This is a genomic window from Kitasatospora sp. A2-31 (assembly GCF_022288725.1).
In the GTDB taxonomy this organism is placed as follows: domain Bacteria; phylum Actinomycetota; class Actinomycetes; order Streptomycetales; family Streptomycetaceae; genus Kitasatospora.
The window spans coordinates 171986-229014 of record NZ_JAKNTA010000011.1 but is presented as its reverse complement, the minus strand read 5'-3'; the positions used below and the strand labels follow the sequence as shown (position 1 = coordinate 229014).

The window sequence follows — 57029 nt, the reverse complement described above, 5'->3', positions numbered from 1 at the left end:
CTGGCGACGCGACGACCCGCTCGTCGACCACCCCCTGCACCTGCTCACCTGAGCCGCCCCACCGGCCCCCGGCCCCGGCCGGACCCGCCGCCACCCCCGGACCGCCCGAACCCCGCACCCCCGCACGACCCCGAGGAGCAACGCGATGACATCGCACAAGCCCGACCGACCGCGGGACCTCGTCCTCGTCGGCCACGGCATGGTCGGCCAGCGCTTCCTGGAGGCCTTCACCGAGCAGCCCGGCGCCGAGGGCTGGCGGATCACCGTGCTCGCCGAGGAGCCGCGCCCGGCCTACGACCGTGTCCACCTCAGCGCGCTGTTCGACGGGAAGACCGCCGAGGACCTCGCGCTGTGCCCGCCCGGCTTCCTCGCCCGGCACGGCATCGACCTGCGCCTCGGCGACCCGGTCACCGCCGTCGACCGTGCGGACCGGAGCGTCACGACCCGGGCCGGCACCCGACTGCGCTACGACGCCCTGGTGCTGGCCACCGGTTCGGTGCCGTTCGTGCCGCCCGTGCCCGGCAGGGACGCGGCCGGCTGCCACGTCTACCGCACCATCGAGGACCTGGACGCGATCCGCGCCGACGCCGGCCGGGCCGGGACCGGCGTGGTGGTCGGCGGCGGCCTGCTCGGCCTGGAGGCCGCGGGCGCCCTCAGGGCGATGGGCGTCGCCACCCACGTGGTCGAGTTCGCCCCCCGGCTGATGGCCGTCCAGGTCGACGAGGGCGGCGGCGAACTGCTCCGGCGCAAGGTCGAGGAGCTCGGCGTCACCGTCCACACCAGCGCCGGCGCCAGCGGCGTCGAGACCGGCGAGGATGGTCGGGTCCGCGCCCTGCTCCTGTCCGACGGCCGCGAACTCGCCGCCGACCTGGTGGTGTTCTCGGCCGGAGTCCGCCCCCGCGACCAGCTCGCGCGCGGCTGCGACCTGCCGGTCGGCCCGCGCGGCGGCATCGTCGTGGACGAGCACTGCCGCACCGCCGACCCGGCCGTGCTGGCCATCGGCGAGTGTGCGCAGACCGTGGACGGCCGGGTCTACGGCCTGGTCGCCCCCGGCTACCAGATGGCCGAGACGGCCGCCCGCACCCTGGCCGGCACCGCCGGCTCCGGCTTCACCGGCGCGGACACCTCCACCAAGCTCAAGCTGCTCGGCGTCGACGTGGCCAGCTTCGGCGACCCGCACGGCACCGCCGAGGGCGCGCTCGACGTGCTCTACAGCGACAGCCGGCTCGGCGTCTACCGCAAGCTCGTGATCGGGACCGACGGCGCACTGCTCGGCGGCGTCCTGGTCGGCGACACCGAGTCCTACGGCACCCTGCGGCCGCTCGCGATGGCCGGCAAACCGCTCACCACCCCCGCCGAACAACTGGTGCTGCCGGCCGGGTTCGCCGCCGCCGGTCCGGTCGCGCTGCCCGACGACGCGGTGCTCTGCTCCTGCCACAACGTCACCCGGGGCGCCGTCCGCGCGGCCGTGCACGAGGAGGGCTGCGACTCCGTCGCCGCCGTCAAGAGGTGCACCCGGGCCGGCACCGGCTGCGGCAGCTGCATCAAGCAGCTCACCACCGTCGTCGACGAGGAGCTCGCCGCCTCCGGCGTCGCCACCCGGACCGGCCTCTGCGAGCACTTCCCGCAGAGCCGGGCCGAGTTGTACGAGATCGTCCGGGTCACCGGCATCACCAGCTTCTCCGAGCTCGTCGACCGGTACGGCGGCGGCGAGGGCTGCGACGTCTGCAAGCCGACCGTCGCCTCCGTCCTGGCCAGCCTCGGCAACGGTCACATCCTGGACGGCGAGCAGGCGGCGCTGCAGGACTCCAACGACCACTTCCTCGCCAACCTCCAGCGCAACGGCTCCTACTCGGTGGTGCCCCGCGTTCCCGGCGGCGAGATCACCCCCGAGGGGCTGATCGCGATCGGTGAGATCGCCCGCGACCACGGTCTCTACACCAAGATCACCGGTGGTCAGCGGATCGACCTCTTCGGCGCCACCGTCGACCAACTCCCCGTCATCTGGCGGCGGCTGGTCGACGCGGGCTTCGAGTCCGGCCACGCCTACCCTACGGCAAGGCGCTGCGCACCGTGAAGTCCTGCGTGGGCGAGACCTGGTGCCGCTACGGGGTGCAGGACTCGGTCGGGCTCGCGATCGAACTGGAGCTCCGCTACCGGGGGCTGCGCTCCCCGCACAAGCTCAAGTCCGCCGTCTCCGGCTGCGCCCGCGAGTGCGCCGAGGCCCGGAGCAAGGACTTCGGGATCATCGCCACCTCCGCCGGCTGGAACCTCTACGTCGGCGGCAACGGCGGTATGACGCCACGTCACGCCGACCTGCTGGCCGCCGACCTGGACCGGCAGACGTTGATCCGGACCGTCGACCGGTACCTGATGTTCTACATCCGCACCGCCGACCGCCTGGAGCGCACCTCGGTCTGGCTGGAGAGGCTGGAGGGCGGCCTGGACCACCTGCGCGCAGTGGTCATGGACGACTCGCTCGGCATCGTCGCCGAACTGGACGACCTGATGGCCCGTCACGTCGACTCCTACCAGGACGAATGGGCCGCCACCCTGGCCGACCCGGACCGGCTGCGCCGGTTCTCCTCCTTCGTCAACGCCCCCGGCACCCCGGACCCGGCCGTCACCTTCGTCCCCGAACGCGGCCAGATCCGCCCCGCCCGCCCCGACGAGGACGGGCGCGTCCTCACCGCCCCCACCCCGGTCCTGGTGGCCGGGCCCCGACTGGAGGTGCTCACCCCGTGACCGTGGAGATCCACGACGGCACCCGCTGGCAGCCCGTCTGCACGCTCGCCGACCTGCAGCCCGGCCGAGGTGTGGCCGTACTGCTCGGCGCCGACCAGGTGGCCGTGTTCCGTGACCGTACCGGCGTGCTGCACGCCGTCGACAACCGCGACCCGTTCAGCGGCGCCCACGTCCTCTCCCGCGGCCTGCTGGGCAGCCGCGGCGACCGGCCGACCCTGGCCTCCCCCATGTACAAGCAGGTCTTCGACCTCACCGACGGCCGCTGCCTCGACGAGGAGACCGGGCCCGACGGCGCCCCGGCCGTCCTGCGGCTCTGGCCGATCCGCGACAGCGCGGGCGGCGGTGCGGGCGCCGGATCGGACGGTGCCCGTTCCGCGCGGGCCGCGGGTTCTGCGCCGGCCGTGGGTTCCGCGCGGGCCGGACTCGCCGGACAGGAGGACGCGGAATGAGCGCCGTCGTCGAGACAACGCCCGCGAGCGGCAGAGCCGGCGCCGCCCCGCTCACCGACTGGGACCCGGAGGACCCGGTCTTCTGGGAACGGACCGGCGCCGCGATCGCCCGCCGCAACCTGGTCTTCTCCGTGCTCAGCGAGCACATCGGCTTCTCGGTCTGGAGCACCTGGTCGGTCCTGGTGCTCTTCCTCGGCCCCGAGTACCACATCGACGCCGCGGGCAAGTTCACCCTGACCGCGCTGCCCACCGCCCTCGGCGCCCTGCTGCGCCTGCCCTACACCTTCGCCGTCGGCCGGTTCGGCGGCCGCAACTGGACGGTCGTCAGCGCGCTGCTGCTGCTCGTCCCCGCCGCCCTGGCGGCCCTGGTGCTCACCCCCGGCGTCTCCTACGGCACGCTGCTCGCGGTGGCCTGCTCGGCCGGCGTCGGCGGCGGCAACTTCGCCTCCTCGATGGCCAACATCAACGCCTTCTACCCGCACCGGCTCAAGGGCTGGGCGCTCGGCATCAACGCGGGCGGCGGCAACCTGGGCGTCCCGGCGGTGCAGCTGCTCGGCCTGCTCGTGCTGGCCACCGCCGGCGCGACACACCCCCGGTTGCTGCCGCTGCTCTACCTGCCGCTGATCGTGCTGGCCGCGGCCGGCGCCTGGTGGCGGATGGACAATCTGGCGGCGGCCCCGCGCGGCGAGGGCCGGGCACTGCGGGAGGTCGCCCGCGACCCGTACGGCTGGGCGGTCTCCGCCCTCTACGTCGGTACCTTCGGCTCGTTCATCGGCTTCGGCTTCGCCTTCGGGCAGGTGCTCCAGGTGCAGTTCCACGACCGCTTCGACACCCCGGTCAAGGCGGCCGCGCTGACCTTCCTCGGTCCGCTCCTCGGCTCGCTGCTCCGGCCGGTCGGCGGTCGACTGGCCGACCGCTGGGGCGGCGCCCGCGTCACCCTGGCCACCTTCGTGGCGATGGGGGCCGGCACCGCGGTCGTCCTGGCCGCCTCCCGGGCGCACTCGCTGCCGCTCTTCCTGGGCGGCTTCATCGCGCTCTTCGTGCTCAGCGGCATCGGCAACGGCTCGACCTACAAGATGATCCCGGCCCACTACCAGGCCAGGGCACGCGCGGCCGTCGCGGCCGGCACCGACCCGGCGGCGGCCGAGTCCGCCGCCCGCCGCCGCTCCACCGCCCTGATCGGCCTGGCCGGCGCGGTGGGCGCCTTCGGCGGGGTCCTGGTCAACCTCGCCTTCCGGCAGTCCTTCCTCGCCAGCCACAACGGCGACGCCGCCTACCTGGGCTTCCTGGCCACGTACGTGGCCTGCTCCGGGCTCACCTGGGCGGTCTGGCTCCGCCCGCGGGCGGCCCGGTCGACCGCCGCCGAGACCTGACGGCTTCGACCCGCCGGCCGGCCCCGGGGCGCCCGCCGCCCCGGGGCCGGCCGGCGCGCTCCACCGACCTGCCGGCTCGTCCGTGGGTCCGGTGCGGCGAGGTTCTGTTCGAGGGTGACATCACGGACTACTGGTCGCGCCAGGAGGCCAAGCCGAAGCTTCTCGTCGACCTCACCAACGACCGGATCACCGCGCTCACCCCGGCAGGCGACGGATGGACCAAGCAACAGCTCCTGCAGATCCAGCACTGACTCCCGCAACGGGAGGCACCCGAGAACCTGCAGGTCGCAGCCCTGCTCCACCTTCACTACTCACACAAGCACGCTCGCCAGCGGGGGCACCGAACCATATGGTGCGCTGCTCGGACCATCCCCGCGAGCGTCGTCCTCACCCACCAGATCCGGTAGTGAAACGACGGGAACCGGTCGGCTGGCACGCGTACCAGATGCCGCGCCTCGTCTCCGGGGACATCGGCCAGCGGCTCAAAGGGGCTGGGCGAACCCGGGTACCGGCAGGAGCCTTCGACGGGGGACACTGGTACCGGTCCCGCCCGCACGAGACGCCCGGAGGACACAGTGAGCGCAGCACCCCTACACGGCCACCACGACGGCCAGCAGCCCATTCCGCGTACCCAGGACGGTGTTGCCGCGGCGTTGCCGCCGGCGCAGCGGATGGAGTTCTACCGGGAGATGGGTGAGGCCGACGTGGAGACGATCGGCGGTGTGTTGAAGCGGTGGTGGCTGCGGGCGGAGCTGTACCGCGACCCGGAAGGCGACAGGATCCACGCAGCCGTCCAGGCCGGCACCGCCCCGGGCACTTCCGCGTCCGCTGTTCTGCGTCGTCTCGGGGCCCTGTGAGCGACTTCAGCGAGTTCCCGGACGACGAGGAGGACCCGATCACCCTCTCCCCGGTCGTCGAGGAGTTCCTCGGCGATCCCGGAACGCCGGCCCCGACGTGTTCTCCGCCGTGGTGGCGTTCCTCGTCGACCTACGGGAGAACCCTTTCCCGCACTTGAGCATGCCGGTCCCGGGCCGGCCCGGGATGCACTCGTCGCCGCTGCGACGGGATCTCGGGCTGGTGGAGTACGCGGTGAACGAGGACTCGGACCCGCCGCGCATCTACGTCTCGCGCGTCTTGCGGGCCGACTGACCTTGGGAGTCAGGCCGGGCAGCGAGATCCGTACCTCGTTGCGTGGGTACACCCAGGCGGTGAACGCGATCCGGGAGGACCGGATCGAGCAGCGCCAGGCGGTGACCGGCCTCGCGGAGGCCGTTGGCGTCCTCATCGCCGGGCAGGCGGAGCATGCCCGGATGCTTGAGACCCTGGTGACGGGGCAGACGGCGGTTCTGGAGGAGCTGCGCCGCCTGAGCGGCAAGCAGTAGGTCCAGTCGACGCGACATGGGTGAGGCGGCCCCCGGTCCCGGGGGCCGCCTCACCCATGTCAGCGTGCGGTGTGAAGGCGCTCTTGCCGCTCGGTGGCGAGGGTGTGTCACCGGTTGCGGACGGTCTCCTCGTCGAAGCGGTGGCGGGCCGTCTCGATGGCGCCGAGGTAGCGGTGGGTCCAGTCGCACAGGCCCGCAACCGTCGTCCGCAGGGCCCGGCCCGACTCCGTGAGCGTGTACTCGACGCGCGGCGGAACCGTCGGGTAGACGGTCCGTTCGACCAGACCGTTGCGCTCCAGCAGCCGCAGGTTGTGCGTGAGCATCTTGTGGCTGATGCCCTCGACCGCGTTGCGCAGTTCGGTGAAGCGCAGCGTGCGGTCGCCCACCGCCTCGATGATCAGGAGGGCCCACTTGTTGGCGATGTCCGAGAAGATCTCCCGCGCCAGGGAGTCCGCCCGCGTGACATCCGCCTCGTCCTTCTCCGAGCCGCTGAGCTGCTTGGTCACCATGAGGTTCCTCAGTCACCGAAAAGTGCGTTCTTCCAGGTCGGTGGCCACTCTCCTACGGTTTCCCAGTAACCACAAGAGAGCACGAGAGGCAGGCGGCATGGCCATCACCCTGGTGAACCCCGACGGGTTGCCCAGCATCGACGTCTACCGGCAGGTGGCGATCGCGTCCGGTTCGCGGACGGTCTTCGTCGCCGGGCAGGTCGCCTGGGACGCGGCGGGCGCCACGGTCGGCGAGGGCGACCTGGCGGCCCAGGTCGAGCAGTGCTACCTCAACGTCGGCACCGCCCTCGCCGCGGCCGGCGGGACCGTCGACGACGTGGCGAAGCTGACCGTCTACGTCGTCGACTGGACCCCCGACAAGATGCCGCTGCTCCTGGACGGCATCTCCCGGGCGGCTGCGAAGCTCGGCACCGCGCCGGTGCCGCCGGCCACGCTGGTGGGCGTGGCGGCCCTGGCCGCGCCCGAGCACCTGGTCGAGATCGAGGCCACCGCCGTCCTGGACTGAAGTCACGGGCCCGTGGCTCAGCCCAGGCGGGCCGCCTCTGCGAGGACGCGGGCCGTGGCGAGGCCGGCGCGGACGGCGTGGTCGGCCGCGGCGGGCACGCAGCGGCCGACGGCCGGGTCGTACTCGGTGAGGATCACCCCGGCGTGGTCGGAGTCCGACTCCAGGAGGTGGTGCGCGCCCCGCGCCGCAAGGGCGGTGCTCAGCTCGCGGCTCCGGTCCGCGGGCACGATCTCGTCGCGGATGCCGTGGACGAGCCGGACCGGGACGGGGGAGGGGTGGGCGCAGAGGTGGGCGAGCGGGGAGCCGCCGGTGGTGACGGCGGTCCGCTCGTAGCTGGAGGCTATGCCGACGGCGGCCGTCGGGCGCAGTTCGGCGGGGGTGTCCGGGTGGGTGGCGAGGGCCACGGCCTCCCGACCGCTCATTGACCAGCCGGCCAGTACGAAGCGGTCCGGAGCGCCGGCGTGGGCGGCCGCGTGCCGACGGGCGTACTCGAAGGAGGCGAGCAGGTGGGCCCGGCCGCCGTCCTCCTCGTCGGACCGCCAGTCGGGGACCAGCACCAGCAGGCCGAGCTCGGCCGTGGCGAGGGCGAGCGGGCGCATGACGTCCCGCTCGTCGGGGCCCCTCCCGTGCCAGAGCAGGACGACGGGGAAGGGGCCCCCGCCGGACGAGGGGCGGTGGACGTCCATCAGCTTGCCGGGGGCGTACTCGACGACTACGGGCGGGGCGGGGTGAAGAGCGGTCACGTGCAGTTCTTCCTCGGTCCGGGCAGGGGTTCTGACCTGCTATCGTTCTTCCTGTCGCGAGGGAGATGATCTCTCGTCAGGCGTCAGTGGTGCTACCAGAGCACGCCCTACTTTCAGTAGGGAGAGTCCGTGCGACCCGGGCCTGGCGCTCCATCGTCGGACGGGGTCCGGTGCCCGTGAGGGTGCCGGGCCCCGTTCGCGTTCCCGGCTCCGGGAGGGTGGGCGGGTGGCGGGGAGCACGTTGGGCTCACCGGCGCTGACCTGCTAGTCTTCTTCTCGTCGCGAGGGAGATGATCTCTCGTCAGGCGTCAGTGGTGCTACCAGAGCACGCCCTACTTTCAGTAGGGAGAGTCCGTGCGACCCGGGCCTGGCGCTCCATCGTCGGACGGGGTCCGGTGCCCGTGAGGGTGCCGGGCCCCGTTCGCGTTCCCGGCTCGGGATCCGCCGCTCACCGGCGGACGAACGCGTAGGCCTCCCTGGCCAGCTGCCCCCACGGCAGCGCGGACGCCGGGTCGAGGGCGAGCCACTCCCTCATCGGGCGGCCGCGTCCGGCGTCGTAGTGCCGGCCCTCGCCGGCCGCCACCAGTTCGTCCACCCGGGTCCGCGGCAGCTTCACCACCAGCCGGCCGGCCGAGAGCATCGCGAAGATGCGGTTGTCCGCCTTCAGCGCGTCCGAGCCGAAGCGCCGCCCGCCCGCGCCCGGACCGGTCACGCCGGCCAGGGGCTCCAACTCCTCGACCAGCTCGGCGAACCGCTCCGCCGTAGGGTCCGGATCCGTCATCTCAGGCCGCCTCCGCCGTGTCGTCGAGGTCGTTCCCGGCCTCGCTGCCGCCCGACGGGCCGGCGATCAGGGTGAACGCCGCACCGTCGTCGTCCCGCACCACCGCCACCCGCCCGAACGGGGTCGGTTCCGGGCCGTCCAGCACGGTACCGCCGAGCCGCAGCGCCCGCTCCACCGTGCGGTCGGTGTCGGCCGCGGCGAAGTAGACCGCCCAGTACGCTGCCGGGCCCGCCGGATCGACCCCGGGGTTGCCGCCGATCCCGCCGCCCGGCAGGCCGTCGACCCGGAACAGGGTGTAGTCGCCGGCCGGCCTGTCGTAGCCGTATCCGAAGACCTGCCGGTAGAACGCGCGGGCGGCGTCCGGGTCGGGCGACAGGTGCTCGTTCCAGGTGAACGTGTCCGGCTCGTTGACCAGGCCCGCGCCCGGGTTCAGCCGGCCCTGCCAGAGGCCGAACGCCGCGCCGAGCGGGTCCACGGCCAGGGCGGTGCGGCCCAGCTCGGCGACCTCCGCGGGCTCGCGGGCGATCAGACCGCCGGCCGCCCGGACGGCCCCGGCCACCCCGTCGGCGTCGTGCACCGCGAGGCAGGTCGTCCAGGCCGGCGGCTCGGCGGCCGTCGCGGTGCCGCTCCCGCCGCCCGGCCGGGTGACTCCGGCGACCTGCGCCCCGCGCAGCGTCGCCACGGTGTAGCCGTCCAGCTCGACGAACTCCCACGATCCCGCTCTGTCCGGCGTCGTCGAACAGTGAGGGCTGGAGAGCGACGGTGTTGCGCATGCGTCCAGCGTACGCCTGATTCGAACGCATGCTCGAAGACAGTCCGGCGCGTCCCGCCGACGAGGTGCCGAGGCCGACGAGGGGACAAGGGGAGAGACGATGAGCATGGCCGCCGCCGACAGCCACGATCTGATCCGCGTGCACGGCGCACGCGAGAACAACCTGAAGGACGTCAGCGTCGAGATCCCGAAGCGCCGGCTGACGGTGTTCACCGGGGTGTCCGGCTCAGGCAAGAGCTCGCTGGTGTTCAGCACGATCGCCGCGGAGTCGCAGCGGCTGATCAACGAGACCTACAGCGCCTTCGTCCAGGGGTTCATGCCGACCCTCTCCCGGCCCGACGTCGACGTCCTCGAAGGGCTGACCACCGCGATCATCGTGGACCAGCAGCGGATGGGCGGCGACCCGCGGTCCACGGTGGGCACCGCCACCGACGCCAACGCGATGCTGCGCATCCTCTTCAGCCGGCTCGGCCGGCCGCACATCGGCTCGTCCCGGGCGTTCTCCTTCAACATCCCCTCGGTGACCGGAGCGGGCGCGATCACGCTCGAACGCGGCGGGAAGACCGTCAAGGAGCGGCGCAGCTTCACCGTCACCGGCGGCATGTGCTCCACCTGCGAGGGCCGCGGCACGGTCTCCGACATCGACCTCACCCAGCTGTACGACGACGGCAAGTCGCTCAACGAGGGCGCGCTGACGATCCCCGGCTACACCATGGACGGCTGGTACGGCCGCATCTTCCGCGGCTGCGGCTTCTTCGACCCGGACAGGCCGATCCGGGAGTTCACCGAGCAGGAGTTGCACGACCTGCTCCACCGGGAGCCGACCAAGATCAAGGTCGACGGCATCAACCTGACGTACGAGGGCCTGATCCCGAAGATCCAGAAGTCCTTCCTGTCCAAGGACGTCGACTCGCTGCAGCCGCACATCCGCGCCTTCGTCGAGCGGGCGACGACCTTCGGCACCTGTCCCGACTGCGACGGCACGCGGCTCAACGAGGGCGCCCGGTCCTCGAAGATCGAGGGGATCAGCATCGCCGACGCCTGCGCGATGCAGATCAGCGACCTCGCCGCCTGGATCCGCGGGCTGGACGAGCCGTCGGTCGCGCCGCTGCTGGCCTCGCTCCGGCAGACCCTCGACTCCTTCGTCGAGATCGGCCTCGGCTACCTCGCCCTCGACCGGCCCTCGGGCACGCTGTCCGGCGGCGAGGCGCAGCGCGTCAAGATGATCCGCCACCTCGGCTCCTCCCTCACCGACACCACCTACGTCTTCGACGAGCCGACGATCGGGCTGCACCCGCACGACATCCAGCGGATGAACGAACTGCTGCTGCGCCTGCGGGACAAGGGCAACACGGTGCTGGTGGTGGAGCACAAGCCGGAGATGATCGCGATCGCCGACCACGTCGTCGACCTGGGACCGGGGGCCGGTGCGGCGGGCGGCACGGTCTGCTTCGAGGGCACCGTGGACGGCCTGCGGGCCGGTGGCACCGTCACCGGCCGCCACCTCGACGACCGGGCGGCGCTCAAGGAGACGGTCCGCAAGGCCACGGGTGCGCTGGAGATCCGCGGTGCGTCGGCGAACAACCTGCGCGACGTCGACGTCGACATCCCGCTCGGGGTGCTGTGCGTCGTCACCGGCGTGGCCGGCTCCGGGAAGAGCTCGCTGGTGCACGGGTCGCTGGTGAGCGGCCGGGCATCCGGCTCGGGGACCGGCGGCGCGGGCGGTGAGGGCACGGGCGTGGTCGCGATCGACCAGGCGGCGATCCGCGGCTCGCGGCGCAGCAACCCGGCCACCTACAGCGGTCTGCTCGACCCGGTCCGCAAGGCGTTCGCGAAGGCCAACGGGGTGAAGCCCGCGCTGTTCAGCGCCAACTCCGAAGGCGCCTGCCCCACCTGCAACGGCGCCGGCGTCGTCTACACCGACCTGGCGATGATGGCGGGCGTCGCCACCACGTGCGAGGAGTGCGAGGGCAGGCGGTTCGAGGCGTCGGTGCTGGAGTACCGGCTCGGCGGCCGCGACATCAGCGAGGTGCTCGCGATGTCGGTGGCCGAGGCGGAGGCGTTCTTCGGCGACGGCGAGGCCCGCACGCCGGCCGCGCACCGCATCCTCGGACGACTCGCCGACGTCGGGCTCGGCTACCTGACCCTCGGCCAGCCGCTCACCACACTGTCCGGCGGCGAGCGGCAGCGGCTCAAGCTCGCCACCCACATGGCCGAGAAGGGCGGTGTCTACGTCCTCGACGAGCCGACCACCGGCCTCCACCTCGCCGACGTGGAGCAACTGCTGGGTCTGCTCGACCGGCTGGTCGACTCCGGCAAGTCGGTCGTCGTCATCGAGCATCACCAGGCGGTCATGGCGCACGCCGACTGGATCATCGACCTGGGGCCCGGGGCCGGCCACGACGGGGGCCGGGTCGTCTTCGAAGGCACTCCGGCGGAGCTGGTCGCGGCCCGCTCCACGCTGACCGGCCGGCACCTGGCGGAGTACGTCGGCGCCTGAGGGGCGGGTGCGGCCGCCGCCCGGGCGGCCCACCCCCTGTCGGCTGCCGAGTGATTTCTGAGCAGGCGTGATGCCCTGCTACTGTTCTTCTCGTCGAGAGGGAACGTCCTCTCGAACAGGCGTCAGTGGTGCTACCGGAGCACGTCCTACTTTCAGTAGGGAGAGTCCGTTCAACCCGGGCCTGGCGCTCCACCCGAGGGGCCGTTCCGCACTGGAACGGCCCCTCGTCGTCGTGCCGTCGCCATGTCGCCGTCGTGTCGCTGTGTCGCTGTGTCGTCGTGGTGCGTTGCGTGCGTATCCGCCCGCGCCGGTGCTCGCCCGCGCCGGTGCTCGCCCGCGCCGGGGCTCGTGCCGAAGGGGCGGGGTCGGGTGCGGGTCGGCCCGGTGCGGGCAGAGCCGGTTCGGGGTGAGCCGCTGCGGGGCGGCGCCGAAGGTCTGTCCTATCGCAGGTTGTGGCCGAAACCGTTTGGCGTGGCCGAGTACCGGCCAAGGTCCCGCCCCAGGTGGCTCGACGGGGCGGATCTGCGCAGCGGGCACGGCCAGGGCATTTGCCGGTCACGCTGTGCTGATGAGCCGTCACAGGTTGGCCGAAAACCAGTGCTTCTGGTGTGAATATGCCATTGGAATGTTCGTCATACGGAATCCGGCAGTAGCCTTCCGTGTCGAACCCGCCACTGCTCGTGGTGGTCCGGCCGGCGCCGGCCGAGTGAAACCGGCTGCCCCAACCCTCCGAAGGAGCCCGAGTGCCGGGTATCGACGAATGCCTGTCCGGGGCGATGGCGATCGCCGGCGCCCGTGCAGCCAGCCTCATCGACTGGAGCAGCGGACTCGCCCTCGGCAGCCTCGGCGTCAGCCCCGCGGGAGACCACGAGACCTCGGCGGCGGAGGCAACCGACTTGGTGCGGGCGGCCGTTGAGGGCCAGACCTTCACCGCTTCCGAGGACGTGCGGGCACCGCTGCAGGACATCATCGTCACTGCGGGCCGCAGTTACCACCTGATCTGCTTCATTGACACCGTCTTCGACAGTCCGCTCGTCCTGCACCTCTGGCTCGACCGGATCGACGGCAACCTCGCCGCGGCTCGCTACCGCCTCCAGACCCTCGCCGAGGAACTGGTGCTCGGATGACGAACGAGTCAGCGAACGCGCCGGGCGCGGTGCGCGGGCGAGGCGTCATGTTTCGGCCAAGCACCCGTGGTCGTCGCCACGTCGGCCGGACCGGCGGGGCCGCGCGCCTCGGGCGCGCCCACCGACTGCTCCGGCTCCTCCGGGACTTCCGGGCTGCCGGCGCCCTCCGGTCCCCCTCCCTCCCGGGCTCCCGTCCCGTTCGGCTTCCCCGGTGGTCGGCGTGACGACCGTGACCGCCGCCGACGCGCTGGCCGCCGTCGGCTGGCTGGCCGACCAGCGCGCGACCGGCGTGCTGCGCGGACCGGCGGGCGCCGTCTACCTCACCGACGGTCTGGTGGTGCACGCCGAGTCGGACCTCGCCCCGGACCTGGCCGCGCTGCTCACCCGGAGCGGCAGGATCGCCCCGGAGGCATGGCACGACATGGTCGGCGCGTTCGGTCCGTACGGCCTGGTGGCCGGCGCTCTGGTGGACCAGCGGCGGCTCACCCGCGGTGAGCTGGAGGTCAGCCACCTCGGAGTCCTGTTCGACGCCGCGTACTGCGTCCTGACGGCGGGCCGTGCCGCGCCCCGTGCGGCGGAGGCGGGCCTGCGGGTCGGGAGACCGGACGGCGGTGCCCCCGGGGCCGCCGGGTTCGGTCGTGGCGCGTCCGGTCATGGCGGGCTCGGTGAGGGCGGCCTCGATGAGGGCGGGCTCGGTGAGGGCGGGCCCGGGGGCGGGCAGGTCGGGGCCGCGGCCGACGACGGTGAACCCGGTACCGAGGACTGGCTGTTCGAACCGGGTGTCCGGCACTGGCTCGGTCCGGTCTCGGCGGTGAGCGCCCAGCGGCTCTGCTCTGCCGCGAGGTGGAGCGCCGGCGCCGCCTGCTGGACCGGATCTGGCCCTGGCCGCAGCTCGACGCCGCACCGGTGTGCCCGACCGGGGGCCGGGCAGTGGTGGCCGGACCGGGTGACCGCGCCGGCCGTCAGCGCCCGCCCACGCGGCGCCAGTGCGAGCTGCTCGACCAGGCGGACGGCCGAAGAACCCCGGCGGAGCTGGCCAGGCTGCTCGGCCGCTCGGCCTTCGCCGTCACGGCCGACGTGCGGCGGCTCGCCGCCGCAGGACTGGTCGCCACCCCGGGGCGCGACGCCCCTCGGCGCGGGCCGCGGCGGCGGGGGGGCGGCCTGCACCGTCGGGTGCCCGGTGCCGCGCTGGCCGGGCTGCTCCCGCCGGCCGCCCGCTCCGCCCGTCCGCCCTCCCCGATCCGCCCACCGACCCCGGCAGCGGCCCACCCGTTGACCGTCACCGACCCGGACATCGCGCTGCTGACCCGGGTCCGAACCCTTCTGGAGGCCCGACTTTGAACCTCTCTCCGCCCGCGACCCCGCCCTCTCGGCCATGAGGCGGGCGCTCAAGCAGCGTGTCGGAAGGAGACAACTGATCGAGCGTGGACGGCATGCTGGTCGCACACGACACCCACGGGACCGAGCCCACCGGGGTGGCAGCCATGACCGCCGCCTCCCTCAGCCTGGCCCAGCGCCTCGCCGACGCCACCGGGCAGGGCGACTTCCGGGAGTCGCTGGTCCGCGGCGAGTACGGCTACGTGGCCACCTACGGCGCGGGCGGCAGCTGCGTGCTCACGCTGCTGGCGCACCCGGACGTGAACGTCGGCCGGTTGCACCTGGAGGCCCGCCGCTCGGCCCAGCGGATCGCCGCGCTGATCAACGACTCCCTCGCTCCCAAGGAGACCCGGGAACCGCGTGAGGTGAGCTGACCTCTCCGGGCGGCGGCCCCGGCCCGGCGGGGCGGCCCGGCGGGCCGATCCCCGACCGTTGACCCACCCGACCACCCGACCACCCGACCATCCGACCACCTGACCACCTGACCACCCGACCACCTGACCATCCGACCACCCATCTGACCTCCCGACCTTCCTGTCCTCCGACCACCCCCCTCTCGACCAACCTCGAACACCCCCTTCGAACGAACTGGAGAAACCGACATGACGGACGCACCCGGCGCACTCAAGCAGGCCATGAGCGCGATCGAAGGCGCCATCGGCGCCGCCCTGGTGGACTACAACAGCGGGATGGCGCTCGCCACCCTCGACGGCGCGGGCGGGCTGGACCTCAACGTCGCCGCTGCCGGGAACACGGACGTGGTCCGGGCCAAGATGCGCACGATGGACATGCTGGGCCTGGGCGACGGGATCGAGGACATCCTCATCACGCTCAGCAGCCAGTACCACCTGATCCGCCCGCTCACCGGCCGCAGCGGCAAGGGCCTGTTCCTCTACCTCGCACTGGACAAGGCCCGGGCCAACCTCGCCATGGCACGCCACCAGCTGACGAAGATCGAGAACGATCTGGAGGTCTGACGGCTGGGCTCCGACCCCTGGGGAGGCCCGTTCTGCATGCGCCCAGTGTCGCCCAGGAACACCGTCCGGTGCGCGGCGCTGTCGCGCGAGGTGCGCCGGTTCCGCGCCCTGCTCCTCCGTGCTCTTCCCCTGATGGCCCGTCTGCACAGTGCCTTCGTGCTCACTGCCCTCCTCCTCCGGGCTCTCGCGCCCCGGCGCATCCGGTGCTGCGCCGTGGGCGGTGAGGAACGCGGTGACCGAGGGGAGCCCGCCGGCCCGGAGCTCCGCGAGGGCGTCGACGGCCCGTTCGGGGTGCTTCTCGGCGGAGAGCCGCGAGCAGAGCACCAGCAGCACCTGGCCCGGGTCGGCGTACCGGGCCCGCTCGTCCGCGCGCTCGGGGGCGGTCATCGGGCGCAGTGCGGCGAGGTCCACGCCCAGCGGCGCCCGCGCCAGGTTCCGTGCGCCCAGCCGGCGGAACTCGGCGGCGGCCCAGTCGGTCGTGCAGACCACGGTGTCGTACGCCCGCGCGGTGCGGGTGTTGAGCCGGTCGGCTGCCGCGCCGGCGAGCGGGGCGGGCAGGCCCCAGGTGCGGAGCAGCCCGGTGGTGCTCTCGTGCGAGACCATCACCGAGCGGAGGCCGTGTCGGCGCGCCCATGCGCCGGTCCAGCGCAGGGTGGTGCGATCGGAGACCTCCAGCCGGTCGGGCGCGAGCCGGGTCAGCTCGTGCGCGACCGCCCGCCGGTCGGTGAGCAGGCGGTAGCCGCCGCTGCCGGGGAGGACCGGCCCGGGCAGGGTGACGACCAGGCCCTGGTCGGTCTCCTGTTCCGTCCGCCGCTCGCCGGGGACGAGGAGGACGGGCGTGTGCCCGGCGGCCCGGTAGCCCGCGCCGAGGTGTCGCAGGGCGGTGCGCAGTCCACCCGAGACCGGGGTGACGAAGTTCGCCACCCGGACGATCCGCAGGGAGTCGCCTCGCCCGGTCATGCGGGCAATCCCTCTGCCGCTGCGGGGGCGTCCGGCGCGGGGTTGCCCACGGCAGGCGCTGCGGCCACGGCCGGAGTGACGGCCCCGGGGGCGGCCGGTACGGGCTGCGTGCTCCGGCCGTCCCCGGGGCGGCCCTCCCCCGGCACACGGATACCGGCGACGGGGACACCGGACACGGCTGCGCCGCGGTGCTCCGCCAGCACCTCCGCGTAGTGCTGCAGCAGCATGTCCCCGACCGCCTCCCAGGTGCGGGCGGTCACCTCCGCCCGTCCGGCGCGGCCGTAGGCGGCCCGCAGCGCGGGGTCGGCGGCCAGGGCCGCCACGGCCCGGGCGACCGCCGTGCGGTCCCGGGGCGGTACGAGCAGGCCGGTCCGGTGGTGGGCGACCAGGTCGAGCGGGCCGCCGGCGGCCGGCCCGACGACCGGAACACCGCTGGCCATCGCCTCCTGGATGGTCTGGCAGAAGGTCTCCAGCGGACCGGTGTGCACGAACACGTCCAGGGTGGCGAAGCAGCGCGCCAGCTCGTCGCCGGTACGCCGGCCGAGGAAGACGGCGCCGGGCATCGCGGCCTCGAGTCCGGGCGCGGACGGTCCGTCGCCGATCACCACCACCCGCACGCCGGGCAGTGCCGAGGCTGCGGCCAGCAGGTCGACGCGCTTCTCGGGCGCGAGCCGCCCGACGTACCCGACCAGCACCTCCCCGCCGGGGGCGAGCGCCCGGTGCAGCGCCTCGTCGCGGTGGCGCGGGTGGAACCGCACCGAGTCGACCCCGCGCGGCCAGAGCCGGACCCGGGGGACGCCGTGCGCGGTGAGGTCCTGCGCGGCCGCCGGGGTGGAGGGCGCGAGCGTCCGGGCGGCGGCGCCGTGGATGGCGCGGATGCGGTGCCAGGCGGCGGCCTCCCCGAGCCCGCGCCCGGCACGGTAGGCGTGCGCGTACCCGGCGAGGTCGGTCTGGTACACCGCGACGGCCGGGACGCCGAGCCGGGCGGCGGCCTGCATGCCGCGTGCGCCGAGCACGAACGGGCTGGCCAGGTGGACCACATCGGGCCGGTGCCCGGCGATCGCGGCGGTCAGCTGCCGGCTCGGCAGGGCGATCCGGACCTGCGGGTAGCCGGGCAGCGGGACGGAGGGGATGAGGACCACCGGCAGCTCGGCGGCCGTGGACCCGGTCCCGAAGATGTGCGGCGGGCAGTCGGCACCACGCGCGGGCGCCGGAGTGACGACGAGGGGCTGGTGGCCCCGGCGGACCAGGTGTTCGGCCGTCCGCAGCACGCTGTGGGCGACTCCGTTGACCTCGGGCGGAAAGGATTCGGTGACGATGACGACGCGCATGCCGGTGTTCTGTCCGCGTCCGGCGTGCACCCGGCCAAAGGGATCTGTCGTACAAACGAACGGGGGTCGGCGAATTCCCTCGCTTCGCCGACCCCGCGCCACGCGCGTCCGCACCCGCCGCCGGCGGGGCTGCGCGCGCGCGTCCGGTCAGGCCGTACCGGCGGCCGCCTCCTTGAGCTCCGCGTAGGGCGCGAGCTTCCGGATCGACTCGATGCTCTTGATGCAGTCGTCCCGGCTCTCCTGCGGGTCGCCCGTCACGACGACGGAGCCGTTGCTCGCCTTCAGCCGGAACCGGTGCATGCCGCTCTCGTCGGTGTACAGCTCGAACTTGCCTGCCATGGCAGTAGACACCTCTCGGTCGAGTAGCCCCCTCGCAACGCAACCTAGGGCCAAGTCCCCTCCGCTGCACGCCAGATGATCCATCCGGGGCACGCGGACCCGGTCGGGCGCGCGGGGTCACGCTCCGCCGTGCCCGTGACCGGCCGGGGCTCCGCCGGACTTCCCGGCCGCCGCGCGGGCCGGCGGACACCCGGCGGCCGGTGTCGCTCGTGGGTCAGGACGCCGTGGTCGCCGAGCGGCTCCAGGGGCGGAGGACCGTCCCGGCCTCGCCGAGGTCGACCGGAAGTCGCCGGTGGTGCAGGACGCCGAGGGGCGCGGGTGGTCCTCTCCCGGCGGGCCGGGTGCTTCGGGGTGGCCTCGGTGAGGTCGGGCCGTGGAGTCGGGCGCCGAGCGCTCGCCCCCGGCTCCCGCCCCCGCACCCCGGCTCCCGGCCCCTGCCCCCCGGCCCCCGCCCGTGCTCGTCGCCCGGCCGGAGGATCAGTGCCGGGCCGTGGCCGGGAGGGAGTCGGCCGCACCGCAGGGGGCGGCGGCCGCCGCCGGCCCGTCGGCCGGCCGCATGGCGGCCAGGCGGCGGAGGCAGGAGCGGCGCTGGAGGAGGGAGAGGCCGGCGACCGCGGTGCCGAGGGCGAGCCAGCCGGCCGGACCGGCGGTCATCACGGCGCCGGTGAGAAGCAGCGGGCCGGCGGACTTCTGGATGGACTGGGACATGCCGGCGACGCCCAGGTAGGAGGCGCGGGAGCGGTCGGGGGCGAGGGAGACGGCGAGCTCCCAGGAGCTGACCGAGCGCATCAGCTCGGCGGCGGTCACCACCGTCGCCGCCGCCAGCAGGGCGGCCGAGGCGGACCAGGCCCCGCCGCCGGTGCCGAGGGCCACCAGGGCGCAGCCGGTGAACATCGCCAGACCGGCGAGCGCCACCGCTCCGGCCGCCCGTTGGGGGCCCGCGGCCCTTGTGGAGAGCCGTAGTTGAAGGAGGACCACCAGCACCGTGTTGAGCACCAGGAAGGCCGGTACCAGGGCGTGCGGGGCGGTGGTGTGCTCGACCAGCCAGAGCGGCAGGCCGACGCCGAGCACGGAGTCGTCGAGGTCGCAGGTAGCCGCGGTCGCGCCAGGGGCGGACGGCCGCCTCAGCCGGCCCCCGGCCGCCGACCTGTCGGAGCGCCTGACCGCGTGGGGTGCCGCCCGCCCCGCCGACAGCCCGGTCCGGCTCAACCTCCGCCTCACCGAACCCCTCGGACCGGACGACCTCCCGTACGGGCGCGGCCGCGCCGAGGGCGAGCGGGCCGAGCGCGACCGCACCGGGGGAGCGGCCCGGGAAGGCGGCCCGGACGCGGCCCCGGAGACCTGGCGGCTCGACCTGCTGCTCCAGGCCGCCGACCGCCCCTCCCTGGTCGTCCCCGCCGCCGACCTCTGGACCGAGGACGCGGGGTACGCCGCCCTGACGCGCACCGTCGCCGACCCGGCCGCCGCCCTCCTCGCCGAGCTGGAGCGCGCCGCCCGCGTCCACCCGCCGCTGCGGAGCGTGCTGCTGGCCCCCCGACCCACCGGCGTCGACCTGGACCGCGCGGGCGCCCTGCGCTTCCTGCGCGAGGCCGCCCCCGCCCTCGCCCGGGCCGGCTTCGGCGTGCTGCTTCCCGCCTGGTGGCAGCGGCGCCCCCGGCTCGGCCTCGCCCTCACCGCGGCGCCGGCCACCGCCCCGGGTTCGGTGCGGCGCACCGCCCGGGTGGACCGGGACGCCGTGCTGAACTTCCAGTGGCAGCTCTCCGTCGGAGAACTGACCCTCACCGAGGAGGAGTTGGCCGAGCTGGTGGCGGCCCAGCAGGGGCTGGTCCGGCTGCGCGGCCGCTGGATCGAGGTGGACCAGGCCCAACTCGCCGCCGCCGTGAGGTTCCTGGCCGCACAGGGCCGCGGCGTGATGGAGCCGGTCGAGCTGCTCCGGCTCGCCCTGGACAACGGCGCCGTGGTGGACGGACTGCCGGTGACCGCCGTCAGCGCCACCGGGCCGATCGGGGACCTGCTGGCCGGCCGGCCCGGCCCGGCCGACCGGGTCCCCGAGCTGCCGGACGGCTTCACCGGAAGCCTCCGCCCCTACCAGCGGCGGGGGTTGGCCTGGCTGGACGCCCTCGGCCGGCTGGGACTCGGCGCCGTGCTGGCCGACGACATGGGCCTCGGCAAGACCGTCCAGACCCTCGCCCTGCTCGCCCTGGAGCAGCAGCGCGGTGCCACCGGCCCCACCCTGCTGGTCTGCCCGATGTCGCTGGTCGGCAACTGGCAGCGGGAGGCGGCCCGGTTCGCGCCGGGGCTGCGCGTCCACGTCCACCACGGGGCGGACCGGGCCGCGCCCGACCGGTCCGCCGACCTGGTGATCACCACCTACGGGCTGGTCCAGCGCGACGCCGCCGAGCTGCGCGCGATCCGCTGGCGGCGGATCGTCGCGGACGAGGCGCAGCACATCAAGAACCCGGCGGCCCGGCAGTCGCGGGCGATCCGCTCGCTGCGCTCCGGCCCGCGGATCGCGCTCACCGGCACACCGGTGGAGAACCGGCTCGCCGAACTGCACGCGGTGCTGGACTTCGCCAACCCGGGGCTGTTCGGCAGCGCGGAGTCGTTCAAGGAGCGGTTCTCGATCCCGGTGGAGCAGGCCGGGAGCGTCGAGGCTGCGGCGCGGCTGCGCCGGCTGTCCGGGCCGTTCCTGCTGCGCCGCAGCAAGAGCGACCCGCAGATCGCCCAGGACCTGCCAGCCAAGCAGGAGTTCACCGTCCGCTGCAGTCTCACCGCCGAACAGGCCGGTCTCTACCGGGCGGTGGTGGCCGATCTGCTGGAGCGGCTGCGCGGCATGCGCGGCGTGGAGCGCAAGGGCGCCGTCCTGGCGGCGATCGGCCGCCTGAAGCAGGTCTGCAACCACCCCGCCCAACTGCTGCACGACAGAACGGCGGTGGCCGGCCGCTCGGGCAAGGTCGAGCGACTGGTGGAGGTGCTGGAGGAGGCGCTGGCCGAGGGTGACCGGGCGCTGGTGTTCACCCAGTACGCCGAGTTCGGCGCCATGCTCCAGCCCCACCTGCGCGAGCGGCTGGGCGAGGACGTCCCGTACCTGCACGGCGGGGTGCCCAAGGGGCGGCGGGACGAGCTGGTCGAGCGGTTCCAACGGCCCGACGGGGCGAGGGTGTTCCTGCTCTCGCTGCGGGCGGGCGGGACCGGTCTCAACCTCTCCGCCGCCAACCAGGTGATCCATCTCGACCGCTGGTGGAACCCGGCCGTCGAGGACCAGGCGACCGACCGGGCGCACCGGATCGGGCAGCGCCGCGACGTGCAGGTGCGGCGGCTGGTCTGCGTCGGGACGGTGGAGGAGCGGATCGACGACCTGCTGGCGGCCAAGCGCGGGCTGGCCGACGCCGTGATCGGCGGCGGCGAGGAGTGGCTGGCCGAACTGTCCGCCGAGCGGCTGCGCGAGCTGCTCGTCCTGTCCGCCGACGCGATCGGGGAGTTGTGGAAGCGGGCGTGGTGGGTGCCGACCACGTGGGTGCGCACGCCGTTGACGTCCAGCACGGCGTAGACGAAGCCCTTGTTCGACCACCAGTCCGCCCCGCAGGCGTCCTTGAAGACGTACTGCTCCTTGCGCAGGATCGGCCACCTGCTGAGCAGCGTCACCCCGCCGTCCTCCGGCGTGGTGGAGCTGTAGCTGCCGCCGGTGGCGTCCCAGCCGCTGGTCGAGCGGCCGACCACCGGGGTGTGGTACGGGTAGGCGGCCGAGGCCTGCGAGGTGAGCAGGTCGGAGGCGGCGTTGTCGAAGGCCTCCTGGAGAACGACGACGTCCTGCCCCTGGAAGAAGTCCGCGGCGGCGATGGCCTTCGCGCGGTGGTCCTGGCCCCAGTTGGGGTAGAGGCTCTTGCTCATCAGGAAGACGTTGTACGTCAGCACCTTGAGTGCGGGCACCGAGCCGGCGGGCACGGTGGCGGCCGAGGCGGTGGGGGCGACGGCCAGCGGGGCGATCAGGCCCGCGGCGACGGCAGCGGCGGCGGCCAGGCGCGTGCCGCGGCGAAGCGTGGTGGGAGTTGGCATGCCCGCAGTGAACGCGCCTTGGGCCACGCCTGGCAAGACGTCGGACGATCGCCGTGTGAACTCGGCGGTAACTTAAAGCTGTCTGGCCAACTCGCCTTCCGAATCGGCGACTTGCTTGGACAACTTGCTGGGCCACCACATGTGCCGGTCCAGGTCCATGGTGAGCGCGGTGACCAGCACCGACCGCACCACCAGGGTGTCCAGCAGGACGCCGAGGGCCACCGCGAAGCCGATCTCGGCGAAGCCGACCAGGGGCAGGGTGCCGAGCACCGCGAAGGTGCTCGCCAGGATCAGTCCGGCCGAGGTGATCACCCCGCCGGTCGCCGCCAGCCCGGAGATCGCCCCCGTCCGGGTGCCCTGGTGGACGGACTCCTCCCGCACCCGGGTCATCAGGAAGATGTTGTAGTCGATGCCGAGCGCCACCAGGAAGACGAAGACGAACAGCGGGAAGGAGTTGTCCTGGCCCTCGAAGTGGAAGACGTGCTCGAAGAAGAACGCGCTGATCCCGAGCGCCGACGCGTACGACAGCACAGCTCCTTCAGCACCCCGATGTCGAGCGCGTGGCCCGCGCCTTCCCCACCGTGCTTGCGGTCCGGGGTCTCGACGACCAGTGGGACGCCGGCGGTCTCCGGGTGCTCGAAGAGCTCCCGGAACGGCTCCGCGCCGATCATCCCGGCGCCGATGTTGGCGTGCCGGTCCACGTCCTGGGCCGGGTTGCCCGGGGGAGTGGCCCAGCCGCGCGGATTGGCCACGAACACCTGGACCGCCTCCGCGCCCACCCGCCGCGCGTACGCCAGGCCGGTCCCGGCCAGCCCGCGGGCGGCCACCGGCACGTGGGCGCCGCCCGGGCGACGGCCGCAGCCGTCGCGGAGGCCTCCGCCGCGACCCGACCCTGCAGACCCCGCCCGCGTCACCGCCTCGGCCGACGCTCCGTCAGCCCCACAGCCCAGCCCTGGTGGCGGGTCCACCCGGGCACCCATAGCGTCGATTCGGGCCGACCACCACCGGCCGTCGTCTCCCACTCACACCGCGTCACCGCGCCGGAGTCCCGCGAGCGCGTCAGAAAGCAGGTCATCAACTCATGCCCACGCGGGGACGCGGCCCGCCCCGGCGACACCGTCCAGCTGCTGCCCGGCACCTACTACGGCAGCGTCCGGATCACCACGCCCGGGCTCACCCTGCGCGGCATCGGCCGGAGCAGCGTGATCGCCCCCGGGAACGCCGCCGACGGCACCGCCGGCGACACCGTCTGCGCCGCGGCCGGCCACGGACTCTGCGTCGCCGGCACCGACGCGGAGCCGCTGCGCGGCGTCACCGTCGAGGCCCTCGCCGTCACCGGCTTCCCCAAGAACGGCATCAACATCGCCTCGACCACCGGCATGACCGTGCGCGCGACGTACGTCCACGACAACAAGCTGCAGGGCATCAGCCAGGAGAAGTCGACCCGCGCCGTCATCGTCGGCAACGAGTCGGCCCGCAACGGCCAGTCCGGCATCTTCCTCGCCAACAGCGTGGTCAACGAGGGTGGCGCCACCGACACCGAGGGGACGCTGGTCAGCGGCAACCGGCTCTCCGGGTGTCACCGACCGAGATGTCCCGGCTGCTGCGCGAGGACGCCCCCAACAGCCTGCGAGGTCGTCGCCGGTGCCGACCCCCGGCTCCGCGACGGCGGCGCCTTCGCCGCCCGGGCGCGGCTGGTGCCCGGTGACTGCCGGGTCGACATCCCGGTGCGCGCCGACCTCTACATCATCAAGAACATCCTGGAGTGGGACGACGAGAGCACCCGTCGCACCCTGGCCAACGTGGTCCGGGCCGCCAAGCCGGGCGCCCGCGTCGTGGTGGTCGAGAACCTGGTCGACGACAGCCCCTCGATGCGCTTCACCACGGCGATGGACCTGATGCTGCTGCTCAACGTCGGCGGTGCCAAGCACTCCAAGGAGAGCATGGTGCGCCTGATGGAGGAGGCCGGTCTGTCCGTCGCCGGCGTCCGCGAGGTCAACCCCTACCTGCACGCCTTCGAGGCCACCGTGCCGGTGCGGGCGGTTCGGCGCGTCGCCCCCGCACGGCCGGGCGGTCGGGGCCAGGAACGGCGGGGCCCCGGTCGGCGTTGCCGACCGGGGCCGTGGCGACGGGCTCAGGCCCGCCGCGAGGACTCCAGGTGCGCGAAGACCACCACGTTGTCGAGGTAGTCCTTGCGCTTCTTGTCGTAGGTGCCGCCACAGGTGATCAGCCGCAGCTGGGCGTCGGACGTCTTCCCGTAGACCTTCTGGTCGGGGAAGGCGCTCTTGGAGAAGGTCTCCACCGAGTCCACCGAGAAGACGGCGACCGTGCCGTCCGCCCGCTGCACCTCGACCTTGTTGCCCGGCAGCAGCAGGCTCAGCAGCAGGAAGACCGCCGGGCCCTTGGTGGTGTCCACGTGTCCGGCCACCACCGCGCTGCCGCGCTCGCCGGGGGTGACGCCGTCCCGGTACCAGCCGACCAGGTTCTTGTCGTCCGGCGGCGGGGCGTTGAGCTGGCCGGCCGGGTTGAGCGTCAGCTCCGTGAACGGGGCGTCCACACCGATCTGCGGGATCCGCAGCCGGGTGGGTACGGCCCGCTTCAGCGGGGGCACCGCGGCGCCCTGGGCGGCGGCCTTCGGTGCGGGCGCGGTGGGTACGGGCGTCGCGGACGCGGCGCCGGGCGTCGGGCCGGCGGTGGCCGCCGGGGGCGCGGCCTGGCCCGAGGCGGGCTCCGCCGGGGAGCCGGAGTCCACCGAGTTGTAGATCAGCAGCAGACCGGCCGCCGCCGCGCCCATACCCGCGCGCAGCAGCCGGGACGTACCAGGAACCAGACCGGCCATCGTTCCACTCCTCGGCCGTGCGGGACTCTTCTGTCACCACGACGCGTCACCACGACGCGGTCGTCACGATCCGGTCGCGGCGACCCGGCCGGGCGACTCGCCGAGGACGAGCCGGCCGGCCCGCGTCGGCGACGACGAGTCGGTGATCACGCGCCGGCCGTCGCGACGGAGCGCCGCTCGTGGCCGCTCGGCGGGCCCGGTGGACCCGCGCGCCCCCGCCGCGGCCGGCGCGCGGGGGGCGGCGGCCACGGCGGGGAGGCGTCGGTCGGCGCCGTCGGACGGCGCCCGGCTCAGATCGCGGCGCCGGCCGAGCGACGGCCCTTGCGCAGCGCGATGGCGCCGGCCCCGAGACCGCCGAGCAGCAGGACGGCACCGGAGGCGAGGCCGCCGCCCGACACCAGGCCGCCACCACCGGTGTGCACACCGCCGTGCGGGGCCTTCTCCTCGCCCTTCTCGCCCTTGTCGCTCTTCTCGCCCTTGTCGCCGTAGGAGGAGGAGCCGGACGAGCTGGACGAGCCGGACGAGCTGGAGGAACTGGAGGAACTGGAGGAGCCGGAGGAGGTGCCCTTCTCCTGCTTCTCGTCCCAGGTCTTCTGGCCGTCGGGGCTGGCGGCCTTCTCCTGCTTCTCCTGCCAGGTCAGGTTCTTGTCGCCGCCGTCGGCGAAGGCGGCGGGGGCGCTGATGGTCACGGCAGCGGCGGCGATGACCGCCCCGGCGAGCAGCGTGCGTGCAGAACGCATGATGGTGATCCTTCCGGCGCGGAGCCGCGACTGCCGACACGTCGTCGGCCAAGGGGACTCGCGGTGCTGCGCCTGATCCACCGTCAACCACGACCACCGCCGTTGCCACCGGAGAACGGCGGTGGTGGCCGCGGCGGTGCGCCCCTTCGGGTGGTCTCCCGGGCGTGTTCACCCGAGTGCACGGGCGGTCCGGGTGAATCAGGGCCGGGCCCTTGCGCGCGTCGCCCGCCGCCGTACGCGCCGCCGTGCTCCGGGCGCGGGCGGTCGGAGCACGGCCGGCCGCTCCGGAACCGCGGCCGTGCCCGCGCCGCGGTCGTCCTGGAAGACAGGACGTCGCAGGTCCGGGCGGGTCAGGAGGGCAGGGGGAACGACAGGTGCTGGTGCACCATGGCCCACCCGCCGTCCCGCCGCTCGAACACCCGGGTACCGCGCGACCAGGTCTCCGCGGTCGTGCCGTCCGCCCCGGTGCTGCGGATGTGGTCCAGCCCCCAGGCGACGGCGAGGTCCCCGCCCACTCGGACGGTGAGGTCCGGGATGTCCCAGGCGACCGGTCCGGGGGAGGCCGCCAGCCCGTTGCGGCAGATCTCGCGGACCTCCTCGATCCCCCGGTAGCCGAGCGGGCCCGCGTGCTCGTAGGAGACGACGTCCTCGGCGACGTGGGCCATCAGCCCGTCCAGGTCCTTTGCGGCGGTCTGCTCCGCCCAGCGGTCGTGGATCGCGCGTACCTCGCGCTCGGCCGCGCCGGACGGCTCGCAACCGCCTGCCGCGGTCGCGTCCGGCACGGCCTCCGCGGCGGGCTCCGGTGCGGCGTCCGGCGCGGTGTCCGGCGCGGCGGAGGCGTCGGGGAAGGAGTGGTGCTCGTGCGTCACCTCCCACTGCCCCGCGGTGCGCTGCAGTCCGAGGGTGAGCCGCAGCCGCAGGGCGGGCCGCTCGGTGAGGTCGCGCGTCGTACCGCAGCGCAGCAGGGCGTGGGCGAAGGCGACGTCCGCGCCGGCCGTCACGTCGAGCGACTCGATCTCGAACGCCGCCCCGGCGGCCAGCCACCGGAAGAAGGGCGGCCAGGTCGCGCGGTAGGCGTCGAGGCCGCGCACGCCCTCGAACGGGGATGGTCCACTGACACGAGAGGGAGCGGGCGATGGGCACGGTCGGTCGGAAGGTGGCCGCCGCGGCGGCCGCAGGGGTACTGCTGGGCGTGCTGACGGCCTGCAGCTCAGGGGGGTCGGCGACCTCCCGGGACGCCGCGAAGGGCGGCGCGTCCGCCACCGCGGGCGCGGCGTCGGGCCAGGCCTCCGCCGCCGCGGCCTCGCCGGCGGGTTCGGCGTCGGCTCCCGCGGGCGGTGCCGCCGCGACCGGTGGCGGCGCCTCCGCCGCGGCCGGTTCGCCGGGTGCTTCCGGGACGGCCGGGGCGCCTGCGGGTGGTGCGTCGACGCCGGGCGCGGGGGGCGGTTCCGGCACCGGCGGCGCCCTGCCGGCGCCCACCGCGGACTCGGACGCGCTGGTGCTCGACGAGAAGCTCCTCCTGCAACTGCTGCCCGACGGCAAGGCCATGACCGGCTGGGAGGAGGAGAAGCGGCGGGTCGACTCCGCCGACCACGCCACCACCTGCTCCGGCAGCGGGGCGTGCAGCGGCAAGCCGCTCAGCGGGACGGCCCGCTTCTCGCTCGGCGAGGTGACCGCGCGCTTCGCGATCGACACGCTGCCGACCAAGGCGGCGGCCAAGGAGAAGCTCGCCGAGGTGTACGCGTCGTACGCGGACGGGAACAGGTACCGGGCGGTGGACATCGTGCCGCTGGGGAGCGAGTACCGCGCGTTCCAGGGCCAGCTGGCCGGCCGGGACGGGGTGAGCATCGTCCTGCGCTCCGGCACGCTGGTCGCCGCGGTGACCACCGAGGGCGGGCCGGCCGACCCTGCGGCGACGCGGAGGCTGGCCGTGATGCTCGTCCAGCGGATCGAACAGGCCCAGGCGGGCAGGATCCCGGACGCCGCACTCGGCGCGGCCTGAGCCCGCACCGCCCCGCCGCCGGCGCCCGGTCACCTTCGGCGCCCGACGCCGGTGACCGGGCGTCGGCGTGCGTGCGTGCGGGCGCGGCGCGCGGCGGCGTGGGGGCACGGATGCGGCGGCCGGGGCCGGGGGCGACCGGGGTGGCCCGGCACCCGATAGCACGGCGAGACCACGTGTGAATGACGAATCGTCAATACTTTGCAGGTTCCGGCCATGTTGAAGATGGCCGTCCGATGGCCAGAACATGCCCGTCCGGTATTCGGACAGTGTGATGCGGATCCTGGTTTGAAATCCGTCCGGCCGGAATGTTGCTGGTCGGACTCCCCGCGGTGGTGCGGTCCGGCGGGGCGGTGGACCGGGGTGGAGCGCGAGCGGGCCGGGGAAAGGGCGGAATCCGGCCGTTGTGGCGGAAGGCCGGAAACGAACTGACCGGTTGCCCGGTGTCGAATCGGTAACCGAGAGTCGTACTGATGAACGACATGCCTCGTCCGAACCCGGCCCGCCTGCTGGGTCTGCGCGACTTCCGTCTCCTCCTGTCGGGGGCCGTCGCGGCCCAAGTGGGCAGCCAGGTCACCCTGGTGGCACTGCCGCTGGTCGCGGTGGTGGAGCTCGACGCCACGCCGCTCCAGGTCGGCCTGCTGACGGCGGCGGAGACCGCGGCCTTCCTGCTGGTGGGACTCCCCGCGGGTGCCTGGCTGGACCGGATGCGCAAGCTGCCCGTACTGATCCGTGCCGACGTGGTGCGCTGCCTCGCCGTCGGGTCGATCCCGCCGGCCGCCGCCCTCGGTGTGCTGACGATGGCCCAGCTCTACCTGGTCGCCCTGGTCACCGGCGTGGCGACGGTCTTCTTCGACGTGGCCCACCAGTCCTTCCTGCCGGCGCTGCTGCCACGGGAGCGCCTGGTCGCCGGCAACGGCGCGATCGAGACCGTCCGCTCCTCGGCCCAGGTCGCCGGCCCGGGGCTGGGCGGCGGGCTGGTCCAGCTGCTCGGCGCGCCGCTGGCGATCCTCGCCGACGCGGTCGGCTACCTGACCTCCGCGGTGGTGCTCGCCCGCATCCGCACCGAGGAGGAGGCGCCGCCCCCGCCGGACCCGGGGCGCTCGCTGCGCACGGAGATCGCCGAAGGCGTCGGGTTCGTGCTCCGGCACCCGCTGTTGCGCGCGATCGCCGCCGCCACACCCGCTGTTGCGCGCGATCGCCGCCGCCACCGCCGTGTCCAACCTGTTCGCCGCCATCCTGATGGCCGTCCAGACGGTGTTCTGGGTCCGGGTGCTGGACCTCTCGCCCGCCGCCATCGGGGTGCTGCTCTCCGTCTCGGCGATCGGGGGACTGGCCGGGGCGCTCTGCGCGGGCCCGCTGGCCCGGTGGGTCGGCCAGGCCCGGCTGATCTGGCTCGCCCCCGTCCTCACCGGACCGTTCGCGCTGCTCTGGCCGCTGACCGGCGGCGGCGCCGGCGTGGTGCTGTTCGCGCTGGCCTCGGGCACGGTCCTGTTCGGAGGGGTGGTCTACAACGTCGCCCAGGTGAGCTTCCGGCAGGGCGTCTGCCCGCCGGGGCTCCTCGGCCGGATGAACGCGACGATGCGCTTCCTGGTCTGGGGCACCCTGCCGCTGGGGGCGCTGCTCGGCGGCGCCGTGGCCGACGCCGCCGGAGCGCGCGCCGCGCTCTGGGTCTGTGCCGCCGGGTTCCTGGTGGTGCCGCTGCCCCTGCTGCTCTCGCCGCTGCGGGGCATGCGGGAGCTGCCGACCGACGCCGGTCCGGCGGAGGCGCACGCCCCCGCGGACGCCGGTTCCGCAGCGGCGGCCGCCCCGGGCGGGCCCGGGAGCGCCACCACCGGGGCGGCCGAGCCCTCCCCGGAGGACGCCAGACCCGCCCGCTGACCCGCCCGGCCCGCACGTTCCGGCGACCGTCCCGGTCGTCCGGCGGGCCGCCCTGTCCGGACGGGCCGCGGCCCGTCCCCTGAGGCCCCGCCCGTCCCGCCCGATCCACCGATCCAGCGATCCACCGATCCACTGATCCACCGATCCGATCCGCCGAACCGAAAGCGGAGACCCTTCCGTGCACTCCAGCATCACGGCCGCCTACCTCACCCGGTTCCGCTCCGTCGCCGCCGGCTCCGTCGCCGACTCCGGGGGCGGGCTCCTCCCGCTCACCGGCGCCCAGCGCCGCTTCCTGATCGCCCGGCGGCGCGACCCGCAGAGCCGGACGGACGTCGTGCCGCTGTTCTTCGCCTACCCCCGGGGTGTCGTCGACCTGCCGCGGCTGCACCGCGCCGCCGTCCGGCTGGCCGCCTCCCACCCCGCCCTGCGCGGCTCCTTCGCCACCGTGCGCGGCACTCCCGTGCTGCGCCTCGGCGGACCGTCGGTCGCGGTCGAGCGGACGGAGACCGGCCCGGACGGCACCGCCGAGGAGGCGCTGCGCCGCGCCCTGCTCGACTGGCCGGCCGACGGCCCGGCCCTGCGCCTGCTGCTGGCGGCCGCCCCGGACGACGAGGAGGAGCTGCTCGCCGTCGCCCTCGACCACGCGGCCTGCGACGAGCAGTCGCTCGGCTTGGTCACGGCGGGGCTCGCCGGCCGCCTACGCGGAGGACGGGCCGGCCGAGCCGGCGGCGGACGACGGGCTGGCGGCGTACCGGGAGGCGGTGGAGCTGCAGCTGGCGGCCGAGGACGCGGCTGCGAGCGCCGCCGCGCACGCGTACTGGGCCGCCCGGCTGTGCGGACTCGGCGGGGAAGGCGACGCCGGCCCGGCGGCCAGGTCCACCGGGATGGTCACCCACCGGCTGCCGGCCGCCACCGGGGCGGCCCGGGGCGCGGTCTTCCCCGCGCTGCTGGACGCCGTCGGGGCCGCCGCCCACCGGCTCGGCGAAGGGGACCGGGCGCTCGCGCTCGGCTACCCGTGGGGCGGGCGACCGCCCGGCGCCGCACCGGTGGTCGGCTGCTTCCTCAACACCCTGGTGCACCCCTCACCGGCGAGGCCCGCCATGGGACGGGCCGACCACGCCGACCACGCCGACCACGCAAGCCTCGACGAGCTGAGCGCGGCCTGGTGGGACGACCTCGACCACGCCGACACCCCGTTCGACGACGTGGTCCGGGCCGCCCGCTCCGCCGGGGCGCGCTGGTCCGGCGCCCTGGACGGGTTGCTCACCTTCGAGGACCTGCAGCGCCGCCCGCCCCTGGTGCTCGCCGGAACGGCGGGCCGCGAGACCCACCTGGCCGGACGCCCGCTCGCCGCGCCGCTGGCCGTCTCCGCCTCGCACGGCGACGATCTGCTGGTCCGGCTCGCCTGGGACCGTGACCGCTACCCGGACTCCGCCGCCGAGGCCGCCTTCGGGGCCCTGCTGTCGACCCTGAAGCGGCACCTGGGCGGCCCGGCGCTCTGAGCCGCGGCCGGTCCTGCGCCGCGACCCCGCCACCACCCCGCGGTCACCTCCTCACCCCCGCCGGGCCGCCCGATCAGGGCGCACCCGCCCGGCGCCCGGCCGGCCACGCCCCCACCCCGGCGCCGGCCATGACCCGAGCCGGACGGCCACCGCCGTTCGGCTGCACAACCGAACAACCACCCACCATCAAAAGGGAGTTCGTCATGTTCGCCCTCTCCTCCTCGCAGGAGATCGTCTGGCTGCACGAGCAGATGCTGCCCGGCAGTCGCGCCTACAACTTCACCGCCGCCCTCGATCTCTGGGGCCCGCTCGACGCGGACGCGCTGCGCGCCGGAATGGCTGCGGTGCTCGCCCACCACCCCGGCCTGCGGCTGGAGTTGGTGGCCCGGCCGGAGGGGCTGCCCGCCCAGCGGGTCGGCAGCCGGACCGAGCCGCGGCTGCGCACCACCGACCTGACCGGAGACGCCGACCCCGAGGCCGCCTTCCAGGCCCTGCTCCGGGCCGAGGCCGAGGAGCCGCTGGACACTTCCGCGGCGCCGCTGCTCCGCTGGCACCTCGTGCGGCTCGCCGAGGACCACCACCGGCTGGTCCACGTCGAGCACCACCTGATCCACGACGGGCACTCCTTCGCGATCCTGCTGCGCGACCTCTTCACGGTCTACCGCGGGCACGTCCTCGGCGAGCCCGCCGAGCTGCCCCCGGCCCGCTCGTACGAGGAGCACGTGCGCACCGCCGAGTCCGCCGCGGCGGACACCCGGGAGCGCGGACTCGCCTTCTGGAAGCGAGAGTTGCAGGACGCCCCGCTCGACCTCGCACTGCCCGGGCTGGCCCGTCCGGGCGTCGTGCGCCGCCACCGGGAAGCCGGGAGGACGGCCACACCCCGTTCTCCACCCTGCTCACGCTCTTCGCCGAGCTGCTGCGCCGCCACAGCGGGCACCCGGAGCTGGTGGTCGGCACCGCGGTCGGCAACCGGCCGCAGGGCTTCGAGAGCGCCGTGGGCATGTTCGTGAACACGGTGCCGCTGCGGCTGCGGCTGGACCCGGCCGCGCCCGGTACCGAGGCGGTCGACGAGGTGACCGACGTCCTCTTCCGCGCGCTGCCCCACCAGGACGTCCCCGTCAGGCGACGGTCACCTCCACCGTGCACGAGGTCACCGAGGCCGACCTCGCCGAGGACGCCGCCGAGATCCCGCTCGGCACCGAGCTGCCCGGCGTGCGGGTGCACGTCCTGGACGACGGCCTCCGCCCGTTGCCGGCCGGCGCGGTCGGCGAGCTGGTGATCGGCGGTGCACTGCTCGCCGAGGGCTACCTCGGCCTGCCCGAGGTCACCGGGGCCCGCTTCGTGCCGGTGCCCGCGCTCGGCGGCGAGCGGGTCTACCGCACCGGCGACCGCGGCTACCGGGACCTGAAGGGCCGGCTCTGGTTCCTCGGCCGGCAGGACAACCAGGTGAAGCTGCGCGGCTACCGCATCGAGCTGGAGGAGATCGAGGCCGCCGCCTCCGCGGAGCTCGGCGGCCGCTCCTGCGCCGTCGTCCTCCACCACGACGAGGCGTCCGGCCCCCGCCTGGTCGGGTTCCTGGAGGGCTCCGAGCAGCCCGACCAGGCCGCCCTGCACCAGGCGCTCGGCCGCCGGCTGCCCGGCGGGCTGGTCCCGGCCGCCTGGACGGCGCTGGACACCATGCCGCTGCTGCCCGGAGGCAAGCCCGACCGCGCGGCCCTGGCCCGGCTCGCCGCCGAGGCCGGGCCGGTCGGCGAGCCGGCGCAGGCACAGCCGCAGGCCTTCACCGACCCCGGACAGGCCCTGATCGCCGAAGCCTGGCAGGAGGTGCTGGGCCACGACCGCTTCACCGCCGACTCGCACTTCTTCGAGGTGGGCGGCCACTCGCTGCTCGCCGCCCGGCTCGCGGCCTGGCTGGAGCCGCGCCTGGGCAGCCGCCCGCAGCTGCGCACCCTCTTCCAGCACCCCGTCCTGGCCGACCAGGCCCGCGCCCTGACCGGAGCGAACCAGTGAGCACCTCCGCGCTGTCCACCCCCTCCAGCGTCCTCGAAGCCGGTCACCGCGAGCTCGTCGACGCCCTTCGAGAGCTTCGTCCGCCGCGAACTCGTCCCGCTCGCCGCGGAGTTGCCCGAGACCGCCGACCAGCCGCCGGCGGACCTGCGGGCCTACGTCCGCAAGCGCTCCGCCGCCCTCGGCTTCTACGCCGGCGACTACCCCGAGGAACTCGGCGGCGCGGACATGCCGTTCACCGCGGTCGTGCTGCTCCACCACGCCGCCGGGCGCAGCGGCTGCCCGCTGGCGCCCTACGCGCTGGCCGGTTCGGACGGGCCCAGTCCGCTGCTGCGGCACGGTACCCCCGAGCAGATCGAACGCCACCTCGTCCCGCTGGTCCGGGGCGAGCAGGCGCGCTGCCTCGCGCTCACCGAGCCGCAGGCCGGCTCCGACGCGTTCCGGCTCACCACCACCGCCGTCCGCGACGGCGACGGCTGGGTGCTGAACGGCCGCAAGACCTTTGTCAGCAACGCCGACCGGGCCGATATCGCGCTGGTCGTCACCGCCACCGACCTCGGCACGGGTGCCGGCCCGACCGGCGGCGCCACCGCCTTCGTCCTTCCGATGGACCACCCGGGCCTGCGGATCGGCCAGCGCTACGAGGGCATGTCCGGCGAGCCGCTGTTCGAGCTCACCCTGGACCAGGTGCGGGCGCCGATGGACGCGGTGATCGGCGGTGAGGAGGGCGTCGGCGCCGCCACCGCGCTCGCCATGGACAGCCTCTCGCGCGGCCGCCTGGTGGTCGCCGCGATGTGCAACGGCATCGCCGAGTACGCGCTCCGCCTGGGCGTCGAGTACGCCCGGGAGCGGCAGGCCTTCGGCGAGCCGATCGGCAACTACCAGCACGTCCAGGAGCACCTGGTGGCCACCCGGGCGGAGGTGGAGGCCTCCAAGCTGCTCACCCTGGCCTGCGCCCGGCTCGTGGACGAGGGCACCGAGGCCCCCGAGAACGCCGCGCTGGCCAAACTGACCGCCTCCGAGACCGCCGTCCGGGCGGTGGACCGCTCGCTCCAGGTGCACGGCGCCACCGGCTGGGTGCGCGGGCACCCGCTGGAGTTCCGGTACCGCTACGTCCGGATGACGACGATCATCGAGGGGACCTCCGAGGTCCAGAAGGTGATCGTCGCCCGGGCGATGGGCCTGGGCTGAGCCGCCACCGCCTGCGACAACCGCCACGCGACCTTCGGAGAAACCGTCATGACTGATCGTCAGTCCGAGCTCAGCATCGGCTACGGCCGACCGCACCAGGACGGTGCGGTGCTCGACCTCTTCACCCACTGGGTCCACCAGACCCCGGACGCCCCCGCGCTGGTCGACGGCGCACGCAGCTGGACCTACGCCGAACTCGACCGGCTCGCCACGGAGTCGGCCGAGCGCCTGAAGGACCGGGTGGGCCGCGGCGACCTGGTCGGCGTCTGCCTGGACCACTCGGCCGCGCTGGTCGCCGCCACCCTGGCGGTGGCCCGGCTCGGCGCCGTCCACCTGCCGCTCGGTCCTCGCCCCGGCGAGCGGCGGCTTCAGGCCGTCGCCGAACAGCTCCGCCCGGCCTGCCTGATCGGCGATCCGGCGCTGCTGCCGCCCGCCCACCGGGCCGGCGAGCAGCTGCCGCTGGCGCTCCCGGCGGAGGGGGCGAACGCCGCCGCCACCGTGGTCGCCGCCTTCGCCGCCGAGGCCGGGGGCGGCGAGGCCGGGGGCGGTGAGGCCGCCGTCCGTGCCCCGGCCGGTACCCACTACGCCGTCCTCACCTCCGGCTCCACCGGCACCCCCAAGGCCGTGGCCGTCGGCGAGTCCGCGCTCGGCGCGCTGCTGCAGTGGTACCGGCAGCTGACCGGCCTCGGCCCCGGCGACCGGCACAGCCTGCTGATCGGCGTCGCCTTCGACCCGCACCTGATGGAGCTCTGGGCCGCCCTCACCTCGGGCGCCGCCCTCTGCGTCGCCCCCGACGCCGTCCGGTGGGACCGGTCCGCGCTCACCGACTGGTGGCGCGAGGCCGGCATCACCGTCGCCGTCCTGCCGACCCCGCTCGCCGAGCCCGTGCTGGACCGCCCGTGGCCGGCGGGGCTGGCCCTGCGCCACCTCTGCATCGGCGGCGACCGGCTGCGCCGCACCCCCGGGCCGGACGTCGCCGCCACCGTCCACAACGCGTACGGCCCGGCCGAGGCCACCGTCGTCACCAGCGTCCACACCATGCCCCCGGGCGGCGGCCACGGCGCCGACGCCCCGCCGATCGGCCTGCCGATCCCCGGCGCCGTGGTGCTGGTGGCCGACCCGGAGGGCCGACCGGTGCCGCGCGGGCAGGCCGGCGAACTGCTGGTCGGCGGACGGGGCTTGGCCATCGGTTACCTGGACGCGGAGCTCACCGCCCGGCGCTTCGTCGAGGCGCCGGCCGGGATCGAGGGGGCCGACCGGGTCTACCGCACCGGCGACCGGGTGCTGATGCGCCAGGACGGCGTGCTGGAGTTCCTGGGGCGGCTGGACGACCAGGTCAAGGTCAGCGGCGTGCGGATCGAACCCGCCGAGGTCGAGGCCGCGTTCGAGCGCGACCCGTGGGTGCGGCGCGCCGTGGTGGCGGCCCGGCCCGGACCGGCGGGAGGCGTTCAGCTGGTCGCCTTCGTCCAGCCCGCGCCGAGCGGGGAGGCGCCGGCCGGCGAGGTTCCCGCGGCCGCCGAGCTGCTGGACGCCGTCCGGCCCTGGCTGCCGGAGCAGGCCGTGCCCACGGCGGTCCGGCTGGTCGAGGCCTTCCCGCTGGACGCCAACGGCAAGGTCGACCGGGCGGCCCTGCTCGCCGCCGCGGAGCCGGCGCACCCGGCGGCCCCGGAGGAGGACGCGAGCCCCGTCGAGCACACCGTCCTTCGGCTCTGCCGTGAGCTGCTCGGCCGGCCCGACCTCGCACTCGCCGACAACTTCCTCGACGCGGGCGGCACTTCGATCGTCGCCGCGCGCCTGCTGGCCGCTCTGGAGGAGGAGTGCGGCGTCCGGCTGCGCGCCCCGCAGCTGCTGCGCCAGCCCGACCTGCGCGCCGTCGGGCGGCTGGTCGAGGAGCGGTTGCCCAGCGCCGTCGGCTGACGGCCCGGCTGCCCTCCCGTAGGCCCCGTCCGTACCCCGTAGCAGGGCGCCCCCGGCAGCGACCGGGGGCGCCCGGAAGGGAAGACACCCATGACTGCTGCCACCCCCCTGGGCGGCTCCGCGCCGGAGCGCCCGGCCGCGTCCACCGCCGCCTCGCCCACCGCCACCGTCCCCGAGCTGATCGCCCGGAACGCTGAGGAGCACCCGCACGCGCTGGCCGTGACCGACGGCTCCACCAGCCTGACCTACCGCGAACTCGTCGACGCGGCAAGCCGCTTGGCCGCCGAGCTGGCCCACCGCGGCGTCCGCCCGGGCAGCGCCGTCGGGCTGCTCTGCGCCCGCTCGACCCGGCTGGTCGTCGCCGAACTCGCCGTCTGGTGGGCGGGCGGCCAGGTGGTCCCGCTCGACCCCGCCTACCCCCGCCCGCGCATCGCCGAGATGACCGGGGACGCCGGCGTCCGGCTCACCCTGGGCGACAAGGCGCTGCTCGCGGACGCCGGACTGGCCGACGACCGGGTCCTCGTCCTGACCGAGACCGGCCCGTCCGAGACCGGCCCGGCCGCCGGGTCGCCCGCCGCCGGCCCCGCGGACCGTCCCGCGGCCACCCCGGAGGCGGTCGCCCTGGTGCACTACACCTCCGGCTCCACCGGCCGCCCGAAGGGCGTCCAAGTGCCGCACGCCGCCGTCGCCGATCTGGCCACCGCACCCGACTCGGTGATGCTCGGCCCCGGCGACCGCATGCTCTTCCACTCGCCCGCCACCTTCGACGCCGCCACCTTCGAGCTCTGGGCGCCGCTGGCCCGCGGCGCGGCCGTCGCGGTCTCGCCCGCCGAGCGGCCCACCGCCGAGGAACTCGCCCGGGACGTCGAGCGGTTCGGCGTCACCACGGCGTTCCTCACCACGGCGCTCTTCCACCAGCTGGCCGCCCGCCGGTCCCGGATCTTCGGCGTGCTCCGCACCGTCGTGGCGGGCGGTGAGGCGCTGGCCGCCGAGCACGCCGGCGCGGTGCTCCGGGCGTTCCCCTGGCTGACCCTGGTCAACGGCTACGGCCCCACCGAGGCCACCACCTTCGCCACCCTGCACCGGGTGGAGCCGGCCGACTGCACGGGCCCGGTGCCGATCGGCCGCCCGTTCGGCGGCGCTCGCACCTACGTCCTGGACGACGGCCAGGCGCCGGTGCCGGACGGCACCCGCGGCGAGCTCTGGATCGCCGGCACCCGGCTGGCCGTCGGCTATCTAGGCCGGCCGGAGCTGACGGACGAGCGGTTCCGGGACCTGCCCGGCATCGGCCGCGCCTACCGCACCGGCGACCTCGCCGTCCGGCGGCCGGACGGCACCCTGGAGTTCCACGGGCGCCTCGACGACCAGGTGAAGGTCCGCGGCTTCCGGATCGAGCCCGGTGAGATCGAGCACGCGCTGCGGGCCTTCCCCGAGGTGGCCGAGGCCGCCGTGGTGGTCCGCCGGGCCGGCCGGGAGGACGCGGCGCTGACCGCCTGCCTGGTGCCGGCCGAGGGCACCCGGCCGGCGCCCGAGGCGCTCCGCCGCCGGCTGGCCGAGCGCCTGCCGGCCCACCTGGTGCCGACCGCCTGGACCGTCCTGGACGCGCTGCCGCTCACCGGGACCGGCAAGGTCGACCGCCGGGCGCTCGCCGAGGACGACACCGCACCGGCCCCGGTCCGAGAGGCCGAGCCGGCCACGGCGGCCACGCCCCTGACGCCGATCCAGCAGGTCGTCGCCGAGGCGTGGTCGCGGGCCCTGGAGCGTCCGGTCACCGCGCCCGACGCGGACTTCTTCGCCGAGGGCGGCCACTCGCTGCTGGCCATGTGGGTGGTCGACGACCTGCGCGAGGACCTCGGCGTCGAGCTCCCGCTCGGAGACTTCCTCGACCACCCCACGGTGGCCGGCCAGGCCGCCCTGATCGAACGTGCCCTGCTCGCGGCCGACGACGCAGCGGCCGACGACGCAGCGCCCGACGACGCAGCGCCCGACGACACCGGGGCGGGCGCGCCCGCGCCCGCCGCGCACCTCCTGGAGCCGACCCGATGACCTCCGCCACCGGCCACCCCGGCGACCGCGCCGCCCGCCAGGCCGACCTGCTGGCCCGCGCCCGCCGCCGCTCCGGCGCCGAGCGCGCCCGTACCGCGCGGCCGCTCGCCCGCGCGGCCGGCGCCGAACCCGCCCCGCTCTCCCACGCCCAGCAGCGGATGTGGCTGATGGACAGCCTCGGCCAGGGCGGCGCCCGGTACCACGTCCCGCTCGCCACCCGGCTGCGCGGTCCGTTCGACCCCGAGGCCCTCGCCACCGCACTGACCGCGCTCACCGCCCGCCACGCCGTGCTCCGCACGCGGTACGGGCAGCGGGACGGCCGGCCCTGCCAGGAGGTCGGCCCGGTCGTCCGGGTGCCGGTCGCCGTGGTCCCCGCCGCCGAGCAGGACGCCCCGGCGCTGCTGCACGAGGAGGCGGCGCACCCGTTCGACCTCGCCACCGGCCCGGTCCTGCGCGCGCTCGCCCTCCGGCACGCCCCGGAGGACCACACCCTGCTGCTGACCCTCCATCACATCGCCGTCGACGGCGGCTCCCTGCCCGTCCTCACCGCCGACCTGCAGGCCCTGTACGCGGCGGCGGTCGAGGGCCGGCCGGCGGACCTGCCCGACCCCGGGCCGCAGTACGCCGACTACGCCCGTTGGGAGCGCGAGCGGGACGCCGAGCTGGCGGCCGCCGCCGACGAGCGGGCCGCCCGGCTGGCCGGCACCCGGCCGCTCCCGCTGCTGCGCCCGGTACCGCCCGGCACCCCCGAGCGGCGGGCCGCCCTGCACACCGCCCCGCTCCCGGCCGCCACCCTGGACGGCCTGCGGCAGCTCGGCGCACGCCACGGCGCCACCCTCTTCACCGTCGTCCTCGCGGCGGCCTTCGCCGCCCTGCGGATCGCCACCGGCGAGCCCGACCTCACCGTCGGCTGCGCCGGCGGCCACCGCGCCAGGCCCGAACTGCGCCGCCTGGTGGGCCTCCAGGTCAACACCCTGCCGGTCCGCGCCGACCTTTCCGGCGACCCGCGGTTCACCGAGGTCCTGGCGGGTGTCCGGGCGGCCCAGCTGGACGCGCAGCAGCACCAGCACGTCCCGTTCGACCTGGTCGTCGCCCGGCTCGACGCCGCCGCCCGGGGTGCGGACGGCACCCCGCCGCTCGCGGTGAGCTGTGACCTCGTCCGCCCGGCCGAGCCCCTGGCGCTGCCCGGCCTGACGGCGGAGCCGGTCGAGATCGACCTCGGACTGGCCAAGTTCGGCCTCACCCTGCTGGTCGAGGAAGGCCCCCGGCCGCGCTGCCTGCTCCAGCACGACCCCGCGGCCCTCGACGCCGAGCCGGCCGGTCGACTGCTCGCCGGTTTCGCCGAGCTGCTCGCCGCCGTCGCGGCCGACCCGGACCGCCGCCTCTCGGCGCTGCCGGGCACCCGGCTCGCCCCGCCGGCACCCGCGGCCCCGCACTCCGCGGCCCCGCACTCCGCGGCCCCGCACTCCGCGGCCCCGCACTCCGCAGCCGAGCCCGCCGCCGCAGAGCCCGCCGCCGGCGCCGCCGGCACCGGGCCGCAGCCGCCCCACCCCGCCGTCGCCGCGCTGCTGGCCGACCCCCGGGTCGCCGACGCCGCCGTCGTGGATCCCGCGGCCGGCCCGGCCGTCGCCTACGCCGGCCCCCAGCCTGCTGGGTGCACGCGGCGGCCCTCGCCCGGGCGGTCGCGGGCTGTGCGGACGGCGCGGCGGGGACGGCCCGCGCGGCCGGCCGGCCCGCACCCGCCGGGCCCGACGCCGGCACGCCGGTGCCCCGCAGGCGATCCTGCGGGGCACCGGCGTGTGCGGGCGCGGTCCGGCCGGCCGCCCGGACCGGAGCCGCCCGGCCGAGCCCCGGTGTCCGCCCCGGTCAGTTGAGGCCGGGACGCTCCCAGCGGTAGAACTCGCGCGCCATGGCGTCCTCGGGCTTCCGCCAGGTCGCCGGGTCGTACGCCTGGACGTAGGCGGTGAGGGCGTCGCTGACCGCCCGGAACTCCGGGTGGCCGATCACCTTGGCGACGGCCGGGCCCGGCGGGCGGTCGGCCTCGATCAGGTGCAGGTAGACGTCGCCGAACTGGAACAGGCTCCGCCCGGTGACGCCGATCAGCTGCGGCAGCTCGCCGCGGTCGGACTCGGCGAACACCTCGGCGATGCCGTCGGCCGCCCCGGGCTTCATCCGGGCGACGATCAGTGCGCGGTGGGTCATCGCGCTCACACCTCCGCGGCCTTCTTCTCGACCTTCTCGCGGATCAGCTGCATCTGGATGCGCGAGTTGCGGTTGATGTGGTTGACCATGCCGTCGTCGTCCACCGGCGCCGTCGGCTTCATCGCGAAGTCCTGCACCCAGCGCATCCGGGTGCCGGCCGGGACCTCCGCGTACTCCCAGCGGATGTCCATGAACTCGAACGGACCGGGCTCGACCCGGCGCGCGTTCACCGCGAGCGAGGAGCGGTCGGTGGTGCGCTCGGAGACCCAGCTCCACACCTGCCCGTTCTCGTCGGGGTGCATGGTGAGCCGGAAGCGCACGCGGTCGCCGTCGCGCTCCAGCACCTCCACGGAGGCGTACTCGCTGAACAGCTGCGGCCAGTTCTCCAGGTCGTTGGTGATCTCCCAGACCAGGTCGAGCGGCGCGGCGATGACGATCTCGTTGTCGGTGTGTCCGGGCATCTCAGGCACCGGCCTTCGCGGAGAAGGCGGAGTTGACCAGCTCCAGGAACTCGGCCGGGGTCTTGGCCGACTCGGCGCCGTTGGTGACCTTCACGCCGTGCCGGTTCTCCAGTTCACCGACCACGCCGAGCAGACCGAGGGAGTCCACGCCGAACTCGTCGAAGCTGGCGCCCGGGCGCTCCAGGTCCACCGGGTCGATCACGACGCCGGCCCGGGCCTGGATCAGCTTGGCGAGTTCGGGATGGGTGAGGGTGTTGCTCACGGGATGTTCCCTTCCGTAGGTGGGCTCACCGGGTCCGCCGGATGAGCCGGGTGGGCCAGACGGGGTGCGGTCAGGCCTGCTCGCCGCGCCGGAGCACCAGCGCGGAGTTGGAGCCCATCAGCCCGCGGCTGAGCACCAGGGCGGTGCGCAGCTCGGCCGGGCGGGCGCGGCCGGTCACCAGGGCGAGGTCGTGGCAGACCTCGGTGACGTTGGGGGTCGGCGGCACCACGCCGTCCTCCATGGCCAGGACGGCGGCGGCCGTGTCCAGCAGCGGCGCGCCGCAGTAGGCCCGCCCGGTGCCGGCCTTGGGCGCGGTGACCGGCACGCGTTCGGCGTACGGGCCGAGGGCGTCGGCCAGTGCGAGTGCCTCGGCGCGGTCGGCGGCCGGGACGCCGAGGGCGTCGGCGAAGACCACGTCGACGTCCTCCGCGGCGATCCGGGCCTGGTCGAGCGCGATCCGGATCGCCGCGGCCAGCCCCTCCCGGGACTCCTCCCAGCGGGAGGCACCGGTGAAGGTCGCGCCGTGCCCGGCCAGGTGGGCCCGGACGGCGGCGCCCCGGCGGCGGGCCGACTCCTCGTCCTCCAGCAGCAGCATCGCGCCTCCCTCGGCGGGGGAGAAGCCGACCGCCGCGGAGGAGAACGGCAGGTAGGCCCGGTCGGCCTGCTCGGCGAGGCTCAGCTCGGGGTAGCCGAGCTGGCAGACCACGGGCGGCGTGGGCGAGTGCGTCCAGGCCGCCCGCCTCGTCGCTGGCCACCACCCCGCACGGGCCCTTGTAGCCGCCGCGGATCGAGACCTGGCCGGTGCTGGCCGCGTAGAACCAGGCGATGGACTGGTACGGGCCGACGAACTGCGGTCCGTTCCCCCAGAGTTGCTGGAGCTCGCGCTGGCCGAACTCCCCGCCGCCGGAGCCGGCCGCGGTCACCACGCCGACGCCACGCCGACGCCGAAGGGCTGCTCGGGGTCGGGGGTGAACCCGGCGTCCGCCACCGCCAGGTCGGCGGCGGCCATCGCGTAGTGGGTGAAGCGGTCGGTCTGTACCAGGAAACGGCTGTCGATCACCGACGCCGGGTCGAAGTCCCGTACCTGGCCGGCGATACGCAGCGGGAGGTGCGCGCAGCCCTCCCGGGATATCCGGTCGAGGACGCTCACGCCCTGCGTGGTGGCCTTCCAGAAGGCGTCGGCTCCGACGCCGTTCGGCGCGACCACGCCGAGGCCGGTGACCACCGCCCGGCGGCCCTGTTGACGTGACGTCATGGGAATCACCCCGTTCTGTTCAGCACGACGGCGGACTGGAATCCGCCGAATCCGCTTCCGACCGACAGGATGTGACGGAGCGGCAGCTCGCGCGCGGTGCGCGGCACGTAGTCGAGGTCGCACTCCGGGTCCGGAGTCTCGTAGTTGGCGGTCGGCGGCACCACGCCGTGGGCGAGGGCGAGGGTGCACGCGACCACCTCGATCGCGCCGATCGCGCCGAGCGAGTGCCCGACCATCGACTTGATCGAGCTCATCGGCGTCTCGTAGGCGTGCCCGCCGAGCGAGCGCTTCACGGCCGCCGTCTCGTGCCGGTCGTTCTGCTTGGTGCCCGAGCCGTGCGCGTTGACGTAGTCGACCTCGGTCCGGTTCACCCGGGCGTGGGCGAGCGCCTCGTCGATCGCCCGGGACATCTCCAGGCCCTCCTGGGTGAGGCCGGTCATGTGGTAGGCGTTGCCGAAGGTGGCGAACCCGCCGATCTCGCCGTAGATCCGGGCGCCGCGCCGCCGGGCGTGCTCCAGCTCCTCCAGCACCAGGACGGCGCCGCCCTCGCCGAGCACGAAGCCGTCCCGGTGGGCGTCGAACGGGCGGGAGGCGTGCTCCGGATCGTCGTTGCGCTCGCTGGTGGCCTTGATGGCGTCGAAACAGGCGACGGTGATCGGTGAGATCGGGGAGTCGGAGGCGCCGGCGATGCAGATGTCGGCGCGCCCCTCCTCGACCGCCTGGAAGGCGTAGCCGATCGCGTCCAGTCCGGAGGTGCAGCCCGTGGAGACGGTCTGCACCGGGCCGTGCGCGCCGGTGCGCTCGGCGACCGCGGAGGCCAGCGTGCTGGGCGCGAACGCCCGGTGCAGCTGGGGCTCGGCCTGCCGGTGGTCGACGTCCCAGCGGTCGCCGCCGGCGCTCACCAGGGCGTAGTCGTGCTCCAGCCGGGTGGTGCCGCCGACCGCCGTCCCGAGGGAGACGGCGATCCGCCACGGGTCCTCCGCGGCCAGGTCGAGCCCGGCGTCGGCGATCGCCTCGTCCGCCGCCACCATGGCGAACTGCACGTAGCGGTCCGCTCGTCGGACCTCCTCGGGGCCCAGCCCGTGCGCCGCCGGGTCGAAGTCGCACTCGGCGGCGATCCGGGAGCGGAACCCGGTGGGGTCGAAGAGCGTGATGCCCCGGGTGGCGGTGCGCCCGGAGGTGAGCAGCCGCCAGAAGGCCGGCACGCCCACACCGCCGGGCGCCACCACACCGATCCCGGTGACGGCGACACGCCGTGTCACGAAGCGACCTTGGCGTGTTCCGGCGGGCCGGAGGCGACGGCCGGTTCGGTCTCCTCGGTGTCGACGTGGCCGAGCTCCGGCCGCGGCGCCAGCGGGCCGAGGTGGAAGACCATCCGGGCCTCGGTGTCGCCGACGTTGCGGAAGCGGTGGCGCATGTTGACCGGGATCATCAGGCCCTGGTTGGGCCTGATCGGACGGGTCTCGCCGTCCAGGTCCACCTCCAGGTCGCCGCACACCACGAACACGAACTCCTCGGAGTACGGGTGGTAGTGCTCGCCGATCCGCTCGCCGGGCTGCACGATGGCCAGACCCATGAACCCGCTGGTCGCGCCGCAGGTGGTGGGGGTGAGCATGGCGCGCAGGTCGCCGCCGCGCCGCCGGTTCTCCGGGGCCTCGTCGACGTGCACGATCCGTGGGTACTGCGTGGTCATGGTTGTTCCTCCGAGTGTGGGGTCTGGTCTTCCGGTCCTGCGACGTGGCTGACGGGCCGTCAGTTCTCCGAGCTGCGGTCGGTGACCGGGCTCATCGAGCGGGCGGCGAGGAACGCGCTCAGGCCGGCGACGGTCCGCAGGTCGCCCTCCGCACCGAGCTCGAGCAGCCGGCCGAGGACGGTGGCCTCCCGCTCGCCCGCCACGCCGATCGCGGCGGCCGGGTCGGCCTCGGCGGGAACCCGCAGGTCCACCAGGCGGACCACGATGTCGTCGCGGTGGAAGACGGTGCTCGCCGCGACCGGGCCGGTCGGGTCGGCGGTGGCGAGGTTGTCGTACTCGGCCAGCAGCTCGGTCACCGCCCGCGCGTTGCCCGGCTTCACCGGGTACAGCACGGCGTGCCGGTGCAGCCGGCCGGACGCGGGGGAGCCGGCGATCGCCTGGTGCTCGGCGGGCAGCGCGGCCTTGGCGAAGAAGGCGCGCGCGGACTGCGGGTCGCCCAGCTGCCGGGCCTCCTCCAGGTACGGGTTGATGGCCTCCTCGACGGCCCGGACCTCGGGCTGCATCGCGACGTGGCGCAGCGCGTCGCCGAGGCTGCCGATCACCTCGACCGCCCGGACGACCCGGTTGCCGTGCATGAACAGCGAGGTGCGGCGCAGCCGGGTGCTCTCGTCGACCTCGGCCTTGGGGGAGGCGTAGCCGGACAGGATCCTGGCCACCTCGTGCTCGCTGCCCGGCTTGACGGTGAAGGTCAGCGCGTGGCGGACCACGCCGTCCGGGCCGGGGGCGGCCTGCGGCGGGCCGACGTGGCCCGGGGTCTCGGTGCGGGGCAGGCCGGGCGGGACCGGCATCGGCGCGCGGGTGCCGGTGGCGCCGGCCGCGGAGGTCTCGCGGAGGATGGAGTAGCGCAGCGAGCGGAAGGTGTCGCTGACGCAGCCGTGCATCGGCTTGACCATCTCCCGGTGCGCGGGGCTGTCCACCCACTCCAGGAAGGTCTCCTGGTCCCGCCACTCGCTGGTGATCAGCCACTGCCGCGGGTCGTTGATCGACTGGCAGAGCTGGTCGCTCACATGGCCGGGGACCGAGGCCACCTGGTGGCGCAGCTTCTCGTAGACGTCCAGGAAGCGCTGCTGGGCGCCGTCCTTGATTTCGAGCATCAGCATCACGCGGAGCCGGGTGTCGGTCTCGGCGTGCTGCTGCGCCTGCGGTTCGGACAGAGTCGTCATGATCCACTTTCTGCTTCTGGGCCGCCCGCGAAGGGTCGCGCCGGGCGGCGGTCCGTGGACTGCGCCCGGCGGGAGGAGGGCGGTGCGGTGGCGGTCGGCCCTGGCGTTCGGCGCCAGGCCTGAGGTCGATCGTGCGCGGACCCCACGGGTTGCGCGAGATATGCGGGCCATCCGAGCGAAGAGGCGGCAGAACGCCCCCGGCGCGGGGGATGGAAGGACGGGGCCGCTGTCCGTCCGGCCCCGCCGAGGGCGGCGCCGTGCCCCGCAGCCGGGCCGCGAACCCCCGTACAGGCTGGAGCAATTGATGAATCCGAAGGTTGACGACCGGGTGCCGGTCCTGATCGTCGGCGGCTCGCTGGTCGGGCTGTCCGCCTCGCTCTTCCTGGGCCGACTGGGTGTCAGACACCTGCTGGTCGAGAAGCACTCCGACACCTCGCATCACCCGCGTGGCCGAGGCAACAACGTCCGTACGATGGAGCTCTACCGGGTCGCCGGGATCGAGCCGGCGATCCGCGAGGCCGCCTCGGTGCTCGCCGCGAACCACGGCATCCTCCAGGCCCCCTCGCTGACCGGCGCCGAGCAGGAGTGGCTGTTCCGGGAGATCGACCCGGGCGGCCGGCTGGCCCGGTTCAGCCCGAGCTCGTGGTGCCTGTGCAGCCAGAACGACCTGGAGCCGGTGCTGCTGCGGTCCGCCCGCGAGCTGGGCGGAGACGTGCGGTTCAGCACCGAGCTGGTCTCCTTCGAGCAGGACGCCGAGGGCGTCACGGCGCTGCTGCGCAGCCGGGAGACCGGTGAGGAGCGGACGGTCAGGGCGCAGTACCTGGTCGCCGCGGACGGTCCGCGCAGCCCGGCCCGGGAGCGGCTGGGCATCGGCCAGTCCGGGAAGGGCGAGCTTTTCCACAACGTCAGCATCACCTTCCGGGCCAAGCGGCTGGCCGAGGCGGTGGGTGACCGGCACTTCATCGCCTGCTACCTGACCAACCCGGAGGCGGACGGCGCGCTGCTGCCGGTGGACAACCACGAGGAGTGGGTCTTCCACGCGCCCTGGCACCCGGAGCACGGCGAGCCGCTGGAGGCGTTCACCGACGAGCGCTGCGTCCGGCACATCCGGGCCGCGGTCGGCATCCCCGACCTGGAGGTCGAGGTCACGGGGAAGGCGCCCTGGCACGCCGCCGAGCGGGTGGCCGAGCGCTACTCCAGCGGCCGGGTCTTCCTGGCCGGGGACTCCGCGCACGAGATGTCGCCGACCGGCGCGTTCGGCTCCAACACCGGCATCCAGGACGCGCACAACCTGGCCTGGAAGCTGGCGGCGGTGCTCTGCGGCTGGGCCGGGCCGGAGCTGCTGGAGTCGTACGGGCGGGAGCGGCAGCCGGTGGCGCGGGTCACCAGCGAGCGCGCCTCGGCCCGGTCGGCCGAGCACAGCCACCCCGGGTACGCGGTGGTGCCGGGTGTCGGACGGCAGGCCGGGGTGCTGGCGGTGGCGCTCGGCTACCGCTACCCCGCGGGCGCCGTGGTCGGTACGGACCCGGCCGGCCCTGTGGTGCCGGAGCAGTTCGGGGCCAACGGCGAGCCCGGCAGCCGGGCACCGCACCAGTGGCTGCTGCGGGCCGGGGTGAAGCTCTCCACGCTCGACCTCTACGAGCAGGCGATGGTGCTGCTCACCGGCCCGGAGGGGGCGGCCTGGCTGGACGGCGCCCGGCGGGCCGCGGACCGGCTGGCCGTCCCGCTGGACGCCTACCGGATCGGCACCGGCGCGGACGACGACCTGGCGCCCGAGCCCGGGACGGACTTCGCCGAGCTGCACGGCGTGCGCCCGGACGGCGCGGTGCTCGTCCGCCCCGACGGCTTCGTCGCCTGGCGCTCCGAGGGCGCGGCCGCGGACCCGGAGGCGGCGGTGGGGGCGGCCCTGCGCGCGGTGCTGAAGATCTAGCCCTGCCCGCCCGCACCGAGCGGGCGACGGCACAGCGCACGGGCCCGCCGGAGAACCGGCGGGCCCGTGCGTCGGGTGGGCGATCGTCGAGGGGTGGTGGGGTGCGTCAGTGACCGCCCGCGTCGACGACCTCCACGTCTTCGATGTTCTGCTCGATCACGTCGGCCGGCAGCGCGACCCGGATGGCCCAGAAGTAGATGCCGAGGGCGAAGACCGCGACCACGAGCATGTCCCACCACATCGGGATGTTGCCCTGGCCGCCGAAGGTGCCCTGCCAGGAGATCACGCCGAGGCCCAGCAGGAAGGCCGGCAGCCACTGGGCGGCCCGCCAGTCCAGGCGCGGGGCGTTCGGCAGGCCCTTGCGGATCGCGTAGAGGGCGTAGCCGCCGAGCAGCAGGTAGCCGATCAGGATGGCGAAGCCCAGGCGGTACAGGGTGTCCCAGCCGGACCAGTAGATGATCAGGCTGGCGACCACGAAGGACACCGGCGAGATGAAGGCGCCACCGGGCAGGCGGTAGGAGCGCTCGCGGTCGGGCAGGCGGCGGCGCAGCGCGCCGAAGGCGAGCGGGGCGCCGGCGTACATCAGCACGCTCGCGGAGGTGATGAAGCCCACCAGCTCGTGCCAGCTCGGGAACGGCAGGAAGCAGATCACGCCGGTCACGAAGGACATGATCAGGCCGAAGTACGGCACGCCGTTCTTGTCGACCTTCTCGAAGGCCTGCGGCGCGTAGCCGTTCTTGCTGAGGCCGTAGGAGATGCGCGAGGTGGAGGTGGTGTAGATCAGGCCGGCGCCGCCGGGGGAGACGATGGCGTCCACGTAGAGGACGTAGGCCAGCCAGCCGAGGCCGACGGTCATCGCGAGGCCGGCGAAGGGGCGGCTGATGCCCTCGAAGTCCAGTCCGGCCCAGCCGCCGGCGAGGCTCGCGGCGGGGATCGCGGCGATGAATCGCGGCGATGAAGACGACCTGGAGCAGGACGTAGATCAGGGTGCCGATGCTGACGGAGCCGATGACGGCGCGCGGGATGTCGCGCTTGGGGTTGCGGCTCTCACCGGAGATCTGCAGGGCCTGCTCGAAGCCGAGCAGGGCGAAGATGATGCCGCTGGTGCTGATCGCGGTGAGGACACCCTTGATGCCGAACGGCGCGAAGCCGTGCTCGGTGAAGTTGCCCGGGTGGAAGTTGGTGATGGCCAGGACGAAGATCGTGGCCAGCGGGACGGCGATCTTGAACCAGGTGGTGATGCTGTTGGTGCGGGCGAGCACCTTGACGCCGAGGAAGTTGACCGCGACGAAGAGGGCCATCAGGAAGACGGCGACTATCAGGCCGCTGGTGGTCAGCGTCTCGTCGGGCCGCTGCAGGCCCTCGGCGAACGACCAGTGCGTGGCGTAGTTGATCATGGCGAAGACTTCGATCGGCGCCACGGTCGCCGCCTGAAGCCAGGAGAACCAGCCGAAGGACATCCCCGCCAGGCCGCCGAAGGCGTAGTGCGGGTAGCGGGCGGTGCCACCCGCGACGGGGAAGAGGCCGCCGAGCTCGGCATGGACGAACGCCAGCAGTGCGATCGCGACGGCGCCGATGCCCCACGAGATGAGGGCGGCGGGGCCGGCGACCATGGAGGCGTTCTTGGCGCTGAACAGCCACCCGGAGCCGATGATCGAGCCGACCGAGGCCCACATGAGGCCGATCAGTCCGACCTCGCGGCGCAGCGAGCGGTGGTTGGTGGTACCGGAGTCGGTACCGGTGCTCGGCGGGGAGAGCTGGTTGAGGGATGCCATGCGAAATCTCTCTGTGGTGTGGGGGCCCCGGCCATCGGAGCGCGGAGAGTTGCCACACAGTAGGCGTATTCATAGGCCTCTGCACAGATTCCTTTGCTGAATGTTTACCTACTTCGCCCCTACATCGCCGCAGGTAGGGGGCATTCAGTTCATACATGTGTTACGTAACTGATGAGTAGGTTCAGTACTTGAGCTCGAATTGAGGTTCGCGCCGGGATCATGCACCCTTGGCGGCGAGTCGCGTCATAGAAATGGCGGGCCCCGCATAGTGATGCCAACCCGGACGGGTGAGGGCCACTGCCGCCGGGGTCGTTCGTCCGCTACGGTATGCGCCACCACCGCGGCACAGTGTCGTGTCCGCGCGCTCTTACCCCCCTCGAAGGTGCGCGCAGATGAAACTCACCCCTCACGAGCAGGAGCGCCTGCTCGTCCACGTGGCCGCCGACGTGGCCCGCTCCCGCCGGGCCCGCGGCCTGCGGCTCAACCACCCCGAGGCGGTCGCCCTGATCACCTCGCACGTCCTGGAGGGCGCCCGCGACGGCCGGACCGTGGCCGAGCTGATGGACTCCGGCCGCAAGGTGCTCACCCGGGACGACGTGATGGACGGGATCCCCGAGATGATCCCGGACGTCCAGGTCGAGGCGACCTTCCCGGACGGCACCAAGCTGGTCACCGTCCACGGGCCGATCCAGTGAGCGCCGTCGAACGCGTGATCCCTGGTCAGATCCTCCACGGCGAGGGCGAGATCGCGCTGAACCTCGGCCTTCCGGTGACCCGGCTGACCGTTCGCAACGGCGCCGACCGGCCGGTCCAGGTCGGCTCGCACTACCACTTCGCCGAGGCCAATCCCGGCCTCGACTTCGACCGGGGCGCCGCTCACGGGCGCCGGCTGAACGTCCCCGCCGGCACCGCCGTCCGCTTCGAGCCGGGGATCCCGGTGGAGGTCGAGCTGGTCCCGATCACCGGCCGCCGCGAGATCGCGGGCCTGCGCGGCGAGACGGGAGGCCCGCTCGATGGCTGACCCCGCGGTCGAGCGGCCCGCCGCCGACGCCGCCGGCCGCGCTGCGGCCGGCCGCCCCGCCCTGCGCCTCACCCGGGAGCGCTACGCCGACCTCTACGGTCCGACGACCGGCGACCGGATCCGGCTCGGCGACACCAACCTGCTCATCGAGATCGAGGAGGACCGCAGCCGCGGCGGCGACGAGGCCGTCTTCGGCGGCGGCAAGGTGATCCGCGAGTCGATGGGCCAGGCCCGCGCGGGCCGGGCCGAGGGCGCCCCCGACACCGTCGTCACCGGCGCCGTGGTGCTCGACCACTGGGGCGTCGTGAAGGCCGACATCGGCATCCGGGACGGCCGGATCACCGCCCTCGGCAAGGCCGGCAACCCGGAGACCATGGACGGCGTCCACCCGGACCTGGTCATCGGCCCCGAGACCGAGGTGATCTCCGGCAACGGGCGGATCGTCACCGCCGGGGCGATCGACGCGCACGTCCACTTCATCTGCCCGCAACTGGCCGACGAGGCACTGGCCTCCGGCGTGACCACCCTGGTCGGCGGCGGGACCGGCCCCGCCGAGGGCAGCAAGGCCACCACGATCACCCCGGGCGCCTGGCACCTCGGCCGGATGTTCGCCGCGATGGACGGCCTGCCGGTCAACCTCGGCCTGCTCGGCAAGGGCAACACCGTCAACGAGGCGGCGATGCACGACCAGCTGCGGGCCGGCGCGCTCGGTTTCAAGATCCACGAAGACTGGGGAGCCACCCCCGCGGCGATCGACGCCTGCCTGCGGGTCTGCGACCGGACCGGTGCCCAACTCGCGCTTCACACGGACACCTTGAACGAGGCCGGATTCGTCGGCGACACCCTCGCCGCGATCGCCGGCCGCGGCGTCCACGCCTACCACACCGAGGGTGCCGGCGGCGGTCACGCCCCCGACATCATCACCGTGGTCGGCGAGCTCAACGTGCTGCCCAGCTCCACCAATCCGACCAGGCCGCACACCGTCAACACCGCCGACGAGCACCTCGACATGCTGATGGTCTGTCACCACCTCAGCCCTCACGTCCCCGAGGACCTCGCGTTCGCGGAGTCCCGGATCAGGCCCGCGACCATCGCCGCCGAGGACGTCCTGCACGACCTCGGCGCCATCTCCATCATCAGCTCCGACTCCCAGGCCATGGGCCGGATCGGCGAGGTCGTGCTGCGGACCTGGCAGACCGCCCACGTGATGAAGGCCCGCCGCGGCACGCTGCCCGGCGACGGTCGCGCCGACAACCACCGGGCCCGGCGCTACGTCGCCAAGTACACCATCAACCCCGCGGTCGCCCAGGGCCTGGACGGCGAGATCGGCTCGGTCGAGCCCGGCAAACTCGCCGACCTGGTGCTCTGGACGCCGGCCTTCTTCGGCGCCAAGCCCGACCTCGTGCTCAAGGGCGGCCAGATCGCCTGGGCGCAGATGGGCGACGCCAACGCCTCCATCCCCACCCCCCAACCCGTCCTCCCCCGGCCGATGTTCGGTGCCACCGGGCGCTCCGCGGCAGCCAACTCGCTCAACTTCACCGCACCGGTGGCGATCGAGCACGGGCTGCCCGAGCGGCTCGCCGAACAGCTGGGCGTGGCCAAGCAGTTCACCGCGATCCGGAACACCCGCGGTGTCACCAAGGAGCACATGGTCAACAACAGCGCCCGGCCGCACGTGCGGGTCGACCCCGACACGTTCACCGTCACCGTCGACGGCGAGCTGGTCACCCCCGCGCCGGCCGCCGAACTGCCGCTCGCCCAGCGGTACTTCCTCTTCTGAGCGGTACGCAGTGATGACCGTCGCCGCACTGCTGCTGCTCGCCGACGGGCGGTTCCCCGCCGGCGGCCACGCCCACTCCGGCGGTGCCGAGGCCGCCGTCAGGGCCGGCCGGGTGCACGACACCGCGAGCATGGCGGCCTTCCTCACCGGCCGGCTGCACACCACCGGACTGGTGGCCGCGGCCCTGGCCGCCGCGGCCGCCGCCGGGCAGGACGCCGTCCTGCTCGACCGGGCCGCCGACGCCCGCACCCCGTCCGCCGCGCTGCGCGCCACCAGCCGGCGGCTCGGCCGCCAACTGCTGCGCGCCGCCCGCACCGCCTGGCCGCACCCCGGCCTCGACCGGCTGGCCACCGAACTCCCGGGCGGTGCCCACCAACCCGTCGCGTTCGGCGCCACCGCGCTCGCCGCCGGACTCACCCCCGCCCAGGCCGCGTCCGCCGCTGCGTACGAGAGCGTCAACGGGCCGGCCACCGCGTGCGTGCGGCTGCTGGGCCTCGACCCCTACGAGGTCACCGCCGCGCTCGCCCGCCTCGCCCCGCAGCTCGACGCCGTCGCCGGCGCGGCCGCCGAGGCCGCCGCCCACGGCGACCCGGACGCGCTGCCCGCCGCCTCCGCCCCGCTGCTCGACGTCTACGCCGAGCAGCACACCTCCTGGAAGGTCCGCCTCTTTGCATCGTGACCACGCCGACCCCGTCGACGCCCCCGTCCGCCACACCCACACCCTCGGCGGCCCCCGCACCGCCGAGCGCCCCCGCACCGCCGACGGCCGCCGCCGGGCGCTGCGGATCGGCCTCGGCGGGCCGGTCGGTTCCGGCAAGACCGCCACCGTCGCCGCCCTCTGCCGCCGGCTGCGCGAGGAGCTGTCGCTGGCCGTCGTCACCAACGACATCTACACCACGGAGGACGCCGAGTTCCTGCTCCGCAACGCCGTCCTGCCGCCCGAGCGGATCACCGCTGTCGAGACCGGGTGCTGCCCGCACACCGCCATCCGCGACGACATCTCCGCCAACCTGGAGGCCGTCGAGGAACTGGAGGCCGCGGTCGGTCCGCTCGACCTCGTCCTGGTCGAGTCCGGCGGCGACAACCTGACCGCCACCTTCAGCCGGGGCCTGGTCGACCACCAGGTCTTCGTCATCGACGTCTCCGGCGGCGACAAGATCCCCCGCAAGGGCGGGCCCGGCATCTCCACCTCCGACCTGCTCGTCGTCAACAAGACCGACCTGGCTCCGCTGGTCGGCGCCGACCTCGACGTGATGGCCCGGGACGCCGCCGCCCAGCGCGGCGCGCTGCCCACCGTGTTCTGCTCGCTCACCTCGGCCGAGGGCGTCGCCCCGGTCGCCGCCTGGGTCCGTGAGCGGCTCGCCGACTGGCAGGCGCAGGCACCGGCGGGGCCGCGCACCGATCGACCCGCCGGCCGGTGACGGCCGCACTCACCGCGCAGGCCCGGATCGTCGCAGCACCGGACGGGCGGGGCGGCACCGCCCTGCCCGTCCTGTCCGGCGGCGGCCCGCTCGCGCCCCGCCGCACCCGGGGCACCGAGGGCGCGGCCCACGTCGTGGTCGTCGGCTCGATGGCCGCCCCGCTCGGCGGCGACCGGCTCGCCCTCACCGCCGAGGTCGCCGACGGCGCCGCGCTCACCGTGACCAGCGCCGCCGCCACCATCAGCCTGCCCGGCCCCGGGCCCGCGCACTACACCGTCGAGCTCACCGTCGGTGCGGACGCCCGGCTGGACTGGCGGCCCGAACCGGTCGTCGCCGCGAGCGGCAGCCACCTCGTCCTGCACACCCGGATCACCCTCGCCGCCGGGGCCCGGCTGCGCTACCGCGAGGAGCAGGTCCTCGGCCGCCACCACGACTGGACCCGCGGCGCCGCCCCCGGCCGGATCACCTCCCGGCTCACCGTCCGCCGGGCCGGTCGGCTGCTGCTCGACCAGCAGACCGACCTCGGAGCCGGCGCACCCGGTTGGGACGGCCCCGCCGTCCTCGGCGGCCACCACGCCACCGGCCAGCTGCTCACCGTCGGCCACCCGCCGCCCCCGTCCCCCGGCCCGGGCGACGCCGCCCTGCTCACCCTGGCCGGCGCGGACGCCACCCTGCTCACCGCCGCCGCTCCCGACGCCCTCGCCCTGCGGAGGCTGCTGGGGTAGGGGATCGGGGCGTGGCGCGCCGGAGCCGAGGCCCGTCCCGCACCTAGCCTGGAGCGATGACCGATCGCACGCCCGGTCCGCCGCGACCGGTCCGGTACCACCCGCTCTCGCCGCTGCGCGAGCACCTGCGGGACTCGTTCTGGTTCGCCCCGCTGCTGGCCTGCCTCGGCGCCGTCCTGCTCGCCTCCGCCACGGCCTGGCTGGACGAGCAGGCGGTCTCCGCCACCGTCGCCCAGACCGGCTCGGCCGACGAGCTGATGCGGTTCAACGGCGCGGCCAGGAGCGTGGTCTCCAGCGTGAGTTCGGCGATGCTCACGTTCATCGCCGTGGTGTTCTCGATCTCCCTGGTCGCCCTCCAGATGGCCGCCAGCCAGTTCTCGCCGCGCGTGCTCAGGCTCTACGTGCGCAGCCGGCTGACCAAGGCCACCTTCTCGGTCTGCCTGGCCACCTTCCTGTTCTCGCTGCTGGTCCAGCTCAGCTACGACGACTCCACCGACCCGGCCGAGGTCACCGCGGTGCCGCTGTTCTCCGGCCTGACCGCGGTGCTGCTGGTGCTGCTCAGCCTCGGGCTGTTCGTGCTCTACGTGCAGGCGACCATGCGGCTGCTGCGCGTGCCGCACGTCATCGACCGGATCGCCGACGAGTCGGTGGCCGTCGTCCACCAGTACCGGCTGATGCCGCCCGAGGCACGGCCCCCGGTCGTCCCGGAGGGGACCCCCACCCTGCTGCACGAGGGCCGCTCCGGGGTTCTGCGCGACATCGACATCGCCCGGCTGGTGCGGATCGCCCGCAAGCACGACGTGGTGCTCCACCTCGTGCCCCGGATCGGCGACTTCGTCACGCCCGGCACCCCGATCGTCCGGGTCGCCGGGGCCGCCGATCGCCCGCCGCGCCCGCGCCGGATCGCCCAGGCGTTCAACGTGGGCGTCGAACGGACGATGCACCAGGACCTCGGCTTCGGCTTCCGGCAGCTGGTGGACATCGCGATCCGCGCGCTCTCGCCGGCCGTCAACGACCCGACCACCGCCGTCCAGGCCGTCGACCGGATCCACCAACTGCTCGGGATGGTGGTGCAGGAGAGCGTCGGCGACCTCTGCTACCGCGACCGGGCCGGCATCGTCCGGCTGGTCGAACCGGTGCCGGACTGGGGCTGCGTCGTCGACCTCGCGTTCACCGAGATCCGCCTCTGCGGCGCCGGCCACCCCCAGGTGACCCGCCGGCTGGCCGCGGCCCTGGACGACCTGCTGCGGATCGCCCCCGAGCCGCGGCGCCGCGAACTCCTGGTGCAGCGAGAGCTGTTGGACCGTGCCGTGGCCGAGAACCTGGCCGACCCGGACGTCCGCGCCTTCGCGCTGAAGCCCGACCGGCAGGGGATCGGCTGATCCCTAGGGTCCGGCGACCAGGTCGGACGGGTCGGTGTTGGCGCCGCAGAGCAGGACGGCGATCCGCCCGCCGTCCGCCTCGTCCAGCAGGTCCAGCGCGGCGTGTGCGGTGGCGGCGGCGTGTTCGACGGCGATCCGGTGCCCGTCCCAGAGTGCCTGCCGGGCCCGGACGATGGCCTCGTCGGGCACCAGCACCGAGCGCACGCCGTGGTGCCGGGCGGCGTCCACGGCGAGCGCGGTGGCCCGGCGGGCTCCCAGCGCGTCGGCCGCCACCGATGCCACCGGTACGTCCACCGGAGCGCCCGCCGCCAGTGCGGCGTTCAGCGCCCGGCTGTGCTCCGGCTCCACCGCCACCACGCGGACGCCGTGCTCGCGCGCCGCCGCGGCCACCCCGGCGAACAGCCCGCCGCCGCCGACCGACACCACAACCGTCTCCAGGGAGGGGAGTTGAGCGCGGATCTCGTCCAGGACCGTCCCCGCCCCGGCCGCGATCAGCGGGTGGTCGTAGGCGTGCGCGGCCAGGGCCCCGGCGGACGCCGCGAACTCCTCGCAGGCGGCCAGCGCCTCGGCGTACTCGCGGCCGACAAGCCGCACCTCGGCGCCGTACGAGCGCAGCCGGTCCACCTTGACGGCGGGTGCCGTCTCGGGGACGAACACCGTGGCCCGGACGCCGAGTTCGGCCGCCGCCCAGGCGCAGGCCAGGCCTGCATTGCCACCGGAGGCGATGGTGACGCCGGCGGTCGGCAGGCCGCCGGCCTCGGCGTGCGCGAGCAGGAAGTTCTGCGCGCCGCGCGCTTTGAAGCTCCCGGTGTGCTGCAGGTACTCCAGCGCCAGCCAGACCCGCCCGGCGGCGTCCCCCGGCGCCACCGCGACCGGCCGCACCCGGCCGGCGATCCGTCGCCCGGCCGCTCTGACCTCGTCGTACGTCAGCTGGTCCATCCTGCCTGCCCTCCGTCGATCGGTCCGGTTCGGTCGGCATGCCACCGCCGCCGACCCTATGCGGTGCGGCCGGCGGCGTGAAGATCACGGTCGTCCGGGCAGGGCACCCGCGTTAGGGTGCCGGCATGCGTCTCGTGATCCTGCCGCCGCCCGTCCGCTAGCGGGCGGCCTGCTCCACGGATTCCAGCCCGGCGGTCTCGCCGCCACCGGGCCGATGGCTGCCGCCCGCGCTCACCGCGGACCTCATCCGGCACCCCATCGTGGAGAGACCTCGCATGACCACTCACGCCGCCGTGCCGTTCCGGCGCGGCCTGATGTGCATTTCCGCCGCCGCCGTCGCCTGGGGCGTCGGCGGGGCGGTGGCCGCCGTCCTGATGCGGACCAGCGGCCTCGGCCCGGTGGCCGTCTGCTTCTGGCGGTTCGCCGTAGCCGCGGGCTGCCTGGCCCTGCTGCCGACCGGACGGCGCCGCGGGGCCTCCGGCCCGCTCGGTGCGGCCGTCCTCACCGGGATCGGGCTGGCGGTCAGCCAGTGCGCGTACTTCGGCTCGGTCCGCTACGCGGGCCTCGGCCTGGGCACGCTGATCACCATCGGTGCCGGGCCCGTCCTGACCAGCCTGGGTGCCCGCTTCCTGCTCGGCGAGCGGCTCACCCGGCGGGCGCTCTGCGCGATCGGGCTGGCGCTGGGCGGGCTGGCGCTGCTGGTGGCCGCCCCGGCGGCCGGTCCGCGCCCGGTGCTCGGCGTCGCGCTGGCGGTGTCGGCCGGAGCCGGGCAGAGCGGGCTCACCCTGTGGGCGCGCGGCGGTGGAGCGGCGCGGGCCACGGCCGGCGCGTTCACCGTCGGGTTGCTCTGTCTCCTGCCGCTCGCGGCGGCCGGCGGTGTCCTGCCCACGGCGGGCGCCCCGGTACCGACGG

General features: G+C 74.7%; 48 protein-coding genes and 11 pseudogenes (2 of these 59 running past the window's edge). 35 read left to right on the top strand and 24 right to left on the bottom strand.

Annotated features, from left to right (window positions below; translation table 11 throughout):
• From MCM47_RS28335 to MCM47_RS28305, 7 genes and pseudogenes are all read left to right on the top strand, one after another.
• Positions 1 to 52, top strand: partial view of an FAD-dependent oxidoreductase gene (locus MCM47_RS28335; protein WP_308222484.1) — the final stretch only. 1157 nt of this gene lie to the left of the window's left edge; the window shows 52 of its 1209 coding nt (coding positions 1158-1209); its start codon lies beyond the left edge, outside the window; its stop codon occupies positions 50 to 52.
• A 93-nt stretch (positions 53 to 145) separates the two neighbouring features.
• A pseudogene (nirB, locus tag MCM47_RS28330) lies at positions 146 to 2745 on the top strand (nitrite reductase large subunit NirB).
• On the top strand, positions 2742 to 3194 hold the full coding sequence (gene nirD, locus MCM47_RS28325; protein WP_238864532.1) for a nitrite reductase small subunit NirD: 453 nt from the start codon (positions 2742 to 2744) through the stop codon (positions 3192 to 3194). Before nirB ends, nirD begins: the two are co-directional and overlap by 4 nt.
• Positions 3191 to 4567 carry an MFS transporter gene (locus MCM47_RS28320; RefSeq protein WP_238864531.1) on the top strand — a complete coding sequence of 459 codons (1377 nt, stop codon included), beginning with the start codon at positions 3191 to 3193 and terminating at the stop codon, positions 4565 to 4567. The genes nirD and MCM47_RS28320 overlap by 4 nt, the downstream gene beginning before the upstream one ends.
• A gap of 575 nt (positions 4568 to 5142) precedes the next feature.
• Positions 5143 to 5424, top strand: coding sequence for a hypothetical protein (locus tag MCM47_RS28315; RefSeq protein ID WP_238864530.1), 282 nt, complete (start codon positions 5143 to 5145; stop codon positions 5422 to 5424).
• Complete coding sequence (locus tag MCM47_RS28310) at positions 5421 to 5582, top strand: hypothetical protein (protein ID WP_238864529.1); 162 nt, start codon at positions 5421 to 5423, stop codon at positions 5580 to 5582. Before MCM47_RS28315 ends, MCM47_RS28310 begins: the two co-directional genes overlap by 4 nt.
• A gap of 193 nt (positions 5583 to 5775) precedes the next feature.
• Positions 5776 to 5949 carry a hypothetical protein gene (locus tag MCM47_RS28305; RefSeq protein WP_238864528.1) on the top strand — a complete coding sequence of 58 codons (174 nt, stop codon included), beginning with the start codon at positions 5776 to 5778 and terminating at the stop codon, positions 5947 to 5949.
• Between the two features lie 107 nt (positions 5950 to 6056).
• On the opposite strand, the gene MCM47_RS28300 is transcribed toward MCM47_RS28305, so the two are convergent.
• On the bottom strand, positions 6057 to 6458 hold the full coding sequence (locus tag MCM47_RS28300) for a helix-turn-helix domain-containing protein (protein ID WP_238864527.1): 402 nt from the start codon (positions 6456 to 6458) through the stop codon (positions 6057 to 6059).
• Positions 6459 to 6555: 97 nt separating this feature from the next.
• Here MCM47_RS28300 and MCM47_RS28295 point away from each other — a divergent pair, with 97 nt between their 5' ends.
• Positions 6556 to 6963: a RidA family protein gene (locus MCM47_RS28295; RefSeq protein ID WP_238864526.1), complete on the top strand. Its 408-nt coding sequence runs from the start codon at positions 6556 to 6558 to the stop codon at positions 6961 to 6963.
• Between the two features lie 17 nt (positions 6964 to 6980).
• On the opposite strand, the gene MCM47_RS28290 is transcribed toward MCM47_RS28295, so the two are convergent.
• The 3 genes from MCM47_RS28290 to MCM47_RS28280 form a co-directional block, all read right to left on the bottom strand.
• Positions 6981 to 7706: a S9 family peptidase gene (locus tag MCM47_RS28290; RefSeq protein ID WP_238864525.1), complete on the bottom strand. Its 726-nt coding sequence runs from the start codon at positions 7704 to 7706 to the stop codon at positions 6981 to 6983.
• Positions 7707 to 8154: 448 nt separating this feature from the next.
• A complete protein-coding gene (locus tag MCM47_RS28285; RefSeq protein WP_238864524.1) occupies positions 8155 to 8487 on the bottom strand; it encodes a TfoX/Sxy family protein in 333 nt (110 codons plus the stop codon).
• A gap of 1 nt (position 8488) precedes the next feature.
• A complete protein-coding gene (locus MCM47_RS28280; RefSeq protein WP_238864523.1) occupies positions 8489 to 9169 on the bottom strand; it encodes a VOC family protein in 681 nt (226 codons plus the stop codon).
• 190 nt (positions 9170 to 9359) lie between these two features.
• On the opposite strand from MCM47_RS28280, the gene MCM47_RS28275 reads away from it, so the two are divergent.
• The 5 genes from MCM47_RS28275 (at position 9360) to MCM47_RS28255 (ending at position 15240) form a co-directional block, all read left to right on the top strand.
• Positions 9360 to 11759, top strand: coding sequence for an excinuclease ABC subunit UvrA (locus MCM47_RS28275; protein ID WP_238864522.1), 2400 nt, complete (start codon positions 9360 to 9362; stop codon positions 11757 to 11759).
• A 743-nt stretch (positions 11760 to 12502) separates the two neighbouring features.
• Positions 12503 to 12886 carry a hypothetical protein gene (locus tag MCM47_RS28270; RefSeq protein ID WP_238864521.1) on the top strand — a complete coding sequence of 128 codons (384 nt, stop codon included), beginning with the start codon at positions 12503 to 12505 and terminating at the stop codon, positions 12884 to 12886.
• Between the two features lie 220 nt (positions 12887 to 13106).
• On the top strand, positions 13107 to 14162 hold the full coding sequence (locus tag MCM47_RS28265) for a hypothetical protein (RefSeq protein ID WP_238864520.1): 1056 nt from the start codon (positions 13107 to 13109) through the stop codon (positions 14160 to 14162).
• Positions 14163 to 14319: 157 nt separating this feature from the next.
• A complete protein-coding gene (locus tag MCM47_RS28260) occupies positions 14320 to 14637 on the top strand; it encodes a roadblock/LC7 domain-containing protein (protein WP_238864519.1) in 318 nt (105 codons plus the stop codon).
• Positions 14638 to 14865: 228 nt separating this feature from the next.
• Positions 14866 to 15240 carry a hypothetical protein gene (locus MCM47_RS28255; RefSeq protein ID WP_238864518.1) on the top strand — a complete coding sequence of 125 codons (375 nt, stop codon included), beginning with the start codon at positions 14866 to 14868 and terminating at the stop codon, positions 15238 to 15240.
• Between the two features lie 201 nt (positions 15241 to 15441).
• On the opposite strand, the pseudogene MCM47_RS28250 reads toward MCM47_RS28255, so the two are convergent.
• The 4 genes and pseudogenes from MCM47_RS28250 to MCM47_RS28235 all read right to left on the bottom strand — a co-directional run.
• Positions 15442 to 16200: pseudogene (locus MCM47_RS28250) on the bottom strand (glycosyltransferase); the annotation flags it as partial.
• A complete protein-coding gene (locus MCM47_RS28245) occupies positions 16197 to 17531 on the bottom strand; it encodes a glycosyltransferase family 1 protein (RefSeq protein WP_238864517.1) in 1335 nt (444 codons plus the stop codon). The pseudogene MCM47_RS28250 and the gene MCM47_RS28245, both read right to left, overlap by 4 nt.
• A 147-nt stretch (positions 17532 to 17678) precedes the next feature.
• Positions 17679 to 17870: a DUF1508 domain-containing protein gene (locus MCM47_RS28240; protein ID WP_238864516.1), complete on the bottom strand. Its 192-nt coding sequence runs from the start codon at positions 17868 to 17870 to the stop codon at positions 17679 to 17681.
• Between the two features lie 477 nt (positions 17871 to 18347).
• The gene (locus MCM47_RS28235) at positions 18348 to 18941 is read right to left on the bottom strand and encodes a hypothetical protein (protein ID WP_238864515.1); all 594 of its coding nucleotides are present in this window, start codon (positions 18939 to 18941) and stop codon (positions 18348 to 18350) included.
• On the opposite strand from MCM47_RS28235, the gene MCM47_RS28230 reads away from it, so the two are divergent.
• Complete coding sequence (locus MCM47_RS28230) at positions 18856 to 21420, top strand: DEAD/DEAH box helicase (RefSeq protein ID WP_308222482.1); 2565 nt, start codon at positions 18856 to 18858, stop codon at positions 21418 to 21420. The genes MCM47_RS28235 and MCM47_RS28230 overlap by 86 nt on opposite strands.
• Here MCM47_RS28230 and MCM47_RS28225 read toward each other — a convergent pair.
• The 3 pseudogenes from MCM47_RS28225 to MCM47_RS43450 all read right to left on the bottom strand — a co-directional run.
• A pseudogene (locus MCM47_RS28225) lies at positions 21306 to 21926 on the bottom strand (endonuclease/exonuclease/phosphatase family protein); the annotation flags it as partial. The gene MCM47_RS28230 and the pseudogene MCM47_RS28225 sit on opposite strands and share 115 nt — an antisense overlap.
• Before the next feature lie 72 nt (positions 21927 to 21998).
• Positions 21999 to 22457 (bottom strand): annotated as a pseudogene (locus MCM47_RS28220) (MMPL family transporter); the annotation flags it as partial.
• Positions 22458 to 22627: 170 nt separating this feature from the next.
• Positions 22628 to 22840, bottom strand: a pseudogene (locus MCM47_RS43450) (hypothetical protein); the annotation flags it as partial.
• Here MCM47_RS43450 and MCM47_RS44110 point away from each other — a divergent pair.
• Positions 22760 to 23959, top strand: a pseudogene (locus MCM47_RS44110) (methyltransferase); the annotation flags it as partial. The pseudogenes MCM47_RS43450 and MCM47_RS44110 overlap by 81 nt on opposite strands.
• A 101-nt stretch (positions 23960 to 24060) precedes the next feature.
• Here MCM47_RS44110 and MCM47_RS28200 read toward each other — a convergent pair.
• The 4 genes and pseudogenes from MCM47_RS28200 to MCM47_RS28185 all read right to left on the bottom strand — a co-directional run.
• Positions 24061 to 24765, bottom strand: a complete 705-nt coding sequence (locus tag MCM47_RS28200) for a class F sortase (RefSeq protein ID WP_374209218.1) — start codon at positions 24763 to 24765, stop codon at positions 24061 to 24063.
• Between the two features lie 290 nt (positions 24766 to 25055).
• Positions 25056 to 25505, bottom strand: a complete 450-nt coding sequence (locus MCM47_RS28195; protein WP_238864514.1) for a hypothetical protein — start codon at positions 25503 to 25505, stop codon at positions 25056 to 25058.
• Between the two features lie 350 nt (positions 25506 to 25855).
• Positions 25856 to 26179, bottom strand: a pseudogene (locus tag MCM47_RS28190) (nuclear transport factor 2 family protein); the annotation flags it as partial.
• A 150-nt stretch (positions 26180 to 26329) separates the two neighbouring features.
• A pseudogene (locus MCM47_RS28185) lies at positions 26330 to 26614 on the bottom strand (nuclear transport factor 2 family protein); the annotation flags it as partial.
• A 26-nt stretch (positions 26615 to 26640) separates the two neighbouring features.
• Here MCM47_RS28185 and MCM47_RS28180 point away from each other — a divergent pair.
• The 11 genes and pseudogenes from MCM47_RS28180 to MCM47_RS28125 all read left to right on the top strand — a co-directional run bounded on the left by MCM47_RS28180 (position 26641) and on the right by MCM47_RS28125 (position 39922).
• Entirely contained in the window at positions 26641 to 27507 is an 867-nt protein-coding gene (locus MCM47_RS28180; protein ID WP_238864513.1) for a hypothetical protein, read from the top strand.
• A 470-nt stretch (positions 27508 to 27977) separates the two neighbouring features.
• A pseudogene (locus MCM47_RS28175) lies at positions 27978 to 28622 on the top strand (MFS transporter); the annotation flags it as partial.
• A 70-nt stretch (positions 28623 to 28692) separates the two neighbouring features.
• Positions 28693 to 29385, top strand: a complete 693-nt coding sequence (locus MCM47_RS28170; RefSeq protein WP_238864601.1) for a hypothetical protein — start codon at positions 28693 to 28695, stop codon at positions 29383 to 29385.
• Between the two features lie 761 nt (positions 29386 to 30146).
• A complete protein-coding gene (locus tag MCM47_RS28165; RefSeq protein ID WP_238864512.1) occupies positions 30147 to 30887 on the top strand; it encodes a hypothetical protein in 741 nt (246 codons plus the stop codon).
• 203 nt (positions 30888 to 31090) lie between these two features.
• A complete protein-coding gene (locus tag MCM47_RS28160) occupies positions 31091 to 31897 on the top strand; it encodes a condensation domain-containing protein (RefSeq protein WP_255752897.1) in 807 nt (268 codons plus the stop codon).
• A complete protein-coding gene (locus tag MCM47_RS41940; RefSeq protein WP_308222493.1) occupies positions 31780 to 32166 on the top strand; it encodes a condensation domain-containing protein in 387 nt (128 codons plus the stop codon). Before MCM47_RS28160 ends, MCM47_RS41940 begins: the two co-directional genes overlap by 118 nt.
• Positions 32073 to 32897 (top strand): non-ribosomal peptide synthetase, encoded by an 825-nt coding sequence (locus tag MCM47_RS43440; protein WP_308222492.1) that lies wholly within the window; start codon positions 32073 to 32075, stop codon positions 32895 to 32897. The genes MCM47_RS41940 and MCM47_RS43440 overlap by 94 nt, the downstream gene beginning before the upstream one ends.
• Before the next feature lie 111 nt (positions 32898 to 33008).
• The gene (locus MCM47_RS28140) at positions 33009 to 34085 is read left to right on the top strand and encodes an acyl-CoA dehydrogenase family protein (protein ID WP_238864511.1); all 1077 of its coding nucleotides are present in this window, start codon (positions 33009 to 33011) and stop codon (positions 34083 to 34085) included.
• Positions 34086 to 34133: 48 nt separating this feature from the next.
• Positions 34134 to 36002: a non-ribosomal peptide synthetase gene (locus tag MCM47_RS28135; protein ID WP_238864510.1), complete on the top strand. Its 1869-nt coding sequence runs from the start codon at positions 34134 to 34136 to the stop codon at positions 36000 to 36002.
• 90 nt (positions 36003 to 36092) lie between these two features.
• Entirely contained in the window at positions 36093 to 38048 is a 1956-nt protein-coding gene (locus MCM47_RS28130; RefSeq protein ID WP_238864509.1) for a non-ribosomal peptide synthetase, read from the top strand.
• On the top strand, positions 38045 to 39922 hold the full coding sequence (locus tag MCM47_RS28125; protein WP_238864508.1) for a condensation domain-containing protein: 1878 nt from the start codon (positions 38045 to 38047) through the stop codon (positions 39920 to 39922). Before MCM47_RS28130 ends, MCM47_RS28125 begins: the two co-directional genes overlap by 4 nt.
• Here MCM47_RS28125 and MCM47_RS28120 read toward each other — a convergent pair.
• From MCM47_RS28120 to MCM47_RS28090, 7 genes and pseudogenes are all read right to left on the bottom strand, one after another.
• The gene (locus MCM47_RS28120; RefSeq protein WP_238864507.1) at positions 39915 to 40250 is read right to left on the bottom strand and encodes a TcmI family type II polyketide cyclase; all 336 of its coding nucleotides are present in this window, start codon (positions 40248 to 40250) and stop codon (positions 39915 to 39917) included. The genes MCM47_RS28125 and MCM47_RS28120 overlap by 8 nt on opposite strands.
• A 5-nt stretch (positions 40251 to 40255) precedes the next feature.
• Entirely contained in the window at positions 40256 to 40711 is a 456-nt protein-coding gene (locus MCM47_RS28115; protein WP_238864506.1) for an SRPBCC family protein, read from the bottom strand.
• Between the two features lies 1 nt (position 40712).
• Positions 40713 to 40973, bottom strand: coding sequence for an acyl carrier protein (locus MCM47_RS28110; protein ID WP_238864505.1), 261 nt, complete (start codon positions 40971 to 40973; stop codon positions 40713 to 40715).
• Between the two features lie 70 nt (positions 40974 to 41043).
• Positions 41044 to 42228 (bottom strand): annotated as a pseudogene (locus MCM47_RS28105) (beta-ketoacyl synthase N-terminal-like domain-containing protein).
• Between the two features lie 5 nt (positions 42229 to 42233).
• Entirely contained in the window at positions 42234 to 43490 is a 1257-nt protein-coding gene (locus MCM47_RS28100; protein ID WP_238864504.1) for a beta-ketoacyl synthase, read from the bottom strand.
• Positions 43487 to 43921, bottom strand: coding sequence for a cupin domain-containing protein (locus tag MCM47_RS28095; protein ID WP_238864503.1), 435 nt, complete (start codon positions 43919 to 43921; stop codon positions 43487 to 43489). Before MCM47_RS28095 ends, MCM47_RS28100 begins: the two co-directional genes overlap by 4 nt.
• Positions 43922 to 43980: 59 nt before the next feature.
• Positions 43981 to 45144, bottom strand: coding sequence for a SchA/CurD-like domain-containing protein (locus MCM47_RS28090; RefSeq protein WP_238864502.1), 1164 nt, complete (start codon positions 45142 to 45144; stop codon positions 43981 to 43983).
• 304 nt (positions 45145 to 45448) lie between these two features.
• On the opposite strand from MCM47_RS28090, the gene MCM47_RS28085 reads away from it, so the two are divergent.
• Positions 45449 to 47074, top strand: a complete 1626-nt coding sequence (locus MCM47_RS28085; RefSeq protein WP_238864501.1) for an FAD-dependent monooxygenase — start codon at positions 45449 to 45451, stop codon at positions 47072 to 47074.
• 106 nt (positions 47075 to 47180) lie between these two features.
• On the opposite strand, the pseudogene MCM47_RS28080 reads toward MCM47_RS28085, so the two are convergent.
• Positions 47181 to 48750: pseudogene (locus tag MCM47_RS28080) on the bottom strand (APC family permease).
• Between the two features lie 491 nt (positions 48751 to 49241).
• Here MCM47_RS28080 and MCM47_RS28075 point away from each other — a divergent pair.
• Genes MCM47_RS28075 through MCM47_RS28045 form a run of 7 tightly spaced genes read left to right on the top strand, consistent with a single transcriptional unit; the run spans position 49242 to position 55178 of the window.
• On the top strand, positions 49242 to 49544 hold the full coding sequence (locus tag MCM47_RS28075; protein ID WP_238864500.1) for an urease subunit gamma: 303 nt from the start codon (positions 49242 to 49244) through the stop codon (positions 49542 to 49544).
• A 14-nt stretch (positions 49545 to 49558) separates the two neighbouring features.
• Positions 49559 to 49870, top strand: a complete 312-nt coding sequence (locus MCM47_RS28070; RefSeq protein WP_238864499.1) for an urease subunit beta — start codon at positions 49559 to 49561, stop codon at positions 49868 to 49870.
• Positions 49863 to 51650 carry an urease subunit alpha gene (locus MCM47_RS28065; RefSeq protein WP_238864498.1) on the top strand — a complete coding sequence of 596 codons (1788 nt, stop codon included), beginning with the start codon at positions 49863 to 49865 and terminating at the stop codon, positions 51648 to 51650. Before MCM47_RS28070 ends, MCM47_RS28065 begins: the two co-directional genes overlap by 8 nt.
• A gap of 13 nt (positions 51651 to 51663) precedes the next feature.
• A complete protein-coding gene (locus MCM47_RS28060) occupies positions 51664 to 52329 on the top strand; it encodes an urease accessory protein UreF (RefSeq protein ID WP_238864497.1) in 666 nt (221 codons plus the stop codon).
• Entirely contained in the window at positions 52319 to 53071 is a 753-nt protein-coding gene (ureG, locus tag MCM47_RS28055) for an urease accessory protein UreG (protein WP_238864496.1), read from the top strand. The genes MCM47_RS28060 and ureG overlap by 11 nt, the downstream gene beginning before the upstream one ends.
• Positions 53068 to 53796 (top strand): urease accessory protein UreD, encoded by a 729-nt coding sequence (locus MCM47_RS28050; RefSeq protein ID WP_238864495.1) that lies wholly within the window; start codon positions 53068 to 53070, stop codon positions 53794 to 53796. Before ureG ends, MCM47_RS28050 begins: the two co-directional genes overlap by 4 nt.
• A gap of 56 nt (positions 53797 to 53852) precedes the next feature.
• Positions 53853 to 55178, top strand: coding sequence for a DUF2254 domain-containing protein (locus MCM47_RS28045; protein WP_238864494.1), 1326 nt, complete (start codon positions 53853 to 53855; stop codon positions 55176 to 55178).
• 3 nt (positions 55179 to 55181) lie between these two features.
• Here MCM47_RS28045 and MCM47_RS28040 read toward each other — a convergent pair whose 3' ends face one another.
• Positions 55182 to 56117 carry a serine/threonine dehydratase gene (locus MCM47_RS28040; RefSeq protein ID WP_238864493.1) on the bottom strand — a complete coding sequence of 312 codons (936 nt, stop codon included), beginning with the start codon at positions 56115 to 56117 and terminating at the stop codon, positions 55182 to 55184.
• 275 nt (positions 56118 to 56392) lie between these two features.
• On the opposite strand from MCM47_RS28040, the gene MCM47_RS28035 reads away from it, so the two are divergent.
• Positions 56393 to 57029 carry the 5' portion of a DMT family transporter gene (locus MCM47_RS28035; protein WP_238864492.1) on the top strand. 233 nt of this gene lie beyond the right edge of the window, so 637 of the gene's 870 nt are visible here — the first part of the coding sequence; the start codon lies at positions 56393 to 56395; its stop codon lies beyond the right edge, outside the window.

Coding starts and splice junctions, on each gene's coding strand:
- MCM47_RS28320 (WP_238864531.1), top strand. CDS start 3,191: ATGAGCGCCGTCGTCGAGACAACGCCCGCGAGCGGCAGAGCCGGCGCC.
- MCM47_RS28300 (WP_238864527.1), bottom strand. CDS start 6,458: ATGGTGACCAAGCAGCTCAGCGGCTCGGAGAAGGACGAGGCGGATGTC.
- MCM47_RS28295 (WP_238864526.1), top strand. CDS start 6,556: ATGGCCATCACCCTGGTGAACCCCGACGGGTTGCCCAGCATCGACGTC.
- MCM47_RS28285 (WP_238864524.1), bottom strand. CDS start 8,487: ATGACGGATCCGGACCCTACGGCGGAGCGGTTCGCCGAGCTGGTCGAG.
- MCM47_RS28275 (WP_238864522.1), top strand. CDS start 9,360: ATGAGCATGGCCGCCGCCGACAGCCACGATCTGATCCGCGTGCACGGC.
- MCM47_RS28260 (WP_238864519.1), top strand. CDS start 14,320: ATGCTGGTCGCACACGACACCCACGGGACCGAGCCCACCGGGGTGGCA.
- MCM47_RS28255 (WP_238864518.1), top strand. CDS start 14,866: ATGACGGACGCACCCGGCGCACTCAAGCAGGCCATGAGCGCGATCGAA.
- MCM47_RS28245 (WP_238864517.1), bottom strand. CDS start 17,531: ATGCGCGTCGTCATCGTCACCGAATCCTTTCCGCCCGAGGTCAACGGA.
- MCM47_RS28240 (WP_238864516.1), bottom strand. CDS start 17,870: ATGGCAGGCAAGTTCGAGCTGTACACCGACGAGAGCGGCATGCACCGG.
- MCM47_RS28200 (WP_374209218.1), bottom strand. CDS start 24,765: ATGGCCGGTCTGGTTCCTGGTACGTCCCGGCTGCTGCGCGCGGGTATG.
- MCM47_RS28195 (WP_238864514.1), bottom strand. CDS start 25,505: ATGCGTTCTGCACGCACGCTGCTCGCCGGGGCGGTCATCGCCGCCGCT.
- MCM47_RS28180 (WP_238864513.1), top strand. CDS start 26,641: ATGGGCACGGTCGGTCGGAAGGTGGCCGCCGCGGCGGCCGCAGGGGTA.
- MCM47_RS28160 (WP_255752897.1), top strand. CDS start 31,091: ATGTTCGCCCTCTCCTCCTCGCAGGAGATCGTCTGGCTGCACGAGCAG.
- MCM47_RS28135 (WP_238864510.1), top strand. CDS start 34,134: ATGACTGATCGTCAGTCCGAGCTCAGCATCGGCTACGGCCGACCGCAC.
- MCM47_RS28130 (WP_238864509.1), top strand. CDS start 36,093: ATGACTGCTGCCACCCCCCTGGGCGGCTCCGCGCCGGAGCGCCCGGCC.
- MCM47_RS28125 (WP_238864508.1), top strand. CDS start 38,045: ATGACCTCCGCCACCGGCCACCCCGGCGACCGCGCCGCCCGCCAGGCC.
- MCM47_RS28120 (WP_238864507.1), bottom strand. CDS start 40,250: ATGACCCACCGCGCACTGATCGTCGCCCGGATGAAGCCCGGGGCGGCC.
- MCM47_RS28115 (WP_238864506.1), bottom strand. CDS start 40,711: ATGCCCGGACACACCGACAACGAGATCGTCATCGCCGCGCCGCTCGAC.
- MCM47_RS28095 (WP_238864503.1), bottom strand. CDS start 43,921: ATGACCACGCAGTACCCACGGATCGTGCACGTCGACGAGGCCCCGGAG.
- MCM47_RS28090 (WP_238864502.1), bottom strand. CDS start 45,144: ATGACGACTCTGTCCGAACCGCAGGCGCAGCAGCACGCCGAGACCGAC.
- MCM47_RS28085 (WP_238864501.1), top strand. CDS start 45,449: ATGAATCCGAAGGTTGACGACCGGGTGCCGGTCCTGATCGTCGGCGGC.
- MCM47_RS28075 (WP_238864500.1), top strand. CDS start 49,242: ATGAAACTCACCCCTCACGAGCAGGAGCGCCTGCTCGTCCACGTGGCC.
- MCM47_RS28065 (WP_238864498.1), top strand. CDS start 49,863: ATGGCTGACCCCGCGGTCGAGCGGCCCGCCGCCGACGCCGCCGGCCGC.
- MCM47_RS28060 (WP_238864497.1), top strand. CDS start 51,664: ATGACCGTCGCCGCACTGCTGCTGCTCGCCGACGGGCGGTTCCCCGCC.
- MCM47_RS28045 (WP_238864494.1), top strand. CDS start 53,853: ATGACCGATCGCACGCCCGGTCCGCCGCGACCGGTCCGGTACCACCCG.
- MCM47_RS28040 (WP_238864493.1), bottom strand. CDS start 56,117: ATGGACCAGCTGACGTACGACGAGGTCAGAGCGGCCGGGCGACGGATC.